The organism is Prosthecochloris marina, from assembly GCF_003182595.1.
In the GTDB taxonomy this organism is placed as follows: Bacteria; Bacteroidota; Chlorobiia; order Chlorobiales; family Chlorobiaceae; genus Prosthecochloris; species Prosthecochloris marina.
In genome coordinates this window covers 287,577-344,697 of sequence record NZ_PDNZ01000003.1, presented here as the reverse complement: position 1 = coordinate 344,697, position 57,121 = coordinate 287,577, and the positions used below count along the sequence as shown (strand labels likewise).

Genomic DNA, 57,121 nt, shown 5'->3' with positions numbered 1-57,121 from the left:
TGGCTGAAATCGCCATGTTCCAGGAGGTTTTTAAGGTTCACTTTTATGACATCACCTTTCATGTTCTGCTGTCTGATGATGAAGACTTTTTCGGTATTGGCATGATTGCTGATTCCACCGGCAAGCATGATCGCCTTGAAAACATTCATGGTACGTTTGAGCTGAATGGCTCCAGGGGTAATGACTTCACCCATGACATAAACCAGCTCGTCTTCGGCTTCCGGAATGAAGATGATGTCGTTGTTTTTTATGCGGGCATTCAGGGCCATATTGCCGTTCTGGAGAAGTTCCTGAAGGTCTATCCAGATAACCGTGTCTTTTCCCCTGATGATGGCGCATTTCGTCAGAAAGGTCTCCTTGCCGTGGTAAGGCAGGCCGCCGGCAAGTGCGAGCGCCTCGAGAAGTGTTCCCCTGCCAGGGAAATTCACGACGCCCGGTTTAGAGACCCGACCCAGTACAAATGCCTTGTTGTTCTTGTGCTTCTCCACTCTGAGCGTCACTTCCGGTCTTGTGTAGAGGTTTTCGAGCTTTGACGTGATTATCTGTTTTATTTCCTGTGGCGTACGGTTGAGAACGTTGATACTGCCGATTCTCGGAACAGCTATGAGCCCGTCGGGTGAGACGACGATATTTTTCTGGGACAAGTCGGGCCTTTTCCACACCTGTATGTTGATTTGATCGCCCGGGCCGAGACGGTACTGGAATTTTTTTTCAGGAGAGAGTTGAGCTATTTTTTCAGCGGATGCGAATTCCTGTGTTTTTTTTGGTAGTTCTACATTGAAATCCGATTCAGGGGGAGGAACGAGCGCTGTTTCTTCGGGTGAAATGGTCGTACAGGATATCAGAAAGAAAAACAGAAGTGCCAGTAAGGTGCCGGAACCATGCATATCGCTATGGTTTCGAGCCATGGCCGCATCTGGAATTCTTTTCCTGAAAGCGCTATGATGTAAAGTTTTGTTCTGCAGCATGCTTTTGCAATGAACATGTTTTCAGGCCCTTTGAACAGCTCCTCTTTCAGCGTGTGCTTTGTGCCCTGATTGCTGGGCTGGTAAAAATGTTCGACGGGATTAGGGCGATCAATCGAGGTGCCTTACAGATGTACCTCAAGAACTGTGCCTAATGTTTTTTTTGCCTAAGTGTTTGAAAAGTAACAGGATATAGGCTTCCTTTGTGAAATGCGCGCTGTCATTTAGCGAGAAATGATTTTTTGTTCTCTCATGTTGAGAGAGGTTTCGAAAGGGTTTGTTTTTTTGCAATGACTTTTGCCGGAATGCCAACCGCTATCGAATTGTCAGGGATTGATGAGATAACGACGGCGTTGGCCCCGATATCGACATTGTTGCCGATCGTGATGTTGCCGAGCAGTTTTGCGCCAGCTCCGATATTGACATTGTTTCCTATCTGCGGAGCGGCTTTTTCTTCGATATTTTTGAGACCGACGGTCACACCGTTTCGGACGATGCAATTGTCTCCGAAACGGGCATATCCGCTGATAATGATGTCGCCGAAATGGTCTATACGAAAATTCTTGCCTACCGGAACTTCACAGGGAAGCTCTATGCCGGTAAGGATCTGCACAATTTTGTAGAGCAGTTTGTAAAAAAAGGAAAACGGCATTCGGATGAACCTGTTTGAGATGGAGTAGCGCCATTGGCCGAAACGGTAGACAATCATGACCCAGAAGCCTTGACTGCCCCATTTTCCCTCGTAGGTTTTAAGGTCGGAACGTATGTTGCTGAAAAGAGCCATTTGCTTTTACCATGGTGTGGGTGGTGAGAGACGACCGAATCGGGTATCCTGAAGCGATCCGGTGATCTGGTGTATCACCGCCGCAGCCGCTGCCCGTTTCTTTTCAGCATTATCGCCAGGCAAGAGAAGATTTTTCGTGTAGCGGATAGCGTGCCAGAGCAGCTCGACGCCTGAGCTGGCCAGTACTGCACCGAGCCCCCGATTTTTTCTGTAATACAACCATTCGCTACGCATTCTGAACGTGAGAATCTGAGACGCTGCGGAATCAAATGTCATATCTTTTCTTGTCTTGCTGCTGGCTCCCCCGATGTGGAGGACTTCGGCGTCAGGAATAAAACAGACTTTCCAGCCTTCTTTTTTAGCTCTCAGGCAGAGGTCGGTTTCTTCGTAGTAGATATAAAAGCGCTCGTCGAATGCTCCGATTGCATCGAGCATGCTTTTACGTATGATCGTGAAGGTTCCTGGTACCCAGTCGACTTCGAGAGGCCGATCATGAGCGAAGCCTCCGAATTCATGCCGGTTGAAAAATGGTGATTTCGGGAACCGCGCGCTTAAACCCGAAAGCGTGAGGAATTTTGAGAGTGGTGAGGGGAATCGGCGTGCCGATGGTTCGAGGTTTCCTTCAGGGGAGATGATTTTACCCCCGCATATGCCGCATTGCGGCTTGCCGTCCATGAAGGCAATGGCGTTTTCAAGGGATGACGGGCCGATATACGCATCTGGGTTGAGGAGGATAATATAATTTCCCTGAGCGATATCGAATGCCTGGTTATTCGCGGCTGCAAATCCCAGGTTGCTCGAGTTTGCGATGAGAGAGACGTTTTTGAACCGTTCCCGGACCATGGCCGCTGAACCGTCATGGGAGTCGTTATCGACGACGATGACTTCCATGGCAATTCTTTTACTGTTTTTAAACAGGGCTTCAAGACACTCTGTCAGGATATCCCTTGTGTTGTAGCTGACAATGACGACTGTGACCATGAGTTCAGGGGGGATTAGAGTATTTCCGGTTGTTTTGACATCGTGATGGTATTGGTGTTGTTTTCCCGACGGCAGGAGACGGTATCCATGAGCGAACGTATAAGCAGCAGCCCGTAGCCGCCTTCAGGATAGTTTTCGATATCCGGAACAGGAGACTCGATGGTAAATGCGGGGTTGCTGTCGGTGACGGAGACGGTGAGCTGTTTTTCTTCGAACCGAAAGGAGATCGTGACCGGCTGCGGGTGTGACGAAGGCAAAGCGTAACGGGCGGCATTGGTAAACGCCTCGCTGACCGACAGTTCGAATGCGTGCCGGAAATCATCGGTTCCTTTGGAGACCTTCATGGACGAGAGAAACAGTTCCGCTGTTTTCGAGGCTGTGAGTGAGGCAAGTCGGGTGAAGCGGATGCTTCCCGGCAGACTGAGGGTTATGGTACTGTCGTTCATTGACTTGCTGTTTTCGTTCTGCAGTGCTCAGCAGCCGACCGGGCATCGTCGTATACGTCGAAAAGCTGGTAAGCGTGGGTTATTTCAAAAACTTTCCGGACGTTATCGTTCATGCTGGTCAGTACCATGTCTGCTTTTTTTTCCCTTTTTTTCCGGGCAATTCCTACCAATGCCCCAAGGCCGCTGCTGTCGAGAAAATCAACATGAGAAAGATCGAGTACAACGGTCACCGAGTTTTCCGATAACGCCTTGTTCTCGTTCAGCAGTGAGACTGTCGATGCATCGAGTGTTCCTTCCGGCGCAACGATAGTGATGTTGTTGAGCTTTGTTTCTTTGATAATCATGCTGTCGTGTTGTCATGGAATCTGTTAATGAGGGATTTCATTGTCAATCCTATATCCTGTAAAGGGTTGCTGTGTATTGCGTAGAAACGCTCCACAATTGCGGCATCGTTTCCACTGATCGGCCAGTTTTCCGCTTCGGCGTAACTGAACACTGCAGGCCGGTAACCGGGGGTGACGGCAGGGCCGGAAGAGCCGGAAGAGTTTTTCTCCTCTACCGCCATCGGAGCGTTGCCGATAAGAGAGAGTCTTCCGCTGATCACCCTGAAAAGCGTTGAGAATCGGTCGAGAGATAGGGCAAAGGCAAGGGCACTGAGCGGGCCACTTCGTTCGATGCTGACGTTTGGCAGGGAGACGGTGGCCTTGCAGGTATGGTCGTAGCAGGTTTTTCTGCTGCTTCTCCATTTGCCTTGTATGGCGAGTATCGGCGTGATCAGGATGAATGGGACAAACAGCAGAAGAATCAGTACGATTGCAGTAAGATCATGTACGATGGTTCTGAAAAAGTTGCCGATACCACGTGCCGTGTCTTTTATGCCTGTCAGTAAATGTGGGTCTTCCATTGCTATCGATACAGCTCCTGGCGGAGAGATCAGGGTGTTGCGGATGGCTATTTTGTGTTCAACATCGAGTTCCTCGCCAATGTAGGTGTTGTCGAGAACGATGCTTTCCGTTGCCCTGCTTTTTCTGTCTATAATGACATTGCTGCCGATGACGGTGCCCGGGCCGATGACCGATCCTGCAAGTATCTGAACATTGTTGCCTATACTGACGGGTTTGATGATTTCCGCGCTTTTGCTGATCGTGACGTTTCTGCCGATATAACTGTCAGTTTCACTTCCATAACCCGGAAGAACATAATGGGATGATTCATGCCGGAGAATATGCATGGAAAGGTCATAGTAGCTTTCAACGGAGTCGATAGGATTGAGTGATACCGGGGCTTCATCGTTGTTTGCCGTGTTTGATTCGGAAACCGTGATGAGGCGCATACTGCCGGCTGCACAAGAGACAACGGTTCCGTCCGGCATAGCGTTGAAAAGAGCGCTATAGTCGTTCTTCTTGTCGTAACCGATGAACACGAAGCCGTCAATGACCATGATCCTCGAGTCGTTACAGAATCTCCGGTTCTTTTCAAAGATAGTCTGAAGGTCATCCGACTCTTTTATATGTGCGTAACTCATCTGAACTCCCCAACGACTGCCGTTTTCGCAGTATTGCTCGACTTCCTGCAGTGACCCGTCGCTCAGCAAGCGTATATCGCGACTGCCCGCGAGGACTGCAAAATCTATGAGAAATTCGACGAAGGGTTTATTGCAGATCGGCAGAAGCAGGGGCTTACGCCACTGCAGTGTGCTTGTGACCCATGCGTAGCTGTTTTCCCTGATAGTGAGCAACGTTTTCATAGGTTGTTTTTTTATTGCTGGTTTCCAGCGCTGAAAGAGTCGATCGCCTCATGGCTGTCGGCATAGATGGAAAAAAGCTGCTTTGCTTTCGTCAGTTCGAAAACCATCGATACTCTGGGGTCAAGGCATGCAAGCCTGAGATCTCCGTTTTTTTCGAGAGCTTTGCGCAGGCATCCGACAATGGCACCGAGTCCGCTGCTGTCGATGAAGCTGAGTGCGGAGCAGTCAAAAACAAAGTGATTGGTTTGTTGGAGCCATTTAGGAAATTTTTGCAGCAGGGAGCCGCTGTTCGTTGCATCGAGGCGTCCCTCTATCCGGGCGACACCTATGGTTTTGCCAGTTGATGTATCAAGATGCAGGCTCATTGAGAAGTCTCCGTTAGTATGCCCCTTTTCCGATAATGACGGCAGGGATGGTTTTTAAAAGAAGGATGAGATCATTGCCGATACCGGCACTCTGGATATACTGCAAATCAAGCCTTACCTGATCGGTAAAAGGAATGTCGCTTCTGCCACTGACCTGCCACAAGCAGGTTATGCCGGGGATGATATGCAGGCGCTTGCGCTGTTCAAGAGTATATTCAGCAACTTCGTTAGGCAGCGGTGGACGGGGACCTACCAGGCTCATATCTCCTTTGAGAACATTGACTAATTGGGGGAGTTCATCGATACTCAGCTTCCGGATGATTCTGCCTGTTCTGGTGATTCTGGGATCCTTTTTCATTTTGAAAATCACTCCGGCAGTAGACTCATTTTGTTTCGATAAACTTTCTTTGATCGCATCGGCATTGACCACCATTGAACGGAACTTGTAGAACCTGAAGTGTTTTCCGTTTTGTCCGACACGCGTTTGCACATAGAATATCGGACCGGGATTTTCGATCCAGATGGTCAGAGCTGTCAGGAGGAGCAGTGGAAACAGCAGAATGAGAGCAGTTATGGAAACCACAAGATCCAGTCCTCTTTTCAACAGATAGGAAAGCCTGATCGTGAATTCCCAGGCGGCGACTTTCAGCGTCCTTTTGTATTTCAGGCCGGGGTTGAGTGTTCCACTGATTTTCTGGATCAGTTCCTTGCGTACCGTAGGGTCGAGTTCCATTGCTTTCAGGGATTCATGCTTCTGGTAAAGAGTTTCCATTTCATGACGCGGTAGAGAAAAACAGGATTGCCGATGATGTATCTACGCCACATTCTGCCGGGTTCCTGCATGATTCGGTATACCCATTCCAAACCTATTTCACGCATCCACTCGGGTGCGCGGTTGATGTTGCCGGAGTAAAAGTCGAACAAACCGCCCACTCCAATAAGGATTTCCGGTTTGAGATGGCCGCGGTACCGAGCTATCCATTTTTCCTGCCGCGGTGCTCCGAAGGCCACCAGCAATATCGATGCTCCCGAATTGTTTATTGTTTCGATGATTGTATCGCTCTGTGTATCGTGGTCGAAGTATCCATTCGCTGTGCCGGCGATAGTGACATCGAATGCTTCTTTGATTTTTTCGGCTGCCGTCTTGGCTACTCCTGGTTTGCTGCCGAGCAGGAACAGCGATTTTTCATCTTCTGAAGCCATTGTACAGAGATAGGGGAGCATGTCTGTTCCATTGATGTTTTCCCTTAAAGGTGTCTGCAGGAGTTTTCCGGCGATACTGAGACCTATGCCGTCCGGGAAGATGTAGTCTCCTTTTTGAAGAGTCGAAAAATAGTCGGGATCGTCAACCATTTTGTTCAAGCAATCGGGATTGACGAAGAAAATGCTGCATTGTTTTTTCTGTTCGAGGTGTTTTCTCATGATCGAGACAGCCTCTTCCATCGTGATATTGTCGATGTCGAGTCCAAGCAGATGAAATACAGGTGAAGGTGCACGGTTTTGTTCTTGATAAAGCAGTGCGGGAAACGCGCGCAGAAAGAGTAAAAGATCATAAAACGGACGTTTCCTGAAGATATATTCCCACTCTATCGCCGCCTTTCCTTCATGTGCGATCTTGGTTGATCTGCGGATATCCCAGAGAGAGACGATGCCGGGTTTGATCATTTTGATATATGCGTCTTCAGCGTTTCCCGGGCCATCCTTTTCTTCTCTGATTGCCGTACCGACAAGTGCGAGGCGTCCTGTAAACAGTTCCAGAAAAAGGGGAAACCCTGAAAAGATGGTTGCTGTCGTATTGAAGCGTTGAATTGTTATGGGCTTGGCAGCTACACCGAAAACTTTGTGCCTGGAAAAGACAGGGGTGCCGGTAAAGAGCTTTCGTACAGCAAGCACGATAAGCATGGGCAAAAAAAGCAGGAAAGTGACAACAAGACCAACAGAGATTTCAATGAGCCGTACCACTGCTTCTGCCACCATTGCGCTCAACCCGAAAACGGTTCGCTTGAGTCGGCTTCTCAGCGTGGAAAAACGTCCCGATAAACGTTTTTCGAGAGACATGGCTGAATCTTTTCTCTGATCCATCGGTTTCTGGTTTCGGTCTGTCTGGGTTTGAGTGATGATCCTTTCTGCATATGCAAAAAAGCTTCTGTAGCTTCCGAGAAATATGAGGCCTGCTGAGCGGAGGTTTTTTTCCTTTTCGTGATCGATGTCGGCCGACAGGCAGATCATGTTTTGCGGGGCGAGTTTCCGCCTGACGCGGTGAAGCAGTCCTGCACTGAGTTTTACCGGAAAACTGTCGGTCATGATGGCAAGCCCGATGGCGTGCCGTTCAGGTGCCAGCTGCTCGAGCTCGTATTCGGTTTCGGTAAGGGTCACCTTGTTGTATCGGCTTTCGAGCAGCTGAAAGAGATCGGCGACCTTCTCTTTTTTTCCGAATATGACTGCCTTTGCTGTCCTTTCGGTTTTTGGTGGCTTTGTCCCGGGACATTCTGTTTTGGGTTCCATTCCGGCCAGATTGAGCATGGGGATGTTTCCTGGAGTTACTTTTGCAAGAAAGGGGCCAAAAGTGTCCGACGGTTTGAAAGCCCTGTCAATTCTATGTCGATGAATTTCCCGCTCTCGGGTTGTATCGGAATTTTTCTGTCAGGATGCGAGAATGTTTCGGGATTGTCTCTCAGGAAGAGAGGGTGGATCAGATGCTGTAAAGCTTTATGCGACGATAAAGGGTTGCCTCGCTGATGCCGAGAAGCCTCGCTGCAGCCCGTCTGTTGCCGGTCGTTTGATCGAGCGCTTTGCAAATTGCCTCTTTCTCGTGAAAAGCCATACTGGATGGCGGTATGATGGGGTGCTGCCGGTCACAGGTGTTTTCGGGCAAGCTGATCGAGAGGTCCTCCAGTGCGATGGAGTTTTCCGAAGAAAGTGCTACGGCATTTCTGATGACGTTTTCGAGTTCCCTGACATTGCCCGGCCATTCATAACGGCACAGGGCTGAAAGTGCTCTGCTGGAGATGGTTTTTTCCGGGTATCCTTCGCTGGCCATTTTTTTAAGAAAATGTCCGCAGAGTAAAGGAATGTCGGAGAGTCTTTCCCTCAGGGGAGGAGCGTAGATGGTAACGGTATTGAGGCGGTAGTAGAGGTCTTGACGGAACGTACCTTTGGTGACGGCTTCTGCAAGGTTTCGGTTTGTCGCGGCTATGATTCTGATGTCTACGGGATAAATCTTCGATGAGCCGACAGGTTTAACGGTTTTTTCCTGCAGGGTACGAAGCAGTTTTGTCTGCAGGGCAAGGGGGAGCTCCCCTATTTCGTCAAGAAAGAGCGTTCCGCCATCCGATGATCGGATGAGACCCAGGGTATTGCGGTCCGCACCGGTAAACGAACCTTTTGTATGTCCGAATAGCTCACTTTCTATAACGCTTTCGTTTATTGCCGCACATTCAACCGGCATGAACACCCTCTTTTTTCTATTGCTGTGATCGTGGATTGAGCGGGCGATTATCTCTTTGCCTGTCCCGGTTTCTCCCTGCAGGAGAATTGTGGAGGTTGTCGGTGCGATTTTACTGATGATGCCTTTGATTTTTTCTATCTCGGGACTGTTGCCGGCCAGATAGTTGCTGGTAAACTGTTCCGATGGTTGGCTTGTTTCCTGTAATGTTGCATGAGGCGAGGGTGTTCCGCTAAGAAGCATTTTCCGATAATTCGAAGGTAGGTCCAAGAGGGTAAGCAGGGTTTTGGCAAGCTCATCGCTGTTGGCAAAAAGCATGATTTTTATCGAAGGTCTGTGCTTAAGTATCCTTTCGGCAACAGGGCTGAAGCTGGTTGTTCCTTCGTTTTGGATCGCAAGAACAAGGTCCGGTTTTTCGGTCGTTACAAGCTTTTCTGCATCAGATGGACTTTCGGCAAAAAAAACGTTCAGGTCGTCTGCGTCGAAGTCCGGTCTTCGATGGTTTTTGTGCACAGCACGGTCGATGATTACAATTGTTGCAGTCATAGTTCACCTTTTTTTCATGGTGTTCTTGGGGGCTTTTGTCATTCGGGGCTGCTTACGTTTTTTTCTTCCGTGTATCTCCAATCCGGATGACAATACAGGTGACATCGTCGTCAAACTTGTCATTACCGGAAAAAGCCGCTATAGCTTCGTGAATCTTTTCTATCAGTTTTTTCGGTGAAAGAAGGCTGTGGCTTTCGATCAGGGCAGCAAGCCTTTCCGTTCCGAACAGGATATCACTGCCGGGAGAACGGCTTTCGGTAATGCCATCTGAATACAGTACAAGCAGGTCGTTTTCTTCAACCGGAAAGGATACCGTTTCGTAGTGCTGCTTTTCAATCATTCCTATCGGCAGGTTCGTTCCCTTGAGCAGAGTACAGGTCCCGGTTTTCGAGTGAAAATGAATTGTCGGGGTGTGGCCGCAGTCGATTATCGAAAACTCTTTGTTTGCGAGATCGAGCCGCAGAAAAAGCAATGTGGTGTACGTGCCGAGTTCGATCAGTTCATGGATGCACTGAGCGTGTACGGTGGTCAGGGTAGCTTCTATATCGGGCAACTGTCCGCCACGGGACTTAGCCTGTGCGAGGGATTTCAGGAAAAGGTTTTTTACTCCCGCACCAACAAGGGCGGACTGTATACCGTGCCCCATCACATCGCCGATGAGAATATCGACATGTTGTTTGTCATAAATCACAAAGTCGGTGAAGTCACCGTCAAGGTGGCCCGATGAGAGCATCAACCGACTGACCATTGCTCCCTCGATAGTTACGGGTGCAGGGTTTTGCAAGAGCTTTTTTTCGATCTGTGATTCGAGCGCTTTCTGCAACGTGTCGTATCGTTGTCGGCTGTGTTCGGCCTCGATCCGCGCGGATATGTCACGGGCGATAATAACCGTATGCGGCAGGGTGTCGATATGGACGCATCCTTTTGATATTTCAAGAGGTAGGGTTGAGCCGTTTTTTCGCTTTCCTTCCACCTGCTGTATTACGTTTTGACTGCAGATATTTCCGTTTTCGGGAGGAACGGTACAGAATTGTTCCAGGTTGATGTCCAGGCTTTCAGGACTCGTGATGAGATCCAGAAAGTGCTGTTTCCTGTACTCGTCGCGTTTGAAGCCGAACATGATTTCGGCTGCACTGTTACGATAGATGATTTTTTGTTCCTTGTCGAGCATGAAGACAGCATCGTGCGCAGCATCGTTCATCGAGCGATACTGCTGTTCGCTTCTCTGCAGTTCTGTTGTCACCGTTTGCAAAGCTTCGTTTGCATCGGCCAGCTCCTGATTTTTTACCGATAGTTCATGAAACAACTCTTCCCGCTCTTCTTTCATGAGATAATAGTCGACCGCATCGTTCAGTATCACTTTAAACGAGACAGGGTCGACCGGTTTTGGAATAAACCGGAAAACTTCACCGCTGTTTATGGATTCTATGATCTGATCGATGTCCTGTGATCCACTGAGAATGATCCTGATGGTGTCGGGATAATGTTTTTTAATGGTTTTGACCAGTTCCAGGCCATTCATTCCAGGCATACGCAGATCGGTGACGACAACATCCACAGATTCCTTGGTCATGAGTTCAAGGGCATTTTCACCGCTATCGGCGAAATGTTTATTGAACGCTTCACGTCTGAGAAAACGCTTTATTGAGCTGAGAATGTCCGATTCGTCGTCAACGAAAAGAATCGTGATGTCACTTCGTTGTTTCATACACTTCTGGTTCGGTTTGAGGCTCGAGAGGGAGTGCTATTGTAAAAACAGTGCCTCCTTGAGGCGGGCAGTTGACGGTGAGCTGCCCGTTGTGTTTATGGACGATGATATCATATGAAATGCTCAGTCCAAGTCCGGTTCCCGAGCCTGGTTCTTTTGTTGTAAAAAAAGGTTCGAATATCCGGTGTTGTATTTCTTCCGGTATCCCGGGACCGTCATCTTTGATATGACAATACACATTCTCTTTGTCGTGTCCGGTTTCGATGGTGATGGTCCCTTTTTCCTCTTGTTTCAGGGAGGCGATAGCGTGTGCACTGTTGACGATGAGATTCAGAAATACCTGGTTCAGCTGTTCGGGATTACAGAGGACCTGGGGGATTTTGCCGAGCAGCGTTTCAACATTCGCATGGTAACGGTATTCATTACGTGCGATGACGAGTGTATCCCTTATACCTTTGTTGAGGTCGAACAGAACTCTTTCATCGATATCGTGCCGGAAGGAAAAGTTTCTCATGCTCTCGATAATTGTTCCGATGCGTTCGAAACCCCGCTCCGATTCAGCAAAAATCTCGGGAAGTTCGTCGATGAGCGCATCGATGTCAAGCTCCTTTTCGATTGTGTCGATTTTTGCAAAGGAGTCCGGGGACAGTTTGCCGGCTTTGGCCTGACGGCTTACTGTGCGGTATTCTTCAAGAATGCTTTGCAAATCGCCGAGATCTTCTTTCAATGTTGCGAGATTAAGCCTTACAAAGTTGACAGGATTGTTGATTTCATGCGCAAGGCCGGCTGCCAGTTGACCTATCGAGGCGAGTTTTTCCTGGAGAATCATTTGTTGATGCGTGATTTCAAGCTCCCTTGTTCTTTCCTGTACGCGTTCTTCGAGGGTTTGATTCAACTCCCGCAGTTTTTCTTCGGCTTCTTTTCTTTTTGATATGTCGAGTATGATTCCCCGGATACCGAGAGTTTTTCCTGCGCGGGTCACTGGAGCGGTATACACGAGAGCCGGGAAGGTCGTACCGTCTTTTTTATGTCCTTGGTATTCGTTGTTCTCGAAAGGTTTGCCGTCGAGAAGCAGTCTTATGTTGTTTCCTGCCTTTTCTCTTTCTTCGGGAATAAATAGTTCGGTGCTGTGAATGCCTTTGACGAGGTCATCTTCACTGTAGCCGAACAGATCGAGCCCACGGTTGTTGCTGTAGGTGATGATCCCTTTGCTGTCTGTTTCAAAGATCGGTTGTGGGAGCAGGTCTGCGAGTTCCTGGAACCGGCGTTCGCTTTCGGCCAGGGCTTGCTGTTCCTTTTTGCGTTCGGTGATATCCTGTTTTATACTGATAAAGTACGTGATTCCCTGTGTCGGATCGGTAATCGGGCTGACGATACAGTGTTCGGTGTAGAATGCTCCGTTTTTTTTTCTGTTGATGAATTCGCCCTGCCATATTTTCCCTGAAGAGATTTGCTGCCAGAACCGTCGGTAATACTCTTCGGATTGCTTTCCGGACTTCAGGATACTGATGCTTTGTTCTTTTGCTTCCTGCTCGGAGTAGCCTGTGATGGCGGTGAACCCGGGATTGGTATATTTTATAATTCCTTTTTCATCAGTGATGACGACGCCAAGGGGGAGCTGCATCATTGCTGTTGAAAAAAGATCGAGATTGTGCCGGAGTTCCGATTCGTAAAGAGCGTTTTTGGCTGTGATCGCAACCCGATCGGCTCCAAACGGTTTGAGAAGATATTCATATGCTCCCATTTTAAGGCAGCGTAAAGCCTGCTCGATATCGTCAGACCCTGAAATCATGACGACCGGCAACTCGAGATGATGCTCGTGGATGTAGGAGAGTATCTCCATGCCGTTTTTTCCAGGCATATTGATGTCAAGAAACAGGAGGTCGATCCGTGAGCGGTTCAGTATTTCCTGGCAGCTGTTGCCGTTCGATGCCGTAAGGGTTGTATAGCCCAGTTTCTGGAGCGTGTGCGTCAACATCTTGCGCATGACAGCACTGTCATCGGCTATGAGCACTGTTTTCGCTTTTTTTTGTGCAGGAAAAGCGGTTCTACCCGCCTCGGGGGTATTCATGACAATGTTGCCTGTAGGGGGTGTCATGAGATTAGGGGTCAGGTGGTCTTGCTTACCGGTACGTTACATTCTGGTACTGCTTTTAGGTTGCTCAGTTACTGCGATTCTCATGTCTTGGTTACTTCGGTTAATCGAAAAAAAAGTCAAGCTGCCCATCCAGTGCGGTTGCTGTCAATGGGTTATGGAAACGACTTTTTACTTCTTTAAGACTTCGGCTAAGATAATAATATAGTAATTATTTCTGTTCCTGGTACTGTATACCGGATATGACAAGGAAGTACCGGACTATCCACTGATTTTTGAGCGGGTTGAGGGTTTGTCGGTAACTGAAGGGTATTTTTCAAGCAAAAATGTTAAAATGGTATATTTCGCTCAAGGTAAGGCAAGTTCCTCAACTCTCTATCATATTCTCATGAAAAACATTAGAGTGTTAAGTTCCTTGGTGGTTTCGGTTTTCCTGTTGGTGCTGATCACGGCCTGTGATTCCGGTACTAATCCTCTGATTCCGGAGGAAAATGGCCAAACGTTCATCGGCCAATTACCCCATGCGGCAAAATCGAAAATACTATGGTTCTGCGATTATGAGGATGGGACATTTGTAAAATGGGAGGATCAGGGGACAGGTACGTATTATGCGGGAGGAGGGATTTTTATTACGGATGAACAGAATACAGACTATGGCATAGTATCCAACTATACGTATTCAGGTAACAATGCAAGCTTCGCTTCAATTGATAATGCAATACAGCCCGGAAACAGCAAGGCGGTAAGATTTATGCGCTGGACGGACAAGGCCTGGAACGAGAACGGTGATTATTTTCCTGATGAAGCATATTATAGTGTGTTTATGAGGTTTCCTGAAGAGTATGACCCGACTAAGGATTCAGGCAATGATCCTAATAATGATGGTGGATGGTGGAATGTGTTCCAGTTCAAATCTGACAACAATGACGGAAGCCAACCGGTTGTGCTTCTGGATATATATAACGATGGTTCGGGCATGTTTTTCGGACTAATCGTAAAGGATTACCAGAATGATAATAGCAGTAATCACACTCAGGAATATAGCGTGCAAGCTAATCCTTTACTCATTGAGCCGAATAAATGGATACATGTGGAAGCATATTACAAGAAATCCAAAGATTACTCCGGTAGAGTGATTGTCTGGCAGAACGGAGTGAAAATATTTGAAAAAGAAAATATCAGAACTGTTTTGCCTCCCGGGGAAACCGCGGTATGGGGCATCGGAAATTATACTGATTACATTGGCAGTGGTACTGAAGCTGGAAAAGCGATAATCTATTTTGATGATGCGATTGTGTCTGAGGTTAGAGTCAGCCAATACCTTGATTAGACACAGGAGTGTGATTTATGCTTTTTCGCTCTGCCGGGTTTGTTATGGCATATTCTCTCTTACTTCTTACTGTCAGGAGATGCGGCTTAAAGGTCTGCCCGGGTTGCCGGGATTACAATAAGATTAATCAAAGAAATGGGATAAGATATTGGCTATTCCAACATCGCGAACAAAAACACCAGCAGAAATAAGTATTGACAGAGAAAAGTGTACAGGGTGTGGGCTCTGTGTATCTGTTTGCAAGGATTTTAGCATTGCAATAAAAGAGGGAAAGGTCGAGGTACATGATCATCCGCTGTTCGGGTGTATAGGCTGCGGGCACTGTATGGCAATATGCCCGTCAGGTGCAATTGATGTATCGGGTCGCACATTTTCATCTCACGATCTGTTTGAGCTTCCCGATCGGAAAGATGCCGCGACCTACGAACAGCTGCACATTCTTTTTCAGAGGAGAAGAAGCGTAAGGGAGTTCAGGGAAGCACCTGTTGACGGTGATTTGATAAAAAAGATTCTGGATACGGCAAGGACTGCTCCTATGGGGTTACCGCCTTCCGACGTGAATGTTCTTGTCCTGAACTCCAGAGAAAAAGTGAGATCGTTCGCAGAAGATTTTTGTTGTTATCTGGAAAGCATGAAGTGGATTGTGTCCGGATGGTTTTTATTGTTGATGCGTCCTTTCTGGAGCAAAGAAAGTCATGAGATGTTCAAAAATTTTGTAAGACCATTGCTCCATGCCTACACGGAAAACATGCAAAAAGGGGTCAATCTTGTAAGTTATGACGCTCCCTTGGCGATGTATTTTTACGGGTCACCATACGCAGATCCTGCCGATCCTATTATTGCGGCTACGTATGCCATGGCTGCTGCCGAGGCACTTGGATTGAGTACCTGTATGATCGGCGGAATACATCCTTTCATTCAAAATGGAAGAAAAGCAAAGGCGTTCAGGGAGAAACAGGGAATAAGATCTGCAAGCAGGGAGGGCTTGTTTGTGCTGTTCGGGTATCCAAAAGTGAACTATACCAAGGGAATACAGAGAACGTTTGCATCAACAGAAGAGAAACAGTAGCAAGCAACGCTGTACCCTGTCATGAATCCAAATTCATGTGCCCACCACTATCACTCGGCAGGCGACAGGTTCAGCCGTCCGACAGCCTCCGTGACGTCTTCCGGCCATATAAAGATCCGGTTGTAAGGCTTTACCTTGAAATATGATTGAGGATAATAAATTTCGCGTGTGGTCATATCCATGCAGAACCTGCTGATCCACGAGTATTTTTCCCTGTTGGACAGCCTTTTGCCCTGGACTATTTTCCTGGTCACTTCATAGAGTTTGACGCACATCCGGAACTCGTACCCCGTCAGGGTAAGAGGGTCGGCCCATGCCCCTTTTTTTTGTTTTACAGCCTCTTTGCCGGTTTCCTGCAACAGCACCAGGTCGAAATGCTTCGGCAGGCTCGGGTAGATTGGTAATGTCGCGGCCCAGCCTTCGCTTACCATCAGCAGGTTGAAGGTCGCACGATCCTTCGCCGACATGCCGGCGCGCTCTTCTGCATTGTAACTCGGGGCCAGATAAACGAGCAACCTGCCGTATTGATCGAAAGGTTCGTCGGCCGCACGGAGGTAGACACTGCGTTTCCGACTACTGTCGGGTTTGCTCAGCTTTTCCTCGATCAGGCTGCGGAAAACTTCAGTTGCTTTTTTTCCCTGTTGTTCCTGGAGGGTGCCAGCCTTTCCCGTGGATAGTTTAGAGTGCAGTAAGGTGGAGAGATCCTCGTTGATCGGCGCGAGGCCCTGTTTCATCCATTCCGCTAACTGAGCCAGATTCTCGTCCTGATTCGAGGGCTTTGCTCTGCCGGGGTAATGTACTTCAGGGGTGTCGATGCTCAACATGCGAATTGACATCGAGACATACGGTGTATCGCCGTCAGTCGCTCTCAGGTACTGTTTTTTACCGAGAGAGTCCAGCTCGAAACCTTTGGGGTCCCAGAATATTCCAACCTTTTGCATGCTCACTCTCCCTACTGTTTTGTACACTGGTTAATGAAGCACACTTCACTCGATTATCTTTAAAATACCGAATACTTCACTATTGTCAATGATTTTGCGAGTAAGCGAAAGATGGGGACTCTGTCAAAGAGTCGATGTTATGGTTTCTGTTTACCGAACCATCATCCGGCATGACAGGTTGTAAATCCATCCGGTTATGGTAACCGGAACTATAAGAGACATGGCGGCAAGCTGTGTTGAGCTGCTCAATCCATGTAACATGATATAGTTTTTTTTCTTTCTCCAAGTCATCCATCGTGCAGCTGCAAGATATTGTTCCATGGGGACGCTCCTTTGAGGAGTACCGTGATATGTTCCTCCTAACGGATGCCGATCTTCAAAAGGCAGTTCTCGGATGCGGCGACGGTCCTGCAGCATTCAACGCCCAATTGACAAAAGTCGGCGGAAACGTCATCTCGGCCGATCCCGTATACCGGTTCAGCACCCAAGAGATCCGTTCACGTGTGAGAGGCGTCTGTCCAGAAATCGTTCGTGAGGTTTCAAAAAATTTCGATGATTACATCTGGGAGTCGATACACGACATCGACCATCTCGTTCAAGTGCGCATGGAGGCGATGGCACGGTTTTTCGATGACTACGAAAAAGGAAAACAAGCAGGTCGCTATATAAACGCTTCATTACCCGAACTTCCTTTCGGAGACAACGCCTTCGATATCGCTTTATGCTCTCATTACCTTTTTCTTTACAGTGACCATGTCAGTCTTGAACAGCACATTCTCTCGATGAAGGAGCTTTGCCGCGTCGCTCATGAGGTTCGGGTTTACCCCCTGGTAACCCTCGACGGTTCCCGGTCACAATACGTTAGCCCTATCATAGAGTCACTCGTCGCTGATGGAGTCGACGTTTCGTTTCAGAAGGTGAGATATCGATTTCAGAAAGGGGCTGATGAGATGCTTGTGGTGAAATAGCGGCATGCTGATTTTCGATGGATGAGGATTTTTTACCGGGCAGTATCTCTGTCTCCAGGAATTATGTGCGGTCTGCGGTGTTTTCTGTATATTGTACACGAGAGTAGTGTACACAACGTACGCTAAACGCTATGATGTACTGTTATGTTGAAGAATATCACCTTGAGCGCGGATGAGGAGCTGATAAGGAAAGCAAGGGAAAAGGCGCTGCGTGAACATACAACACTGAACGCTTCATTCAGGCGATGGCTCGAGAGTTATGTAAGTGCCGAAGCAAGGGCGCGGGATTTCGATGATCTGATGCGTTCCATGAGTTATGTTCGGCCTGGAAAGAAGTTCGCGAGGGAGGAGATGAATGAACGGTAACTATTTTCTCGATACCAACATCCTGGTTTATTCGTTTGACTCAACTTTTCCGGCCAAACAGGCGGAAGCTCTACGTTTGATCAAAAATGCCTTGCATGGCGGAAAAGGAGTGATCAGCTCTCAGGTTGTCCAGGAATTCATCAATGTCGCTACAAAAAAATTCGATGTTCCGTTTTCCCTGCAGGATTGCAGAAAATATCTCGATACGGTTCTTGCAGGGCTATGCAGGGTTTTTAGCAGCCTCGACCTTTACAAACAGGCGCTTGATATTATGGAGCGTTGGGGTTATAGCCACTATGACTCGCTGATCATCGCAGCTGCATTACAAGCCGATTGCGAAGTGCTTTACTCGGAAGAGCTGCACCACCATCAGAAAATTCAAGGGCTTACCATTATCGATCCTTTTCGAAAATAAGGGACGCTCGTAACTACTACAACGTATTTGCGCAAAAGACAATTGAAGATAACAGTACGCTGAGGATGATATGCCTATCGCGATCACAGGCATCTATTCACTTGTCAAAGAGACGAGTTCACGAACGGTGCTTCATATCTCCTCTCAACGTATCGATCAGAAGCAGTGGCAATGAAAAAAAGGAGCGGTTTTGCAGACCAGAGCATAGGCAAGACATACCGTCGTCTCCGATATATGGCGGGAGCGGCTCTCATCGGGATGCCTTTGCTTACGGCATTTTCCGGATTTGCTTTAGACTGCGACCTCGAGCCTTCTCTCAGTGATTACTATTTTACCGTCAAAGACGGTGGCGTGCCCCGGACGCTTTTCCTGATTTTTCTCGCCTTTCTTGGCGGGGTGCTTTACTCGTACCGCGGCCTGGACGAGAGGGACAACTTTATTCATAACGCTGCCGGTATTTTCGCCTTTGGTGTTGCGCTGTTTCCTATGCAGTGCATACTTTCCGAACATCCAGACTGCGTTCCCGGACTTCTCCCGGTCCTGCATCTCCCGTCAGCAGGCCTTCTCTACCTTTCTGCAGTGGCTTCCGTGATTTACAGCGGCGGGCCGAAGCTCAAGGACGCTTTGAGCCGCCTCTCCGAACCGGAAACATGGTTCAAAAGATTATGGAAAGTTAAGGCTCTTTCATTGACTTTGATGACTATCGGTATCATCACCTTTCTGTTTCACAATCAACTCAAAGCATATTTTCCTGAAATCAGTTGGGTATTCTGGATCGAGTACCTCGGGTTTGCCGGTTTTGGAATCTATTGGGTTCGTCTGATGTGGCTCATCAACGATGCCAACAGCGAAGGCCGTCAAACGTTTCCCCCTCGTTCAGAGGAAGCAGAGGAAAAAACATTCGGTGCCCCAGCCGTTCCGTTGGAGGCTGCTGAAAAAGCACAGGAAGCCGAGTCGTGGAGTGATATACCGTAGGGGTTTCCTGGGATTGAATTATACACCCGATGTCTCGTATATCTTCTCAGTGGATCATTCAGGGCTGAACTTTTTGATATTCTGAATTCGAGCGTCAGCTATGAGATGTGAGAATAAATGTTCGGCAATAAGGGATGTTCATGGCTACTACAACGTATTTGCACAGAAGGCAATTGAAGATAACAGTAAGCTGAGGATGATATGCTTGTCGATCACAAGCATCTATTCATTTGTCAAAGATACGGGTTCAGGAGAGGCGTTACATGCTTATGATGGAACTGAGGTTTTGTTTGTTGAAAGATGCCGGTGAGGCATGGCTTACATTTGAGTGTTGAGTATAAATGCGGTATCTTTCAGAAGGTCCTGTGAAAAATCTATGCTTTTGTTGGGACTTATAGGTGCCAAATCATAAGGGGCACCAATGAATCGGCAACCAACAATCGAGAAAAACCATGGATGAAGCAATAGTACAAGAAAAGCCAACCACCGAGGGTACCGCAAAAATCGTCTACATACTCTATCTTGTAGGGCTCGTATTTGGTGTTACAGCGATAATCGGTGTTGTCATGGCGTATATCAATAAAGACGATGCTCCGGACTGGTTGAAAAGTCACTACGAATTCCAGATCAGAACGTTCTGGATAGGACTTCTTTACTTGTTCATAGGGATAATACTCTCTTTTGTTGTTATCGGAATACTGGTACTTATTTTCTGGGTGGTCTGGTTAATTATTCGCTGCGTTAATGGCATAAAGTTTCTCGACCAAAAAGAAGCGCCTCCAAACCCGACGGGATGGATGTTCTAAAAGCAACCACGTCGTTCTGCTTTTTCGATCGTCCTTCATTTTACCGGTTCAGCGTGTATATCCCCTCAGTACACGTTCCTCACAAACAACTCCGGATCGACGCTGGTGCCATAGAGGTAGGGGCCGTTGAGAATTGAACAAACAGTGTATGTACTGCGTATCTTTTGAAAGATATTGATGATTTCTGTTACATTGATTATTAGAATTGGGAAACAAAGAGTTTGAATATGATATCAGTTAAAGACTTTAAACCTGATTATATAACTGATGCCAAAGGTCAAAAGCGAGCAGTGATTTTACCTCTTAAAGAATATGAAGAGCTGCTTGAAGACTTGAGTGACCTTGCTATGGTCGCGGAGAGGCGTGATGAGCCTGTGATTGCTCATAAAAAAGTTATGGAAGAGCTAAAACGCGATGGGTGTCTACCAGATTGAGTGGAAGTCGTCGGCATTGAAAGAGTTAAAACGGATCGATAAAGCAGTAGTTCCTCGAATTGTCGATACCGTTCAGTCGTTAGCATCCAACCCTCGCCCTTCGGGAGTACGTAAAATTAAAGGGGCAAGCCGGTTATTCCGGGTGCGAGTTGCCAATTACAGGATAGTCTACGAGGTGGTAGACGAGAAGTTGCTTATACACATTGTCCGGGTTCGTCATCGAAAAGATGTCTATTTAGACAAGTGATACTATGGCTTCTACTGTCATTGAAATTCTGCAAACATAAAAAGCCATTGAGTCGCTCTGGTTACCCCGCCTAATATTCACTTTCCACAAACAACTCCGGATCGACGCTGGTGCCGTAGAGGTAGGTACCCCAGTGAAGGTGGGGGCCGGTGGAGATACCGGTGCTGCCGACGGTGCCTATGGTTTCGCCTTTGTTCACAACATCTCCTTCCTTGACGCTGATCGAATGCAGATGCAGGTAGATCGACGTCAGGCCCTGGCCGTGGTCGATGATGACGGTGTTTCCGTGTACATGGAAGCGGTTTGACTCATAGCCGGTGAGCATGACTTTTCCCGGCGCAGGACTTTTCACCGGTGTGCCTCGGGGAACGGCGATATCGATGCCTTTATGGTAGCTCGATACAGGTGCGCCATTGTAGGAGCGTTTCACGCCGAAAGGGCTTGATTTTCTGCCGTTGCAGGGATAACTGAAGCGTTCCGACCAGAGCTTTTCGCTGCTCAGTGTTCGGAGCCCCTGTTTCACCTGCTCTTTTTCCTCCTTGGTCGCTTTCAGGCTGTTGGTTTTTCTGTCGAGCCATATTTTCTGAACCAGCCGGTTGTTTGATACAACCGTGACGGGAATTTTTTCTTTCCAGTCATCGGCCTTTGCAAGTATGGCGTAGCTGCCGGGTTTCGACAGGTTCTCGACCGGTACGAGTGCCCGGTAACTGCCGTCTTTCTGCCGGAACATGGTAAAATGTTCACCATTGAACCAGAGGTCTGGAATGAAACGGGTTCCCGATACCGTTGCGGTAAAAAATTCACCCTGTTTTTTGGAGATGGTATCCAGGGTGAGGCTTGGTTTTGTATCGGCGACGGCTTCTGACAATACGCCTGTTAAAAGACAGAAAAGCAGGATTGAAAAGCGTTTCAGCATCTTTTTCATGGATGGTCAGTCTATCTTCAGCGTATGCAGTTTGTCGAGGTTCTGGTCGTATACCGTCATCGATGCGTTATCGAGCTCTATCATTCCGCAGGAATAGTGGGGAGGTTCTTTGCGTTTGAGGAAAGGCGCCATGGTCATGAAGTGAATGCCGTAACGCTTGAGATATGCACTGCGGTGCAGGTGACCGGTGAAACAGGCGATGATGTTGTCGTAGCGGCGCAGTACATCCGTTACTTCGTCGTGGTTCCACAAGAGGCCGTGCGGTTCGTCGGAGGTTTCTTTGAGTAAGGGGAAATGGCAGAAAAGGATAACCTGTTCTCTCGATTCACGTGTTTCGTCAAGCTGTCGTTCGAGCCAATGAATCTGTTCTTCTCCGACTGCTCCGCAGTAGAGATTTGCCCAGGGATCATGGTTCAGGAGATTTTTTCTGGCTTTATCGGAAGTGGTTTCAGGCTTGGATTCCGGGTTGATATCCATACCGTGCAGTACGATAAAGCGTATGCCGTTTATGCTGAAGGTGTAGTACGGTGCATCGAGGCCGGTTTCTTCGAGGTAGCGGTCCAACGGGGCGCCGAGGCAGTGGTTGCCGGCAACATGGTACAATGGTCCGGGGTATTCGCGGAGAACAGCGGTTGCACCCACGAGGTTTTCCACTGCTTCAGGGCCTTTGCCGTCAATCAGGTCGCCGAGTTGTACGACAAACGCTACCCGATTTTTCCGCCAGAAATCAAAGCAAGTGTGCAGGTCGTTTTTTTCCTTGAGGCGGTCACCATTTCCATAATGAATGTCGGTGATGACGCCGAACTTGAGGGAGCTTTCTGCCATTGTTTTTCGGTGATTCAAGAGATGCCATGGCACCCCAATGTATTGTTATGAGCGGTTCGAGTGCACGGTGAACGGAGCGCATCTATCCGCTCAACGGCGCAATTGAAGCACGCAATGAATATATTGGGGTGCCCATCAGTTGGTGAATTCCGACAAATACTTCTCCATAAAATCGTCTATATCGCCGTCAAGGACGGTTTCTATATCGTGTCGCTCATGGTTCGTTCTGTGGTCCTTGATTCTGCGGTCGTCCATGACGTAGCTGCGGATCTGGCTGCCCCACTCGATTTTCTTTTTCTTGCCTTCAACTTCCTGCTTGCGTGCTTCTTCTTCCTCACGCTGTTTCTGATAGAGCTGAGCGCGCAGCATTTTCATTGCACGTTCCCGGTTCTGAAACTGTGAACGTTCCTGCTGGCAGGATACAACGATACCGGAAGGCATATGCTTGATACGTACAGCGGTTTCAACCTTGTTGACATTCTGCCCGCCTTTGCCACCACTTCGAAAGGTGGATAGTTCCAGATCTTCCTTGCGGATGTCGATTTCGGCATCCGGCGGGGCCTCCGGATAGGTGAAAACACTGGCGAACGAGGTGTGGCGGCGGGCGTTCGAGTCGAATGGCGATACTCTCACCAGACGATGCACGCCGTTCTCGGCTTTCAGATACCCGTAGGCGTATGGGCCCAGTATCTCGAGCGTGGCGGTTTTGATGCCCGCACCTTCCCCTTCCTGATAGTCATCCGTGTATACCTTGAACCCTTTTCGTTCCGCCCATCGCATGTACATCCGGTAGAGCATTTCTGCCCAGTCCTGGGCTTCGGTGCCGCCAGCGCCTGCATGTATGGTAATCAGGGCGTTTCCGGGGTCATCCTTGCCGGAGAGCATGTTTCTGAACTCGATAGCCGTGATTTCCTGCTCGATGGCACTGATACGGGGATCTATCTCTTCGGCAAGAGATTCTTCACCCAGTTCTTCGGCAATCTCCAGCTCTTCTTTGAGCTCGGTGCTTTCCTTTTCAAGTTTTTGGAACCCTTCGGTCCAGATCTTGTGTTCACTGATCTCCGCAAGAATCTTCTGGGCCTCCTGCTGGTTGTCCCAGAAATTTTCTTCTGCGGTGATCTGTTCGAGTTCACCTATCTTTTTCAGTCGTTCATCGACGTCAAAGATACCCCCGTAACTGTTCTATGCGATGATGTATTTCGTGCAGTCGTTCTTTTTCCGGTTCAAACATGTTGTTTCTCCTGTTATATAAGTGCCGCTGTCAGTATTATTACGTGCCCTGCCAAGGCTCACTAACCATGAATAAAAGCGCTCTTGTGCTCTTTTTGCCAATTTAGTTATCGATCTATTACGGGCTTTTGCAAAGAGCAGAGAGTGGACTATACGTATAGTAGTTCGATTGACAGGTTTATATCCTGTTCTTTCAATCCTAAAAAATCATTTTTTTCACATAATGCAAACGCAACTTTTCCCTATTTTGCATCAGTTTACAACAGATATACCCATTTTCCAATGAGTCATACCTTTTATCAGCGCAAACCTTCAGTCAGCAACCGAAAATTCGATGGCAGAAGACGTGTCGTTATCGAAAGAATTTCACCTGAAATAGACGATGGGCGTTATCCCGCTAAAAGAGTTGCAGGGGAAACGGTCATAGTGGGAGCGGATATTTTTTCCGATGGAGCCGATATCGTTCGTGCGGATCTTTGCTATCGGGCAAAATCCTCGAAAGCGTGGAAGCGTGTTCCCATGAAGCCCGTTGTCAACGACCGGTGGGAGGGGACCTTTGCTGTGGGAGATCCCGGTATATGGGAGTTTACCATAGAAGCATGGGTTGACCATTTCCAGACATGGCGAAGGGGGTTGATCAAGAAGATCGAGGCAGGTCAGGATGTTGCCCTCGAACTGCAAATGGGGGCGGCGATGATCGATGATACGGCTGGCCGTGCACCGAAAAAAGATGCTGTACGATTGGTGGAGCTGGCTTCTGTCGTTACAACAGCCGAGAGAAAGATTGCGGAGTCGGCAGCACAATGCGACGAGCTTCATAATCTGATGCAGCGATACCCTGACAAAGCGTTTGCCGCGCAGTACGGTCGCATCCTTGAAATAAAGGTCGATCAGAAAAAAGCGGGATTCAGTTCCTGGTATGAACTTTTTCCTCGTTCCTGGGCAGAGGAGCCTGGCAAACACGGCTCTTTCAAGGAATGTCTGCGCATGTTGCCGCTTATTTCCAGGATGGGATTCGACGTTGTGTATCTTCCCCCCATCCACCCGATCGGTTCGACGAAGCGGAAAGGAAAAAACAATGCCCTGGTTGCCCAGCCGGATGATCCCGGCAGTTGCTGGGCGATAGGAAGTAGTGATGGCGGGCATAAGGCCGTTCACCCGGAACTTGGAACCCTGAAGGATTTCGAGGCATTTGTCCGTGAGGCTGACGACCATGGCATTGCAATTGCAATGGACATTGCTTTCCAGTGTTCTCCTGATCATCCGTATGTGAAACAGCATCCTCAATGGTTTAAATGGCGCCCTGACGGGACGGTACAGTTCGCGGAAAATCCACCAAAGAAATACGAAGATATCCTGCCGATTGATTTTGAAACGGAAGACTGGGAGAACTTGTGGATCGAGCTCAAAAGTGTGATGCTGTTCTGGATAGAAAAAGGGGTCAGGATATTCAGGGTGGACAATCCGCATACCAAGGCGTTTTTGTTCTGGGACTGGGCCATCAGCGAGATACAGAAAGAGTACCCCGATACGGTTTTTCTGGCCGAAGCATTCACTCGTCCGAAAGTTATGGCAAGGCTCGCCAAAGGTGGGTTCAGCCAGTCGTATACCTATTTTACGTGGAGAAATACCAAGAAAGATCTTCAGGAATACCTCGCGGAACTGACGACCACCGAGGTTAAAGAGTACATGAGGCCGAATTTCTGGCCTAATACCCCGGACATTCTGCATGAGGAGCTGCAGGCTGGGCATCGTTCCACATTCATTACCCGGATGGTGCTTGCGGCAACGTTGTCTTCGAACTATGGAATGTATGGCCCTGCATATGAACTCTGTGAGCATGTTCCCGTCAGAAAAGGCAAAGAGGAATACCTTGATTCGGAAAAGTACGAGATCAAGCGGTGGGATATGGATAGGCCGGGCAATATCCGCGCCGAGATCACGGCGGTGAACCGTATACGAAAAGATAACCCTGCTCTTCAGCAAACCAACGACATCGAATTTGTAAGAGTTGATGCCGGAGAAGGATTTGAGCACGACATGCTTATGGCGTATCTGAAACGTTCGCCGGACGGGGGGAACATCATTCTGACGGTCGTCAACCTCGATCCGCAAAATACCCATACCGGTTGGCTGCGGTTTCCGCTTGAACGATTCGAATTGCCGCATACTCATCGTTTCAGGGTTGAGGATCTTTTGAGCGGACGTACGTATGAATGGGACAGCGAGTGGAACTATGTCGAGCTGAACCCCGAACAGGTGCCGGTACATATCTTCAAGGTCCATCTGTATCTGTAAACAGTTACAAATGTTTTATTAACCAGGAACCCTGAAATCAAAAACAGCGGTTTCAAAACTATCTTTCCAATTATCATTGCCAAACTTTATGCCGCGAGCTTCTGACGCATATCAACCTGAACCACTCTGGTACAAGGACGCCATTATTTACGAGGCGCACGTTAAAACTTTTCATGACAGCAACAATGACGGTATCGGCGATTTCGAAGGATTACGCCAGAAGCTGCCTTATCTGGAAAGCCTTGGTATTACCGCGATCTGGCTACTGCCGTTTTACCCGTCACCGTTGAAGGATGACGGCTATGATATCGCCGATTACATGGAGGTCAATCCTGATTACGGCACCTTAGAGGATTTCAGGATGTTTCTCGATGAAGCCCATGAACGGGGCTTGAAGGTCATTACCGAGCTGGTCATCAACCATACGTCAGATCAGCACGTATGGTTCCAACGCTCCCGCAAAGCCAAGCCTGGAACGGCGGAAAGGGATTTCTACGTGTGGAGCAAAGACCCCGGAAAATATGCTGATGCGCGAATCATTTTTCAGGATTTCGAGGCTTCGAACTGGAGTTACGACAATGTTGCCGAAGAGTATTACTGGCACCGTTTCTACCACCATCAACCCGATTTGAATTTTGAGAATCCCGCTGTTGAAAAAGCAATCTACAAAGTGCTTGATTTCTGGCTGGAGATGGGGGTTGACGGACTGCGTCTCGATGCGGTACCATATCTCTATGAGGAAGAGGGGACCAACTGCGAGAATCTGCCCCGAACCCATGAATTTCTAAAAAGGCTTCGCAAGCATGTCGACCGGAAGTTCCCGAATCGCATGTTGCTCGCCGAGGCGAATCAGTGGCCGGAAGACGCGGCGGAATATTTCGGAGAAGGTGACGAGTGCCACATGAACTTTCATTTTCCTCTTATGCCGAGGATGTTCATGGCGCTTGAAATGGAAGACCGGTTTCCTATTATCGATATCCTCGAACAGACCCCGGAAATACCTGAAAGCTGTCAGTGGGCATCTTTTCTGCGCAATCATGATGAACTGACCCTCGAAATGGTTACCGATGAAGAGCGTGACTATATGCGCCGCGTTTATGCAAACGATCCGAGGGCGAGAATCAATCTCGGGATAAGGCGTCGTCTTGCCCCGCTTATGTCGAGCAACCGCGGCAAGGTAGAGCTTATGAACATCATGCTGCTCTCGCTTCCAGGTACACCGGTGTTGTATTACGGCGATGAGATCGGTATGGGTGACAACTACTATCTTGGTGATCGTGACGGTGTGAGGACTCCCATGCAATGGAACAGTGACCGAAATGCCGGTTTTTCGAGAGCCAATCCCCAGCAGCTGCAGCTTCCGGTGATCATCGATCCGGAATACCATTACGAAGCGGTCAACGTCGAAGTCCAGGAAGGCAACATCAACTCTCTCTTGTGGTGGATGAGGCATATGCTCGTTATAGCGCGCCGTTACAAAGCATTCAGTCGAGGAGATGTGCAGTTCATCCATGCTGAAAATCCTCAGACACTGATATTTACCAGGACCTATGAGGATGAGACCATGCTTTGCATCATCAACCTTTCCAAGAGCCCTCAGGCGGTGAATATCGATCTTTCGGAATACGAGGGATTCGTACCCGAAGAGGTGTTCAGCCTCAGTTATTTTCCCCGTATCAGATCGACACCATACACCATTACGCTCGGGCCTTACGGGTATTTCTGGTTCAGGCTTGTTGAAAGCCATGAGGAGATCGAGGATCGCCCCTATCTCGAACACACCTTTGCGAAGGTGTCTCACTGGAAGGACCTTTTTCGGGGGAAATATCTCGAACGTATCGAGACCAGGATTCTGCCGAAGTATATCCGAAACTGCCGTTGGTTCGGAGGGAAGGCACGCAAAATAGTCAGGGTTGCAATAAACGAGAACATCGAGGTCAGGGGGCATGAAAATATACGTTACCTGATTGTCGAAGTTCGCTACCCAAGCGGTCCGAACGAGCTCTATCAACTTCCTGTATCCTACGTTCCTGCTGAACAGATAGATCAGGAAGATGAAAACTTCTCGAAGCGGGTCATCGTCAAAGTCAAGGTCGGTGAGCAGGAGGGATATCTGTGTGATGCTGCCTGGCAGGGGGATTTTCATAAGGTGTTGCTGGACATGATTGTCGGGCAGTCCGACCTCAAAGGCTGCGCCGGAAAAATAACCTCGTTGCGGGGAGCGAAACTCGACGGTTTTCTTGCCGGTACAGCGGTAGACGAGATCGACTCCACATTGTTCGGTGCCGAACAGAGCAATACGTCCATCATGTACGATGACTCACTCTGTTTGAAACTCTACAGGAAGATCTCTTCAGGTGTTTCGCCCGAAGTTGAAATTTGCCGTGTACTGACCGAAAATACAACGTTCGATAGTGTGCCGTTGTACCTCGGTGCGCTCAATTACACTAAAAACAGAAGGGAGCAGTGCTCTCTGGCTGTTTTACAGAATTTTGTGCCCAATCAGGGAGACGCCTGGAAAGTCACTCTGAACTTCGTGCACCGCTACTATGGAGATGTGCTGGCAAAACAGCACCTTATCGAAACAGTACCGGAACTCCCGGTTTCCGGAGGGGATAAAGTGCCGATGCCTGCGATCATGCATGAGCTTATCGGTGAGGTGTATCTTGAAATGGTCAAGAAGCTTGCTGAAAGAACGGCAGGTATGCATAAAGCTCTTGCTTCGAAAAGGCTTGGAGATGACTTCGCACCGGAACCATTTACAACGCTTTATCAACGTTCCATTTACCAGTCGATGCGCGAGCAGGTGAAAAGGGGGATGGTGATGCTGAAACAGCAAAAGAGAAAAATCGCCGTCGAGCATCAGGCCCTCGCTGAAGAGATACTCGAGAGCGAACAGGCTATCCTGCAGCAGCTTTCACATATCAAGCAGGGGAAAATAGAGGGTGGGAAGATCAGAATTCACGGTGACTACCACCTGGGTCAGGTGCTGTTTACCGGTAAGGATTTCATTATCATCGATTTCGAAGGAGAGCCCGCGAGGTCGCTGAGTGAACGGCGCCTCAAGCGCTCGGTTTTCAGAGATCTTGCCGGAATGATCCGCTCGTTCCATTACGCTGCCTTCAGCGTGCTGATTAACGACAAGTCGATCAGGCCGGAAGATGTCGAGTATCTCGAGCAATGGGCTGAACTATGGAGCTTCTATGTGGGGGAACATTTCTATGAGATGTATGCACAGCAGATCAAAGGCAAGGGTTTGATTCCGAAAAATCAGCAACAGCAGTCCATGCTGCTTCGTGCGTACCTTATGGACAAAGCTATTTACGAGTTGAACTATGAGCTGAACAACCGTCCTGAGTGGGTTGGTATAGCGCTCAAGGGATTGCACAGACTGCTGGAGTCATGATATGCCAATACAGTTAATTCCGGGATCTGATGACGTTGATGAGCCCGGCCTTGTCGGGACCGAAATCTTCATGAGGCGGTCTCATTAGTCCAGTAATAAGTCTTTCTGTAGTCATCCTCGGGCTTGACCCGGGGATCCGTCTTCCAATGAAAGTCAGTATGGATGCCGCATCGAGTGCGGCATGACTCTCTGCCTGAAACATATGCATGGTGCCGATTGTCGTGGAGCTGTCCTTTGGAAAGTGCCTCGTGCTCCGATTTGTCGGGGGCTCTGACCGCTCGTTACCATGTATTGACATAACCGTTGATTTGACGGGGCGGCGTGAGTGGTGAATAGAATAGATTCCATTAAAGGGCTATGGATACATTTGCTGAAAGCGCGGAAAAGATTTTCGATAAGCTGCAAGTAACGCCTGATGGATTGACGTCGGAAGAAGCCGCCCGAAGGTTGAAGCGATATGGAGAGAACCGGCTCAGAGAAGAAGAAAAGATCTCTGTTTGGGCGATTTTCCTCCAGCAGTTTCAAAGTGTTCTTGTCTGGCTGCTGATTTTTGCAATTCTTGTTTCCCTTTTACTCGGTGACGTTCTCGAAAGCGTGGTCATCGGGTTTATTCTGGTCGCCAACAGCGCCATCGGTTTTTTACAGGAGTTCCGGGCGGAAAAAGCTCTTGAAGCTCTTAAAAGAATTTCGGGTTTGAAGGCCAAGGTAATGCGTGACGGACATGTCGTCAAGCTCGAAACACGCCTGCTGGTTCCCGGAGATATTATTCTGCTTGAAACAGGTGACCGTATTCCAGCAGACGCCCGCCTGCTGGAGCTTATGAATCTGGAGTCCCAGGAGTCGATGCTTACCGGCGAGTCCACGCCGGTATCGAAAACAACCGAAGCGGTTCCGCCTGAAGCTCCGCTTGCGGAGCGTTTCAACATGGTTTATTCGGGGACGATGGTCGCAAAAGGACGTGCCACGGCGCTTGTTACCGGAACCGGAATGGAAACTGAACTTGGCAGGATTGCCGAGCTTCTTTCCGAGGAAAAGGATGGTCGCGGCAGCCCGCTGCAGAGAAAAATCAACCGCTTTTCCCGCCGCCTTGCTCTTATCGTCATCGTTGCCGCGGTGCTGATGTTTCTGCTCACCTGGATGTCGGGCGAGGATTTACTTGAAACATTCAAAACCGCGCTCAGCCTCGCTGTTGCCGCGATTCCCGAAGGTCTTCCTGCCGTAGTGGCACTTACGCTTGCCAAGGGAGTGCAACGCATGGTGAAAAAGAATGCGATTGTACGTCACCTTCCGGCGATTGAAACGCTGGGTTCTTCGTCGGTTATCTGCTCGGATAAAACAGGGACCATGACGGTCAACCGCATGAGCGTCAGGAAAATCTATACCGATGGGTCTGAAATCGAAGTGGGGGAGAAGAAATCGACGGAAACATCCGGCAGGAAAGACCTGGAACTGCTTTTCAGGATAGGTGCTCTCTGTAACGATGCCCGGCCTGATCCTGACGGCGGAATTTTCGGTGATCCGACGGAAGCGGCTCTCTTGCTTTCGGCAAAACAGCACGGTCTGGATTCTCTTGAACTCCAGGGGAGATATCCTCGCGTTGACGAGATAGGTTTCGACTCGGAGCGCAAGATGATGTCCACCCTGCATGATGTTTCAGGCGCAGGGATGGTGATGTATACGAAGGGTGCTCCGGATGTGCTGTTAAAGCAGTGTACGCATGTGATGATGAACAATGTGGAAGTGCCTCTCGATGATGCGCTTTACCGGGATATTCTGCAGAAAAACGAAGCTTTTGCGCAAAACGCCTTGCGAGTGCTTGGTTTCGCATGGAAAGAAGTGCGCAGTGGCGATGATTTTACCGAAGATAATCTGGTGTTTGCCGGGCTCCAGGCGATGAACGATCCTCCGAGACCGGAGGTGATCGATGCGGTTGCTCGATGCCGCAGTGCGGGAATCAAGGTTGTGATGATTACCGGAGACCAGAAGCTGACGGCAGAGGCTATAGGCCAGGAACTGGGCATAACCGGGCAGGCAATGACAGGTGCGGATCTCGAGGAAATTGGCGATATCGGTGAGGTTGTCGAGGAGGTGTCGATTTTTGCACGGGTAAGCCCGGAACAGAAAATCAATATCGTCGAGGCATTGCAGAAAAAAGACCATGTTGTCGCCATGACCGGTGACGGTGTCAATGATGCCCCTGCCCTCAAGCAGGCCGATATAGGGGTTGCGATGGGGCGGGGCGGGACAGATGTTGCGCGAGAAGCATCGACAATGGTGCTGACCGACGATAATTTTGCATCGATTGTCAAAGCCGTCGAGGAGGGGCGGGCGGTTTTTGATAATCTCAGAAAGTTCGTCTTCTCTCTTCTTGCAGGCAACATAAGCGAGGTGATGATCATAATTCTTGCTGTTCTTGTGGGGCTCAAGCTTCCCCTCGTGGCAATCCAGATACTCTGGATCAACCTCGTAACCGATGGATTACCTGCGCTTGCTCTCGGATTTGAGCCGAAAGCCCCGAATATTATGAAGCGCCCTCCTGTTGCCAGATTTTCATTTATTGTCGACAGGCTGATGATCGTCCGGCTTGTGGTGGTGTGTTTTGTCATTACGGCCGGTTGTCTGGGGCTGTACATCAATGCGCTCTATTCTTCGGGCTGGAGCTGGGGTGACGCTCTCGATAGCGCCAGCCCGGACTATCTCTATGCCTCGACCATGGCGTTTACTTCGCTGGTCATCCTTGAAATGGTCAACGCTTTTCATGCCAAATCCGAAACAGAAAACATTTTCACCCTCAAGGCTTTTTCCAATCCCTGGCTGACAGGAGCGGTTGCTTTTTCCTTAGTTCTGCATCTCGTGGTTCTTTATTCGCCCCTGAATCACGTTTTTCACTCGGTACCGCTGGGAATTGCTGACTGGGGGATAATTCTGGGGGCGAGCGCAGTGCTGATTCTTGCCGATATTGTCTTCAAATCAGTAGTCAAACAACGCAACGCTACCCTATGAAGGGTAAGGCCTCCCTTTTGAGATCGTTTCAGCTGTGAAGACAACGAAGCATAAAAGTGCCGAACACGAATCAAAGGTCTAAACGATTCTCGAGGAAATCCTCCGATGCAGCGGCGCTGATATCCTTACGCCCCAACTCGTAATCATCGGTTTTCTTGCGCAGAATGATGGTTCCCTGGTTATCGACGGCATAATAATAGACGGTTTCATCGTCTATCTGAAGCTCCTTTCTTATTTCCGAGAATTTTGCTGATCGCATTGGTGTGCTCCTTGGTGCATGGTTTTGCTTGTATCCGGGCTCGGTAATGGACAGTGTCTTCCTGTAAATGTAGGGAGTATTTGCTGGAATAAGAAAGCTGTCTCGCGTATTATTGTTTAACGAGAATCTGCTCATTCCTGCCGGGATATACCTGCAGCAGTACGCCTTTCTTCATCATCGCATTCCATTGGGGCATCAGCATGCCTTTGCCGTTGTTGCACTGCACGTTGTTCGGCTTGAGCAGTACCGGAATACGGATGGTCTGTCCCGGTTTGATGGGTGGAATGTTGATGTAATAGTCCTTTGGCTGGAAAGGAAAGTAAAAGGCCTCTTTTTGCTGATGGATCAGGCAACTGATCGCATCGGTAGCTTGTGCTGTCGGGTTGGAAACCTCCAGGAGCAGCATTGCGTCGTGATACTGGTATTTCGGGTTCAGCCTGAGCCATTGGCTGCCATCAGTGCCTGTATCTGCGGTTTTTCTGACTTCCGATTCCAGATAGTCGATCGCTTTCGAGACGTCGTCCTCTGATAAATAAGGTGAGACCTCTGCAGCGACCTGGGCGATCAGGTACTCTTTGCCGAGGCTCATCATGGCATCGAAGTTGGGGAGCGTTGGCGGCATACCCATGACCGTCATGCCGTAATTCAAACCGAGGCTGAAAGCATCCTGGCAGGTTTGGCCGCACCCGACTGTATTCTTGGCCAGTGAAATCGCGAGGTCCAGAGCTTTTTGTTTCAAGCCGTTATATGCGTCGGCAACCCGGTTGATGCAGTCCTGAACAAAACCGGCAAGATTGCCTATAGCGCCGGTTATCGCTTCCCAGCCGCTTTTTGAGCCGTCATCACGCGGGATAAAGATTTCATCGTCTTTGCTGTAGCCCAACATCGGCATGTCTCTGGTGACGATAAACTGACGGTCCCAGTCGGACTGGTTGGGTTGAAAGTGATCGTAGCTGACGATGCGAATATCGGGAGCATGAGCTGCAGGCTGTTCCAGATTGGGGTTAGGGTCGCCATACCATATGAATTGCGAGGTTCCCCGAGTCGAGAGGTGCATAACTGCAGCCTGGGAAGGGGTGGCTGTCAGGTTGTTGTTGCTGTCGAGTGTGATGATACGGACGTAGAGTGAATATGCGCGCGGTATGTCTCCTGAACGTTTGGGCCGAGGCTGGTCGGTTGATTGCTGTAGCGTCAAAGGCTGCTTTTGGGTAAGCCCAGGCTTTTGCTGAACCGGAGAGAGTTTTTCTGTCGCTGGCGTTCCTCCACCGGACAAGGACGATGAAAGGTCGATCGTGAAAAAAGGCTGTTGTCCTTTGCCGGACCACTGTTCCACAGTGCCGGTTTTCAAGAGCCCTGGAGGCGACTGCCAGTTGCTGTTTCCAGAAGGAAAGGGAAACATCGAAACCTGGTAAATGGCCTTGGCAAACCCGGTCTGTTCGGTCGACCACGATACCCACCATTTTTCAAGCAGCGCTTCTGCCGAAGCATTTCCTATGTGAACACTGGCTTCCTGCAGGCACTGAAAGTGCTCCTTGCCGAATTCACCCCTTCCATCCCACAGGCAAACCGTGGTTGAGGATTTCGGGAGCAGACTGCCGGAAGGTCTCGATCGTTCAGCCTCTTGTAAAACAGTGTTTTTTTTGAGCTTGAGCTTCGACTGAAATGAGCCTGTCTGTGCAAGGGCGTTCTGCTGCAGAGTGAAAAGCAACAGCAAAACTGTGAACAACAGGGTGAGAGAGGGGAACGCCGTGTTTTGTAAGACCGGATGTTTCATACGAAAACGGGTTGGTCGAGTTATCGGTCTCGAAGGTATCGAACCTTCCTGTTCCAATTCATTGTAAGTACAATAATATAAATCATTTCTCCCGTTTCCGGCAGCTATAGCGTTCCTGTTTCACTGTCAATTCTGTTCGACGGCTGCCTTCGGGAAACAGGGATTATCTGGACAAGAGAAGTTCTCGGCATAAAGGCTTGGGATCATATCGAAATGATGAATCTTTTTTACTGCTCTCTTTTCACCTTCTCCCACAATGTATCCAACTCTTCCGAGGTGTGCTCCTGCCAGCTTCTTCCCGATTGGTTGACCAGTTCTTCGATGGCCATGAAGCGTTTCATGAACTTGTTTGTCGATTTGCGCAGCGAGTCTTCGGGATTAACTCCGATAAAGCGGCTGTAGTTGACGATGGTGAAGAGAATATCTCCGAACTCCTCCTCTTTTTCTTCTTTGCTTCGGGCATTTCTCAATTCTTCGATCTCTTCGAGGAGTTTGTCGAGCACGTTTTCGTCGCTGCTCCAGTCGAAGCCGACACCGGCTACTTTTTTCTGCACCCGGTAAGCCCGGAGCAGTTCGGACATTGCCTTTGGAACACCGTCGAGAAGGCTTCTGCGCCCTTTTTCTTTCAGTTTGAGAGATTCCCAGTTTTTCAGTACCTCCTGCTCATTGTCGGCGACGGTCTCTCCGAAAACATGGGGATGGCGGTTGATGAGCTTGTCGCAAAGAGCGTCGAACACTTCGGAAAAGGTGAACTTGCCGGATTCTTCCGCCATCAGTACCTGAAAGGTGACGTGGAGGAACAGGTCCCCAAGTTCTTTCTGCAGTTCCCGGTCGTCGTTTTCATCGATGGCATGGATCAGTTCGTAGCTTTCTTCAAGCAGAAGATGTGACAAAGATTCCGGGGTTTGTTTGCGGTCCCATGGGCATTCGGAACGGAGCACTTTTACCAGATTGATGACCCGATCGAACTTTTCCTGCAGGGTACTGCCTTTTTCATTGAGGACCTCGTTTCTGAGATGTGTTATATCCCGCTCTTGAGATGGTTCCATGGTGATGATCCAAAAGTGTTATTCGTATGCTCGAGGAGGCTCGGTGTCGTGGCAAAGTTACCATTTTATCGATGATTTTCAGTACTTTTGAGCAGGCGGTTTCTATCAATTTACTCCGTTCCCCGGTTACAGTTCGCTCTGTGAATGAATGGTAGAGCTGCTCATTACAAATCATAGGTGTTTTGTAAAAAAGCATTTCTCTGAAAAACAATGATGTCATGGATCTGAAAGGTAAGGTTGCAGTGGTGACGGGTTCGAGTTCGGGAATCGGTTTCGATCTTTGCGGGCTGCTCACTCAAAAGGGTTGTGTTGTGTACGGTTTCAGCCGCCGCAGGACAATAGTGGATAATAAAGATTTTACCTGGCTGCGGACCGATGTGACACGACAGGAGGATATCGATCGTTCATTCGACACCATCTTCAGCCGCCATGATCGGGTTGATCTGCTGGTGAACAATGCGGGTTTCGGGGTGTTCGGGGATGTTGAAACCATCTTGCCGGAAACGTGGGTTAGACTCATTGCAACCAATCTTACGGCAACCTTTCTCTGTACGCGAAGGGTGGTGCCGGGTATGAAAGCTGTTCAGGGTGGCACGATCGTAAACGTTTCGTCTATTGCCGGGAAAAAAGGGTTCAGGGGTGGCTCTGCATATTGTGCATCGAAATTCGGCATCAACGGTTTTTCACAAGCAGTGATGGAGGAACTGCGCGACTACGGCATCCGGGTCTGCTCGGTGAATCCGGGTTTGACCGACACGGAGTTTTACAGGGGTGACGGGGTCGATCCGGAACAGCTGATGAAATCTCAGGAACTTGCCGCGCTCATTGTTTCCCTGATCGAGCTTCCCGATGCGATGCTGCCGGATGAAATACAGGTAAGGCCGATTAAACTGGATTGATATAATTATCGTTATGAGTGAACCATTGTCTCTCGTCGTTCAGAGTGAGCCGATTGCCGCCATAGCAACACCGGTGGGGGTTGGTGCGCTTGCTGTGGTGAGAATGAGCGGTGAGGGAGTTTTTTCTATTGCCGACAAGGTTTTTTCCAAAGTCCGTTCGCCCGAAACGTCACTGGCCGACTCACCAGGGTATACCGCTCACTTCGGAAAGTTGCATGACGGGGATCGGATGATCGATGAAGTTATCGTACTGGTGTTCCGGTCACCCGATTCGTTCACGGTCGAGGATATGGTTGAAATCACCTGTCATGGCGGGCCGGTGGTGACACAGCAGGTATTGAAGCTTCTGCTCGATAGCGGCTGCAGGCTTGCAGAGCCGGGCGAATTTACCCGCCGTGCGTTTCTGAACGGAAGGATCGATCTTCTGCAGGCCGAAGCGATCGGAGAAATGATCCACGCCCGTTCGGAGTCAGCCTATCGAACCGCGGTCAACCAGATGAAGGGAGGGCTTTCCGGGAAACTCGGTGCCTTGCGGGAACAACTGCTGCAATCCTGTGCTTTGCTGGAACTCGAGCTCGATTTCAGTGAAGAGGACGTTGAATTCCAGAGCCGCGAGGAGCTGTCAGGACAGATCGAGATGCTACAGCGTGAAGTCGAGCAACTCGTTGACTCCTATCAGCATGGCAGATTGCTGAGCGAAGGTGTGGCAACCGCCATCATCGGCAAACCCAACGCCGGCAAATCGACGTTGCTTAACGTCTTGCTTGGTGAAGAACGGGCGATCGTCAGCCATATGCCGGGTACCACAAGGGACTATATCGAAGAGTTTTTCATTTACGATAAAACCATGTTCCGGCTTACCGATACGGCAGGGCTTCGCGATGCAGAAGAGGAAATCGAGCATGAAGGTATCCGGCGCAGTTACGAAAAAATCGCCGAGGCCGACCTGATCCTCTACCTGATGGATATCGGTTCTTCAGATTATGAGCAGGAGGTACCGGCTATTGCCGAGCTTCGGGAGAAGCACCCTGACGGAAAGCTCCTGATCATAGCGAACAAGACGGACACCACTGAAGACAGCATGAAGCGGATGGAAATTGTTTCGGAAAAGACAGGATGCAAGGTGCTTGGTATTTCTGCTCTGAAACAGGACGGCCTCGATGTTCTGAAAGCCGAGATGAACATGATGGTCGAAGGTTTGGACAAGCTGCACGACGCGAGCGTGCTCGTCACCAGCATGCGTCACTACGAAGCCCTGCGCAATGCTGCCGATGCCCTGCAAAACGCTCATGAACTGATCGAAGCACGATCGGAAACCGAGCTCATAGCTTTCGAACTCCGCTCAGCCCTCGATTACGTCGGCGAGATCACCGGGAAAGTGGTCAACGAGGAAGTCCTCAATGTCATCTTCGGCCAATTCTGTATCGGGAAATAGATGTTTTACAAATGGTAGTTTCAGTGTTTCCCTTCTGGCGGTTACATGATATTGTGTTAACGGAAGAACGTCCCTCTTTACTCTTTGCCTCTTTACTCTTTACCTTTACCAGGTTGCGGTTTTCAAGAAAAATCATGGTGATTAGTTGAGGCGATTCCGTTTGGAGGTTGAAAAAGAATTTACCCACTTAGCTGACTTCGAAGACGATTAGCTTCGCGGCGAGGCATCAAAGAACCTTTCCGATCGCATTGAGGAAGACGCCAGTGAGATAGAGTCCAAGCTTCAGGAGGCAGGTTTTGGTGAAGTCTCAAGAATCAATTGGCTTGCTGTGCTAGGCAATATTCCTGTTTTCAGCATAGTTCCTAACATCTTGCCGTTAGTGAGTAACTTGTTTATTAAACACAAAATAGCCGATGTCGGACCTTTTGCTTACGCGGGGTACGCGAAGACCCGGCTATTGAAACGCTAGTACAGGCTAAAAAGGCATGCGCCCGACGGGGCTCCGTGTCGCAGCTGATGCGTAAAGTTGGCCGAGAAAGGCTTGGGAATATTGCCAAGGAATAATGACCTGAGTCCGAAAAACTAAACCACTTGGTTGTAGAAAAAATGGTTAAAGTCAGAGTGGTGTTCTTGATGCATTTTGCTACTAATTTGAATTTAATAGCTCTTGGTAAAGATTCTAAGTGTTTATATAAAAAGGGGATATATGATTATTGCTATATTCTGCATTGTGTGACGTTTTGACAGTATTTTTTTATGATAAAAAGCAATAATAAAGTATCTTTTCATGAGGGAATTATGTTAAAGCGTAGGCTATAGCGCATTTTTTTTGTGCTATTAAGCCTAAACCGTCGTTTTTTTTGACTTAGCCCCGAGCCATCAAACCTTTTTGTCCTCAACTAATAAGAGCTAAGGATGAGTGATAAAGCTCAATCTGCATCACATGACGTAATAAAAATATCAAGAGTAAATGATATTTGGAGGATCTTTAGCGCCATAGCGACTCCTTTGTTGATTTTTTATTCTCTGAGTCGAGTTTTCAATTTTTCAGATGATCTTTTCGAATCACTTTTAACTTTTACAGTTTGTTTTAGTTTTGTTCTTCTTTTAGTTTTTATCATTGTGCGAGAGGTAATCTTCGCAAGAAAGGAAAAATATGCGAACATTACTGGAAAATTACACTTTTGCTTTCATCTTATAAGAGACATTGAATCATTTCTTAATGAGCTAGACCCAAGTGCTTTAAGCGAGAAAGACGGAGAGCGTGTCTTTACTGGAGCGACTAATGGGCTCATTACTGTCCTTGATTGCGTAGCAACAATTTTCTCTATGCTAACAGGGACTCGATGTAGGGCGACCATAAAAGCGATATATGAGAAAGATAAAAAGCTTTATGTGCGCACTCTTGCTAGGGATACGGATTCATACGAGCACAATTCAGAAAAGGATAAAGAGCGCTCAGATAAGAACCAGGATGCTATTGAAGAGAATGAGGATTTTGAATTGCTTTATAGTGAAAAGCAACCGGGTCAAAATTATTTTTTTTGTAATGACTTGATGCAACGTAGGAATTATAAGACAAGTAGCTTTAAGGTTTATGGAGAGCCTAAAGAGGAAATGGGTTTTTATGAGCGTATTACCGGTAAGGGCTGGACTTTGCCATACAGGAGTGCTATAGTATGGCCGATACAACAAAGAAAAAATAGGCATTTTGATTTTGATGAGGTTGGTTGTATTGGTTTTTTAGCAGTCGATAGTGAATCTAGAGGAGTGTTTAAGAAAAGCTGGGATACATGGCTTGGGGCTGGAGTAGCTGATGCGCTTTTTCATCCTCTAAATACAATGTTCAAAGTTGTCGAAAACAAAAACGAGGAGAATGCGAATGAAACAGCTGAATAAAACTATTAATCCGGAAGAGCGGTCTGCTGGATATTCATATGAATTTTCAGTTGTTCCGGGAGGTAGTAGTAGAACTATAAAGGTCGTTGTGACGGAAGGTGAATTAAAAGGTAAGTCAGCACTAGTAATAAAAATGCCGGATAAATTTTCAGGTTTTTTTCCTAAAATCGATAGATCATTTTTTTCGAAAGAATAAACGTCAAAACACGAAATTTCTGTAGTCTTAAAATATTTTCTTCCAATAGCTTTGAAAAAGCATGTTCTAGATAACCTGATAGATCTCTGTTGCGGAGTTTCTTGACTTATCGCTATTGCTTTTATAAAAGGCCTTTTCTGTTCCCCTAAGCTCCCGGCATCTTTGCATTCATTTTTACTCGATACTTGAGTGGTCGTCAAATCTTAGGCACAACGTGTAGGATTCTTTGGCGTAGATTTCCCTAATTGGACGTGCCCCCGGTCACTAGACCACTTCCTTTTGGCAAAATTCTGTTTGCTGAACCAGAAATTCTTCCGGTGTCAGCGTTCCCAATGAACTGTGCGGACGGATAGAATTGTAATCCTCCTGCCACTCTCCGATAACCTTTCGAGCATGTTCCAAGCTCATAAACCAGTTCACATTCAGGCATTCATCTCGTAGCCTGCCGTTGAAACTTTCGATGTAGCGATTGTCAATCGGTTTACCCGGACGATTGAATACCAGTTTCACTCCATGACGATGAGCCCATGCATCAAACGCTTTACCGATAAATTCAGGGCCATTGTCAACCGTGATCATTTCTGGCATGCCCCTTTGAGCCAGGCAATCCTTTCCAGTACGCTACATACTCGTTGACCGTTGATTGATGTATCGTACTTCATAACCGAGATAATCTCTCTGCTGTAGCTATCCAGCACGTTGAGTTAAGATAGGGGATGTTGTTTATTCGGTTTAAAGGTATGGATTGTAATGCATGATTAACGTTTGATAATAGAAATAGTTACAAGCACTTCTCTCCTCCGGGATAACCGCGATCTTGGACGGAAATCAGCATTTTTCCATTAGGATTTATTTTGTCTTCTTGTCTATACTGATCAATGGTAAAATCGGTAAAGCTCGGATTCTTTTTTCCAATTCCACAACATGGACTCGATTACACAAGCGGCTCGATTGGGTATTCTGCTTTGCATATATGCACATGTTTTGCTTACTTCATCGAAAGTGCATCGTCGATAGAAGTCGAGATTATGCAGTCGCTCGCGATTGTGTCGATAAGAGAGCCTCAATCGAAAATAAGGCGTTTTCGAGCTGTAGCGAAATTCTGTGGCTGGCATATGCATTGATCGACTCGGAATGATTTTTGGATTCAAGAACGGTCTGCTATCTTCAGTGACAAAGACAGATGAGATTATAATGGTAATGTTGGATAGTAACCCTCCCAGTCAATCAGGCGGTATTCGGGATCTCGGCTTAGACGAGTTATCGCCGGCCCCGATAGAGTCGGCGGCAGCGTTTTCTTTAGCGCGCGTCGTCGCGGTTCATAAAGACCGTTTCGTCATTTCAAATGGGCGTATAGACGTGTTTGCCGAGTTGACGGGCAGGTTTCATTATGGAGCGGAATCCGCAGTAGACCTGCCGACGGTAGGGGATTGGGTTCGTGCAGACTTCTTCGATGATGACACCCACGCTGTTATTCATGAACTCATCCCACGGAAAAGTCTCTTGAGACGTAAAAGTGCCGGCAAGAACACCGATTATCAGTTGATCGGTGCAAACATCGATGTGGCCTTTGTCCTTCAGTCTCTCGACGACAACTTTAATCCGCGGCGCCTCGAGCGATATCTGGTGATGATTCACGAGAGCGGGATCGTACCCGTTGTGCTGTTCAGCAAATCTGATCTTTTTTCTCCCGAAGAAGTGGAACAGAAGCTGGCAAGTATCAGCGATTTGGTAGTAGGTCTCGATGTGATTGCGTTCAGCAGCGAAAACGGCGCACATGTAGAACAAATCGAGACATTGATGAAGCCTCGCAAGACCTATTGTCTGGTGGGTTCCTCAGGAGTTGGCAAATCGACCTTGCTCAATCGGCTTTTAGGGCGTAATGAGGCCGCGACGCAGCCTGTTCGGGAAAAAGACAGTAGAGGCAGACACACAACCACGCATCGCGAGTTGATGCGGTTACCCTCAGGCGCTCTTGTTATCGATACTCCCGGTATGCGCGAATTAGGCAATCTCTTTATCGATACTGGAATCGGTGAGACGTTCTCCGAAATTGCGGAACTCGAGCGTCAATGCAAGTTCAACGACTGCTCTCATACCAACGAAAAAGGCTGTGCAATCCGGGCGGCGATTGAACGTGGAGAACTTTCCGAGCAGCGCTACGAAAACTACGTTGCCATGCAGCGCGAAGCAGCCTATAACGAGATGTCATACTACGAGAAACGCCAGAAAGACCGTGCGTTCGGAAAAATGGTCAAGTCGGTGAAAAAACAGAAAAAGGGGAGTAAAGGTCATTATTAGAATAAAATAGGGGGTGTTGTTTATTAGGTTTAAAGGTATGGATTATAATACATGATTAACGTTCTATAATAGAAATAGTTACAAGCACTTCTCTCCTCCGGGGTAACCGCGATCTTAGACGGATATCAACATTTTTCCATTAGGATTTATTTTGTCTTCTTGTCTATACTGATCAATGGTAAAATCGGTAAAGCTCGGATTCTTTTTTCCAATTCCACAACATGGATTCAATTACGCAAGCGGCTCTTGGTGCAGCGGTTGCTCATGCCGCGTGGCATAAGCCGTTAGGTCGAAAAGCTTTTCTTTGGGGGGCTTTTTTCGGTACGCTGCCTGATCTGGATGTTGTTTTCTTTCCCCTCCTCGACGATGTTCAGCAGCTTTACTGGCACCGGGGCGAGTCCCATTCGATCTTTTTTGTTCTGATTGGCGGCGCATTGCTCGGCGCACTGTTGTGGAGTGCCAGATGGAAAACAAAGATCTCTCCTCAACGGGCCATGGCGGGAATGGTACTGATACTGGCAACCCATGTGCTGATAGACTATTTCAATATTTACGGCACCCAGTTCCTTGCGCCGTTTTCACGATTTGGTTTCAGCCTCGGCAACTTATTTATCATTGATCCGCTTTACACCGGACCACTGTTGCTGGGTATTATAGCGGCAGCATTTTCCAGATCCGGGCATAGATACAGATTCACATGGGCGGGACTGGCAGTAAGCTCTGCATACGTTCTCTTTTCGCTTGTCTCCCATGCATACGCGGATTCGGTGTTCAGCCGTCAGCTGGAGGCAAAACAGATCGGGGTGAAAGCTTCTTACACAGGCGCCACTCCGATGAACACGCTCTTATGGCGGCATGTAGCGCTCACCGATTCCGGGATTCTGATAGGTTACTTCTCTGTTGTCGCAGATTCTGGGGAGGAAGAGATCGAGTTTGTGACCGTGCAGAGGAATGAAGCACTTGTTGCCCCTTATCGGGGTCAACGCAATGTTGAAGCGGTGGATTGGTTTTCAAATGGTTTTTGGGTGGCCGAAGAGATTGATGGTGTTATAACTATGGCCGATCTCAGGTTCGGGGAACTGAGAACCGATCCAAACGACCCTCCTGAAAAGTGGCAGTACATTTTTGCCTGGGAGATATCGGATGATCCCGATTCATTGCTGCAGCGATCAGTCAGCCTTAAAGAAAGCCGTAAGGCGATTGATACGTTATGGGCCAGGTTGACCGGGGATACTCGCGAGAGGAGTCAGTTTTAAAAGGATGCTATCAAAGCGAAAGAAAGGAAAAGAATCGTGGCCAGGAGGATGGTCAGGTCGCTGATTTTTCGCATGAACGCTTCCTGTCTCTCCTTATACATGCTCGCGATAACGATTACTGCTGCATTGTTTGCCAGCAAAAAATAGGTGACGTTCGGAAGAATGTTGGTGAAAGTGAAATAAAAAATGAGCGTTCCTGAGATCAGGCTGGCGATGATGAGGAGCTGTTTCGTTTGCGGAAAAGATAAGGTGTTTGCGATTGTTTTGATGCCGCTGAGCAGGTCGCCCCGGTGGTCGCGCATGTCCCACATTACCTCGATAAAGAAAGCGCACACAAACACATAGCCCCAGCATATCCACGCCATAAGTGAAAGTGGCCGACCTTCGAAAAGCAAGGGGAGAAAGACAAGGGCGGTTGCCCAATCGAGCGGAGGGGTGAGGTTTTTTACGATATAGATGTCTTTCAGCCGACGGGCACCGTTCAAATGCTTGGAAAGAAAGGGTGGAAAACACTTGTGGTTGTAGAGATACCCGATGAAGATAACGAGCGCCGTTGCCCAGAAGGCCGGCTGTCCGAATTGAAACGCTATAACAAGGCAAATGACGGAGAGTGGGTAGAAGGTCATATACGTGATGAGCTTCCGGTTTTCGAGGGCGTTCTTCAGCCCTTCAGGATCGTTCGCTGCATCTTCGGCTTCATCGGTGAGCCGGTTGTCCTGGTATATTGAAAAGGTCAGGAGGAAGACGCATAAAAGGGTCCATACGTTAACCTGGATGTCGAAATAAATCGACCAGCTCGCGGCACCCAGTGCAGAAAGTAGCGAGAGGTGAAGTTTATTTCTGAAAAAGTAGTGGGACACGATGCGCTGTTGCTTTCCGGATTACAGGTGGCATTCCGCATATCATTGATTCTATGGCAAAATAAGAACTTATTTGCAGAAGTTTCTTTTTCTTTCCCGACCAACAATCAAAGCGTTGGTCCTGCTTACTTTTGCTGTCTTTTAACTGCACAGAGTAAAAGTCAATTTTTGCTCTGGTAAATGTTTTTTGTTGGTTTTTTTGTGTTACGCGAAAAATAAACGTAAATATTGGTAGCCTGCTTTATTTCATTGTTTTGTTAACCACAAGGATAAATTCTTTAGTATGAATAGGCCTGTGGGATTTTCGGTATTGCTGTTTCTTGCAGTTTTTTTACTGGTAGTATCTTCTGTCAAACCTGCGTTCTCTTCTGACAGTTCAACGGTTCCGAACGGTTATCTCAATGCCGTATATGAAGAATGGGAGATTTCGGATGATGAGACTATGGGGGTTGTCGGGCTGGGCGTACACCATAATTTCAGTGACTGTTTTTCTTTAGGCGTGGGGTCATGGATGGCCGTCAAAGGGGAGCGCGGCGGATTTATTACTCTCGGTGTCGACGGTAACCTTTGCTTGCCCATTACTGAAAGAATTGCTTTTGAGTCAGGCGTGTTTATCGGAGCAGGTGGGGGACGAGGCGGCTATACTCTGAGTGGTGGCGGTCTCATGTTGCGTCCTCATGCCCAGTTGACCTATGACACCGGTTCGTTCGGCAAGTTATCGGCCGGAGTAAGTTATGTCAGGTTTCCCAATGGTGGATCTATTGAATCGACCCAGCCGTATATCAGCTTTTCCTTGCCGTTTTATGCCTACATGGAAAACGGATGGACGGATGGCCATTCGGAATCGACGGCGCAGAAAAGGGAACGTGGTTCAAGGTCGAACTCTCTTGCTGCTGTTGTCAGGGATTTGCATGCAGCATCGGGTGCAGAAACGGTGAATGGTGCAGCTCAGAGAGATTTTACCTTGCTCGGAATCGAGTGGCGATCGTATTTTAATGATAGCTGGTATGCTAAACTGGAAACCGAGGGTGCCGCAGGGGGAAACAGCAGGGGGTATATGCAAATTCTTGTCGGAGGCGGTGCGCAGGTACCTGTTGCCGGTAATCTCTTTGTTAACGCCGATGCCTCCGTAGGAGGTGGCGGTGGCGGGAATGTCGATACCGGCGGAGGCCTTCTGCTCGATGCTTCTGCGGGCATCGGGTACTATCTGGCATCTGGTCTTTTTGCCGGTCTTTCCGGGGCATATATCACCGCTCCTGACGGGACATTCGAGGCGACCAGCCTTGCCCTGAAGCTTGGGTATCGATCCGGTGGTTCCCCAGCGAACAATGACAATGGTATCAGTAGGTTTTCTGAAAAGCCTTCGAATATGAGGCTTCGCCTTGTCCATCAAATATATTACAAGGCATCGGATCTCTGGCGAACGCATCAGGCTGATATGAATGTCGAAAATATCGGGATTCAGATCGATGGTTTTCTCGACCGGAACTGGTATTTGACCGGTCAGGGGCTTGCCGCTTATGGCGGTGATGCCGGAGCATATATGACCGGGCTGCTTGGTTTAGGGGTGAGGAAAAACATTGTCGGCAAGGCATTTGTCAATGCGGAGGGGCTTGTTGGTGCTGCCGGTGGTGGCGGGCTTGCAACCGGAGGTGGGCTGGTCTGGCAGGGTAATGTCGGACTTGGCTACGATCTGCACCCCTCGTTATCTGCTCTGGCAACAGTGGGACGGATCGATGCTTTCGACGGAGATTTCAAGGCCGATGTTTTTGGGCTTTCACTTGCATATAACTTCAACAGCTTTTTATTGCATTAGAGGGAAATAGGTTCGGAGGGTTGTATTTTTCTTTATAAATCCTGATTTATTCAATAAAGGAGCAATGGGAGTGCATCGAGAGGTTGGGGTTGATATTGTCGATATCAGGCGGATCAGGCTGTCGTATGAGCGTTACGGTGACAAGTTTCTTCAAAGAGTACTGACGGAAAGCGAGATCGACTACTGCAGGAAAAAGAAAGATATGATGTCGAGTGTTGCGGCGCGATTTGCAGCGAAGGAGGCTGTGTCGAAAGCGATCGGGAGCGGTATGTCGAGAGGGTTTTCATGGAAAAGCGTTGAGGTTGTCAACGATAAGCATGGTAAACCGTCGTTCAGGGTGCTCGATAAAACGCTTGGTATCGCAGGTGAAAAAATCAGACTATCACTGTCACACAACGGTGATTATGCTGTTGCATTTGTTTTACTCGATCTATGATATACATACCCTGTTTGAGAAAGGGCTTTTGACGCTTTTACGGTAAACAGTGAAGGAGATCGTTATGGAATGTATGAAGACCGTGACTATCCAGTGTCCTTATTGCGGTGCCTTGAACGATGAACTTATCGACTGTTCGATCGAACCCCCTGAAGAATTTGTCGAAGATTGCGAAGTGTGCTGCAGTCCTATGCTTATCAGGGTCTTGTTGGTAGACGGTGCAGCTCCTGTTGTTGAGGTTCATCGCGAGAATGAATAAAGCGAATGACAGAAATAAAAAAACTCCCGTGGCAGCACGGGAGTGAACAACGTATTGCTGTTTTGCAATGGTTTATGAGGTTTTCGAATTGCCTTCATAAACTTCGATGCGTACATTCGTCACACCTTTTTGCAGCAAGTCGATCTCCTTTGCGGCCTCGAGTGAGAGGTCAATGATTCTTCCTTTGATGTACGGCCCACGGTCATTGATCCTTACCAGAACTTTTTTGCCGTTGGAAAGATTGGTGACGCGTACCATTGAGCCGAATGGCAGCGATTTGTGGGCTGCGGTCAATTCATGCATGTTAAAGCGCTCGCCATTGGCTGTAAGGCGCCCATGGAACCTATCGGCATAATATGATGCTTTGCCTTCTGTGACCATGAACAGTTTGCCGAGTTCTTTTGCTGCATCAGGTGCGGCAAGCGAATCATGCTTTAGCTGCAGCGGATTGTCAAGGTCGCTTGGGGCCGAAACAGCAGAAATGCCGGTTTGTATGGAGGTATAATTTGCACTTGTCTGGCAGCCGGTTAGCTGAATAAGAAGAAAAAAAGCTATAAACGTATGAAAGGCGAATGTAATTCGTCTGCTATCAACCATATTGTTTCTGTTTGGTTAGGTCTGTTCCTGCTATGTTTTGTTTCATTTATCGGGAACAGAAGGCATTTTTTGCGAAAAAACACCTGAAAATCGATGCTGGGCATTTTACAAGGTAAAGAAAAAAAAGTAAAAACAAAACCTTTGAAGATGTTTCTGTCTGTATTATTGTTGAGGATTACGGGTTTAGAGGTTGCGTTGTAAACTATTGTCGTAAGAATATGGTTATTAGATGTGCGATGTATCTGTCACGTATTCATGCACTTAATAAGAGAGAATAGTATGCGTTTGATTCTGATGACCGGAAAAGGCGGGGTCGGTAAGACCTCTATGGCTGCTGCTACTGGGCTTCGCTGTGCAGAGTTGGGTTATAGAACCTTGGTGTTGAGTACGGATCCAGCTCATTCCCTTGCAGACAGTTTTGATATCGAACTGGGGCACAAGCCTAAAGAGGTGTGTCAAAACCTCTGGGGTGCGGAGCTCGATGTTCTCGAGGAGCTTGAAAAGAACTGGGGATCGGTGAAACGGTATATAACCGAAGTATTACAGGCGCGTGGACTTGAAGGTGTTCAGGCCGAAGAGTTGGCGATTCTTCCGGGATCTGATGAAATTTTCGGGCTTGTCAGAGTATTTCGTCATCATAAGGAAGGGAACTACGATGTGCTGATTATCGATTCGGCGCCTACTGGTACAGCTTTGCGGCTCCTGAGTATTCCCGAAGTAACCGGATGGTATATGCGCCGGTTTTACAAGCCCCTGGAGAAGGTTGCGGTAACGCTTCGGCCTATCGTTGAACCGATATTCAGGCCTATTGCGGGTTTTTCATTGCCTGACAAGCAGATGATGGATGTTCCCTATGAATTTCATCAGAAGATCGAGCGGCTGGGCGAGATTCTGACCGATAACACGATTACAACGGTCAGGCTTGTTACCAATCCCGAGCGGATGGTGCTCAATGAATCGTTGAGGGCGCACGCCTATCTCAGCTTGTACGATATTTCAACCGACTTGATTATTGCCAATAGAATTATTCCGGATGAAGTGACCGATCCTTATTTCCAGTACTGGAAAGAGAACCAGAAAACCTACCGTGAAGATATTTATGAGAATTTCAATCCTCTTCCGGTAAAAGAGGTGCCGTTGTACTCACGTGAAATATGCGGTCTTGAAACCCTTGAGAAGCTCAAGGAGCTGCTCTATGGTGACGAGGATCCATCTCAGGTTTACTATAAGGAAAACCCGATGCGGGTCGAACAGGTTAAAAACGGGTATACCCTTGAAGTTTCCTTGCCTGGAATAGAAAAGGATCAAATACAAATCAGCAAGAAGGGCGATGAATTGAACATTCGGATTGGCAACCATCGCAGAAATCTTGTGTTGCCTCAGGCGCTCGCTACATTGAGGACTGTCGGTGCAGAAATGGAAAGTGAGTTGCTGAGGATTACCTTCGAGGGTGAAAACGGTAGCAGCTCCGGTAAAAAGAAATAAAAAAACTGACAAAACAGAGTCTCTTTTTGCCGGGGGTTGATTTTAATTGTAGTTCTTGTTAAAATTAAGTATATGTAGTATACCTTTACCCCCAGCTTAATTTTACCGTTTCATACGGTGAGGAGGAAAAGAGCATAATGTCTTTTCAGATAGGCGATCCGGTTATATACAGGAAACCCAAAAGTTCCACGTGTCCAGGACCTCGGGCAAGACAGGTATATCCGCTTGAGCATGGAGAGACCTATCATTATGTGGTTGACAAGTTTTGGAAAGTTATCGGGGTCAATGATGATAACACGGTCGATGTCGTTACCCGGACAGGAAAAACGCATCGACTGGAGCAAGGTGATCCAAATCTTCACAAGGCACGTTTTCTCACGTACCTTGTGTTCAGAAAAAGATTTCCGGACCTCGAGGTGTTATAAAAGACTCTTTTGCCTGTATTCCGCTTAATCTTCACCTTCACCTACAGGTTCTGAGCCTGTTTTCAGGTGGTGCACCTCTGTGTCGAACCACAATGGTTTTTCGTTTCGGAGCATGCTGACGACAACCTGAAACTCGGATGCATCCTTGAAAACCCTGTTTTCAATGAGCTGATTGCTGGAATCGTAAAGAGCGATTCTTCCTTTATGCTCGTTCATATCCCATCTGCTGTAGTAACTTGCAACAAGTATATTTGCCATAGTTATTCAGATTATGATGTTATTGCTTCAATAATTTCTCTTACTCTTTGCGAACAAACCTTGCTCCCTTTCGTGATGCCCAGCCAGGGGTTGCTTTTTCTCCTGTAGGAGTTATTGTTGCTGCTGAAATCAGCGCCTTATCGAAAATGGTATAGATGAGTTTAGCTCCGGTTAGGTTTGCCCCTCTAAGATCGGCATTGGTAAAGTCTACGTCGTAGAGATTCGTGTTTGAAAGATTGGCATTGTTCAGCTGTGCGCCATAAAGTCTGGCACCGTAGAGTTCCGCACCACTGAGGTTTGCCTGGCTCAGATCGGTATTTTTCATAAAAGCTCGTTCGAAATTCGATCCTTGCAGGTTTGCATTCCGGAATACCGCTTCTTGCAGACTTGCTCTTTTCCATGAAGTGTTGACAAGATCCGATCCTGAAAAGTCTGCATGATCAAGTTTAGCGCCATTCATGGTTGAGCTCGTCATCGTCACTTCTTTCAAGTCCGCACCTTCCAGGCCGGCATCGTCGAGATTTTCCTCTTGCAGGTCCGGTTTAATCTCGGGATTCTTTTTTCGCAGGGTGTTCCAGGCTGTTACATCCTGTAGCTGGAGTGCTTCAGCTGGTTTTGCAATGTTTTCGGATTCGAATTCGTGGATTGTCGTCGAACTGGCGGGTGTTGTATCGGCCCGAAGCGGTTCGGATTGCATGACAACAGGTTCTTTCTCGGCTTCCTCGACGTATTTCGCTCCATTTAAGGAGGCCCAAAGAGAGGTTGCTCGCTTACCTGACGGAAGGATCGTATTGTTTGAAATCATGGCTCCATTCAGTTGAGCCTGTCTGAATAGCTTAGAGCCTGTCAGGTTTGCTCCTCTGAGGTCGGCGCGGCTCAGGTTGGCGTCGAAAAATTGGCTGTTTTCAAGATCTGTTCCTGTCAGGTTTACCCCCTCGAGGTTTGCAAAACGGAAATCTGTTCCTGTCAGGTTCGCGCCGTTAAAGTCAGCTCCTATAGCATACGAGTTTTTGAAATCTGCTCCTGAAAGGTTCGCACCATCGAAGTTGGCATCCTTGAGGTTTGCCCGTTTAAATTTGGCGAGCATCAGGTTGGTATTGCTGAAATTTGCACCATTGATATTTGCTCCGTTAAGCTGTGCTCTTGCCATGCTCGCATTGCTGAGATCGGCGTTATTGAGAACGGCATCATCCAGGTTGGCTTTGTCGAGGCTTATTACTTTTGACGGGTTTGCGGCGCGCATGGAGTTCCATGCATCGATATCTGAAAAAAGCTCTTTAAGCAGTGAGGAATCATATCCGAAGGCTGACGTGCAGGCCAGACTGCCCTGTAATATGAGAAGCAAAGCCGAAAAAATCAGGGTTTTTTTCATGAGAACATCGTTAAAACATTTTTGAACAAAAGGTACTGTTTATAATATAGGTAACCGCGGGGTCTGATTGGAACAATCAGATCCTTGACCGCAACAAAATAAACGAGCCTGCAAGAATGAGGAAACCTCCGGCCCACGCAGATACAGGTGGGACTTCGTTCCAGAAAAAGTAGCCGTAAAGAACGGAGAAAACAATTGATGCATAACTTGCTGCCGCGACGACCGGAGCGTAATCCATTCTGTAGGCAAGCGTCATCAAATACTGACCGATTGTCGAAAAAAGCGCGACACCTCCCAGGAGCAGCCATTGAGCACGATCGGGCATGATGAATGATGGTCCCATCCATAAGGAGCTAAGAAGTGCGGTAACGATAAAGAAGTTTGTGACGATCGTTACCGGATCATCTGTACGATTCAGCTTGCGGACCAGCAGGTGGGCTATTGCTGACGCCGTTGCAGCTCCTATACTGGCCCAGGCTGCAGCGGTCCACCCCAAAGAAGGGTCCAGAATAAGCACAATACCGGCAAGGCCTGTTCCTATCGCGAACCAGACGGAACGGCTTGTTTTTTCTCCAACAACCCAGGGAGCAAGAACGGCAAGAATAAGCGGCTGAGTTTTTCCGAGGAAAACACTTATGGCAAGAGGTATGTGCGCCAGCGTATAATAAAAGCCGGTGATCGCAAGGAAGCCGAAGATAGCCCGTAAAAGAAGAGTTTTCCATGCGGTTACGACCAGTTTTTTTTTCTGCAGCCACAGTGCGCCCAGAAAAAAAGGGAGAGGCAAAATGCTCCTGAAAAAAATGATTTCCGGGATCGGCAGCGAGAATCCGATTCCTTTGATCATTGCCGCCATTGTGGCGAAGCAGGCTGAGGCTATGAGCATCAGGATAACGCTCATGGAAGATCAAAATTCAAACGTTAAAAAAGCATTGATGCTTGTTCATCTGGTGGCTTTATAGGTAAACGTACAAATAGCATGTGATGAAAAAGCTGATGACTTCTATAGGTTCGGAGGCTCTCTCAAAAGGACAGCTCCCGCGTATGTTAAGCAGGCGAATAGCTCAGCTATTCCTCGTTGTTGTCATTTCAGAAGACAGCATGACTCTTCCATGACGACTGTGTTGGTTGCAATCATTGTCGATTATCGTTTAAGACAGCCTCCATTTTTGCTCAATAGCAGATTTTTCTCTGCGTACCTTTCTTCTCCGTGCCAACGCTTGCATGACGGGAAAAAAAGCAAAATTTGAAGAGGAATCATAATTGACGGAAAAAAATATCAAGGAAAACACCTATCGAAACGAAATGCGTTATGGGTATGTTACAACTATATAGTTTAACGGTTAAAAGGTAACGCCCATATTGGGAGGTAATCATGACAGATACTGCGAAATACAAGGGAAAAGTTCTGGTGGCAGGTGCCACTGGCAAAACCGGACGGTGGGTTGTGTCCCGTCTGCAGCATTACGGCATACCGGTAAGAGTTCTTGCTCGTTCTCTTGAGAAGGCAAAAGCGCTTGGTGACGTTGACGTTGTCGAAGGCAAGATCCAAAATGATGACGATGTTGCCAAAGCTGTTGAGGGGTGCACAGGTGTTATTTCGGCTCTTGGATCGAGCGAGGTTTTTGGAGAGGCATCCCCGGGAGAAGTTGACAGGGATGGTGTCATAAGACTGGTTGACAAGGCTGCACTGGCTGGTGTAAAGCATTTCGGGCTTGTCAGTTCAATGGCGGTAACGCGGTGGTATCATCCTCTCAATCTTTTTGCGGGAGTTCTCAGCAAGAAATTTCAGGCTGAAGAGCATCTGAGAGATGTTTTCGGTAAGGAAGGCCGTTCCTATACGGTTGTTCGTCCCGGAGGGTTGAGAGATGGCGAACCCCTGATGCATGACCTGCATGTCGAGCAGGGGGATAAGTTGTGGAGTGGCTGGATGAACCGTTCCGACGTAGCAGAAATGCTGGTTGTCTCCTTATGGACCGAAAAAGCAAGGAACAAGACTTTCGAGGTTATCATGGAGGGAGAGGACGAGCACCGTCAGGACAGCCTCGAGAAGTATTATGACAGGTTGGCAAGTTAGCATCGTGAATGCAGACAGCAGAAAAATATGCGCAGGTTCAGCTGAAAAGATTGATAGAAGCTGTCTGCATTCTTTTCTTAAGGTAAGCGGTTATGCACACGTGAGGTGAAATCGGACATTTCATCAGCAAGGCCGTGTTGATGCAGGAAAGATGCAGTTTGTCGGAGACTCGAAAGTGTCGTTGAGTCAGCAACAAGTTCATACCGGTGCAGGGCTGTTCTGCTGAAACCCACAAGCCAGCGCTGGCGGGCTGGCGGCAGTGTGACCCGATAACTGCCCCCCTGAAAGAAGCTCTGCCTGTCTGTAGAATGTGTCGATAGGCCCAGGGAAATCTACATCACCAATCAAGCCTGCCGTCTGAAACCTGCCGGATGCAGGATATGATCAGCAAGGCGACAGAAGCCGCAAGAGGTGTGTGCGGTTTCAGGCGAAAGTTTGTTGTTGAGAAATGATCGGGCATGCTTTTCCGAAACATTCATTGTTGAGATGCTGCTGGTTACAGGGTATCGTATAGGATGCCATCAGCGGTATATCCAGCAGGTGCACAGAAAGTTCTGCCGCTTTTTTGATCGCAATCCAACAGTCCCGCTGACAACAGCGTGCAGCTTCAAGCCGTGCGATTTCTTCAAGCACGGCAGCAGTTACCTGTTGGACGGTTTTTCTCTGTTCCGGTTTTACGGGATTGGCTTGTAACATGATGCTGAATGCGATTCCGATTCCTGTAGCGGCGCCGCATATGCCCATAAAACCGCATGATCCGCCTGCTATGGTTTTACCCCGGCTGATACCGCTCGAGATATTCATATCGAGAATATTTCCCCCGAGATTACGATATGTCGAAAGTATGATGCCCGGCACCATTGCATGGTGCTCTGGACCGTGAACCGGAATGGCTGGGTGGCATCTTATCTGTTCGAAAAGGCGGAGCATATCGGTTTCCTTCGAGGTGAGACAGAGGTGAGTGATGACGTCAAGCGCATCTTCTGCATGGCAGGCATCACAGACATAATGTCCTTCGGTGCAGCTGACTGCAGACTGGAACAGCTGCCCGCAGTATGTGCATACCTGTTGTTCTTCCTTATCGGCGTACTGGAGAGAAGAGCCGCAAACCATACAGTCGGCGGAATGTTTGATTGCTGCTGTGCTGTTCGATGATGCAGCTGTACCGTTACCGCTGTGCTCTTCGGGTGCTGTATAGCATGAACAGCAGTTTTCCGCCTCTATATTGGTGACGTACCCGTTATTGTCGAATACGAATACGGTTTCCCCAAGCGCTTCTGCCTGATGCCGATCGATAGTTACTTTTTTGCCTCTCGGCATGAGGGTGTTGTTTTCAGTACGGATTTCAGGAAGCGGCCCCCGGTACATGGCTTGAACGGTTTCCGGGGCAGGTGGTTTACACGCGCTGTAGGTCAGTGAAAAAAAAGAATGTTTCCGAACGACCCGGTAAGGGAAGCGTTTTATGAGGTGTATCTGTTCAAAACCGGTTTCCTCGAGAAGTCCCATCAGATGTGATTCCGTCAGTGCTCCGGCGATACACTCCCCCCGCAGGGTTTCGTCGTTGCGTATTGAGGCATCGGGCTCCGTTTCACAGACAACATCCGAAATAACCAGCCTGCCTCCGGGACGGAGTATCCGGAAGATCTCCGAGTAGGAACGACGTTTGTTCACCGAAAGGTTCATGACGCAATTGGAAAGAACGACATCGGCAGAAGCCGTTTCCATCGGAAGGTCTTCGAGGTAGCCTTTGCGGAATCCGAGGGTGTTGTAACCGAGGTTGGCGCTGACTTGTTTTTGCGCTTTTTTTGCCAAATCAAGCATGGGGTCCAGCATGTCGATACCTGTTACCGACCCCTTTTTTCCAGCCAATCGTGCAGCGATAAAGCATTCAACACCGCTCCCGCACCCGAGGTCTACAACGGTTTCTCCTTCTGAAATTCCTGCATCGATGACCGGACTGCCGCAACCGTAGCCGCGGAAGCGGTACTCCGGTGGGATATGGCTGACAAGCCCGGTATCATAACCGACAGGGTTGAGTATATCCGGATTTGCGTCACCTACGGCATCCTTGTAGAATTCCTGAATCGAAGTGAGACTGTTTTCCGATGCCGCGGCAAGCAAGCAGTTCGAGTGAACCAGCGCTATATTTCCATGAGCGCCGCAACTTTCAAGGATTTCTCCCATCTGGAGCCGGATGGATGGTTTTTTTTGCCGGGTATTTCCTGCAGGAACCATTCGGGTGATAAGCCAGAGAGCGGTTTTTTCATGGAGTGGAAGATAAGGGTCGTTGCCCGAAAAGGTTCTACCATGGATATAGCTGTGATCAATATCTCCTCCCCCAAGGATGTAGCGCATCGGGGAAAGCTTGTCGACGATCGATGCATGGCGGACTTTTTCAAGGATCTGGCTTTTTTGCCAGGCATCGGACAGGCCTTTGTCAAGTGGTGTTGCAAGTTCAGGAACACCTATAAGCGCAGCTGAAGGGTACAGTTTGTTGTCCGGGCCTACAGCCATTGATTCCCAGCCGGCTGTACTGCCGTCGTGAATGGTGCCGGGAGGAGCGAAAATGCGGGTTTTGAGTGATTCGATGTTGTCTATTCGTAGATCGAGTGATTCCGCCTTTTGCACGGCTTTTTTCAGGTTATCAAAAATAGTGTCAGGGTCGATGAAGCCTTCTCCTTTTCCTCTGCCACGGACGAAATACCACATGAAATGGATATTTCCAGCACCGGCTTCTGCTGCATATTCGACAAAATCGGTCATATCCATAATATTCTGCCTGGTGACGCACATGGAAAGCGTGTACGGCACGGATCGCTCTTTAAGCCAGTCGAGAGTTTCACCAAGTCGTGCAAAGGCTCCTCTACCGCGAAGGCGGTCATGGTTTGTCTCCATTCCATCGAGACTGATTTGAAGATGCAGACGTTCAAGCAGGGAAGATGGTATGCGTTCAATATGACGGCGGATCGAAACCCCATTGGTGAGTACTACAACATGAGCATTTTCATGAGAAAGCAGGTTTATAATGATGCTGTCGATGTCGGGATGAACAAACGGTTCCCCGCCAGTCAGCGCGAAAAGTCTGCAGCCAAGCCTGTACGCTGCTTCGGCATGGGTAGCGATGTCTTCTGGCGACAATTCTCCCTTATCGCCAGGTGAAGATGAAAACAGGCAGTGTGTGCATGCCATGTTGCAGCGATTGGTGACATGAAACCACAGTTCCCTTATGCTCGAGAGATTCAGCATGCCAGCACGGCCCCGGTAGGTCTGCGTTCTGCTTTCAGGGAGCCGTGATAGAAAATACCGTTGCTCTGCCGTGGGAAGCACGCCTTTTTCTTTCTGCATGTCTTGCAGAGTCATGTCACCTTCTTTGTCGGGGACAAACCAGTTTGACGTGGTGGTGCTGACGTAGATGGGGGTTCCATCGAGGCAGTGCCGTTCCCATGATGACATGATGTCTTGCATGCGTGAAAAAGGTTGGTTGGCGGGACTCTCTTCGCGGATAAAACTCCTCCGAATAAAACTCCTCTCTTTTCCAAAAGGTTTCTAACAGGTTGAAAAGATGTTGTGGGTATGTGTCTATCCTTTCAGGATGGAAACAGGAATGTCAGCGTCGTGCCCGCAGGTGATGTAGCTCCTGCTTCTAACGTTATCATGGAGTGAGTGGTACTCGAAATGCTCATGAAAAGCAAGGGGCTGGAAGAATGAAAAAACAGCAACAAAAATAAGCCACCTGTGACGGTGGCTTATTGCGTTGTTGTATTCAGCTAAATTTCTATTAGGATGTTTGCAAAAACAGGAAAACTGCTTTGTTCGCCCATTGGGCAGCCTTTAATCCCTTTATGACATCCTGCAGAATCTAATCTTTGAAGCGTTTATCGATGAATTTTTCAGGCTTTGCGTAGCCAGAAACTTCAGGGGACGATCCTCTGAGTCCTGATGAACCGGCATTGCCATAGAGGTAAGGATATGCATTCGCGCCCAGTCTCTTCGTGGTTTTACCGATATTTTCCAACGCATCCCCTACAACCCACCAGTGACCATCGATGAAAACTTCAAGGAATCTTCCATATGCTTCCGCCCCGTTGACAAAAGCTCCTGAATTCTTGTTCATACTTGTTTCCAGTTAAAAATTGGATGCTCTATTAATA

General features: G+C 48.3%; 52 protein-coding genes and 1 pseudogene (1 of these 53 running past the window's edge). 25 read left to right on the top strand and 28 right to left on the bottom strand.

The window, feature by feature from the left end:
• The 12 genes from CR164_RS05900 to CR164_RS05845 form a co-directional block, all read right to left on the bottom strand.
• Positions 1-968, bottom strand: the 5' portion of a protein-coding gene (locus tag CR164_RS05900) for a polysaccharide biosynthesis/export family protein (protein WP_239994472.1). Its footprint begins 202 nt before the window's first position; only the first 968 of its 1,170 coding nucleotides appear in the window; it begins with the start codon at positions 966-968; its stop codon lies beyond the left edge, outside the window.
• Positions 969-1,215: 247 nt separating this feature from the next.
• Positions 1,216-1,749, bottom strand: coding sequence for a serine O-acetyltransferase (locus CR164_RS05895; protein WP_110022993.1), 534 nt, complete (start codon positions 1,747-1,749; stop codon positions 1,216-1,218).
• A gap of 6 nt (positions 1,750-1,755) precedes the next feature.
• Complete coding sequence (locus tag CR164_RS05890) at positions 1,756-2,730, bottom strand: glycosyltransferase family 2 protein (RefSeq protein WP_110022992.1); 975 nt, start codon at positions 2,728-2,730, stop codon at positions 1,756-1,758.
• 14 nt (positions 2,731-2,744) lie between these two features.
• Entirely contained in the window at positions 2,745-3,176 is a 432-nt protein-coding gene (locus tag CR164_RS05885) for an ATP-binding protein (protein ID WP_110022991.1), read from the bottom strand.
• Positions 3,173-3,520: an STAS domain-containing protein gene (locus CR164_RS05880; RefSeq protein ID WP_110022990.1), complete on the bottom strand. Its 348-nt coding sequence runs from the start codon at positions 3,518-3,520 to the stop codon at positions 3,173-3,175. The genes CR164_RS05885 and CR164_RS05880 overlap by 4 nt, the downstream gene beginning before the upstream one ends.
• Positions 3,517-4,923, bottom strand: a complete 1,407-nt coding sequence (locus tag CR164_RS05875) for an LbetaH domain-containing protein (protein WP_110022989.1) — start codon at positions 4,921-4,923, stop codon at positions 3,517-3,519. The genes CR164_RS05880 and CR164_RS05875 overlap by 4 nt, the downstream gene beginning before the upstream one ends.
• Before the next feature lie 11 nt (positions 4,924-4,934).
• The gene (locus tag CR164_RS05870) at positions 4,935-5,288 is read right to left on the bottom strand and encodes an STAS domain-containing protein (protein ID WP_110022988.1); all 354 of its coding nucleotides are present in this window, start codon (positions 5,286-5,288) and stop codon (positions 4,935-4,937) included.
• Positions 5,289-5,301: 13 nt separating this feature from the next.
• Positions 5,302-6,021: a sugar transferase gene (locus tag CR164_RS05865; RefSeq protein ID WP_110023063.1), complete on the bottom strand. Its 720-nt coding sequence runs from the start codon at positions 6,019-6,021 to the stop codon at positions 5,302-5,304.
• A gap of 5 nt (positions 6,022-6,026) precedes the next feature.
• On the bottom strand, positions 6,027-7,793 hold the full coding sequence (locus CR164_RS05860; RefSeq protein WP_110023062.1) for a WecB/TagA/CpsF family glycosyltransferase: 1,767 nt from the start codon (positions 7,791-7,793) through the stop codon (positions 6,027-6,029).
• Between the two features lie 187 nt (positions 7,794-7,980).
• On the bottom strand, positions 7,981-9,279 hold the full coding sequence (locus CR164_RS05855; RefSeq protein ID WP_110022987.1) for a sigma-54 interaction domain-containing protein: 1,299 nt from the start codon (positions 9,277-9,279) through the stop codon (positions 7,981-7,983).
• A gap of 52 nt (positions 9,280-9,331) precedes the next feature.
• The gene (locus CR164_RS05850) at positions 9,332-10,987 is read right to left on the bottom strand and encodes a SpoIIE family protein phosphatase (RefSeq protein ID WP_110022986.1); all 1,656 of its coding nucleotides are present in this window, start codon (positions 10,985-10,987) and stop codon (positions 9,332-9,334) included.
• On the bottom strand, positions 10,971-13,085 hold the full coding sequence (locus tag CR164_RS05845; protein ID WP_239994470.1) for a PAS domain S-box protein: 2,115 nt from the start codon (positions 13,083-13,085) through the stop codon (positions 10,971-10,973). Before CR164_RS05845 ends, CR164_RS05850 begins: the two co-directional genes overlap by 17 nt.
• Before the next feature lie 385 nt (positions 13,086-13,470).
• Here CR164_RS05845 and CR164_RS05840 point away from each other — a divergent pair, with 385 nt between their 5' ends.
• Positions 13,471-14,412, top strand: coding sequence for a heparin lyase I family protein (locus CR164_RS05840; protein ID WP_161953487.1), 942 nt, complete (start codon positions 13,471-13,473; stop codon positions 14,410-14,412).
• 148 nt (positions 14,413-14,560) lie between these two features.
• Positions 14,561-15,481, top strand: a complete 921-nt coding sequence (locus CR164_RS05835; RefSeq protein ID WP_110022984.1) for a nitroreductase family protein — start codon at positions 14,561-14,563, stop codon at positions 15,479-15,481.
• A 50-nt stretch (positions 15,482-15,531) separates the two neighbouring features.
• Here the strand turns inward: CR164_RS05835 and CR164_RS05830 are convergent, their stop codons facing one another.
• Both CR164_RS05830 and CR164_RS12995 read right to left on the bottom strand, forming a co-directional pair.
• Positions 15,532-16,422, bottom strand: coding sequence for a thermonuclease family protein (locus CR164_RS05830; RefSeq protein ID WP_110022983.1), 891 nt, complete (start codon positions 16,420-16,422; stop codon positions 15,532-15,534).
• Positions 16,423-16,572: 150 nt separating this feature from the next.
• A complete protein-coding gene (locus CR164_RS12995) occupies positions 16,573-16,743 on the bottom strand; it encodes a hypothetical protein (protein WP_153303686.1) in 171 nt (56 codons plus the stop codon).
• Positions 16,744-16,772: 29 nt separating this feature from the next.
• Here CR164_RS12995 and CR164_RS05820 point away from each other — a divergent pair, with 29 nt between their 5' ends.
• From CR164_RS05820 to CR164_RS05785, 7 genes are all read left to right on the top strand, one after another.
• Positions 16,773-17,390, top strand: a complete 618-nt coding sequence (locus CR164_RS05820) for a class I SAM-dependent methyltransferase (protein WP_239994469.1) — start codon at positions 16,773-16,775, stop codon at positions 17,388-17,390.
• A gap of 144 nt (positions 17,391-17,534) precedes the next feature.
• Positions 17,535-17,756 carry a hypothetical protein gene (locus tag CR164_RS05815; protein WP_204901792.1) on the top strand — a complete coding sequence of 74 codons (222 nt, stop codon included), beginning with the start codon at positions 17,535-17,537 and terminating at the stop codon, positions 17,754-17,756.
• A complete protein-coding gene (locus tag CR164_RS05810) occupies positions 17,746-18,171 on the top strand; it encodes a PIN domain-containing protein (protein WP_110022980.1) in 426 nt (141 codons plus the stop codon). The genes CR164_RS05815 and CR164_RS05810 overlap by 11 nt, the downstream gene beginning before the upstream one ends.
• Positions 18,172-18,342: 171 nt before the next feature.
• Positions 18,343-19,146, top strand: a complete 804-nt coding sequence (locus CR164_RS05805) for a hypothetical protein (protein ID WP_110022979.1) — start codon at positions 18,343-18,345, stop codon at positions 19,144-19,146.
• A gap of 452 nt (positions 19,147-19,598) precedes the next feature.
• Positions 19,599-19,952, top strand: a complete 354-nt coding sequence (locus tag CR164_RS05795; protein ID WP_110022977.1) for a DUF4870 family protein — start codon at positions 19,599-19,601, stop codon at positions 19,950-19,952.
• A 227-nt stretch (positions 19,953-20,179) separates the two neighbouring features.
• Positions 20,180-20,386 (top strand): hypothetical protein, encoded by a 207-nt coding sequence (locus tag CR164_RS05790; protein ID WP_110022976.1) that lies wholly within the window; start codon positions 20,180-20,182, stop codon positions 20,384-20,386.
• Positions 20,367-20,633 carry a type II toxin-antitoxin system RelE family toxin gene (locus CR164_RS05785; protein ID WP_110022975.1) on the top strand — a complete coding sequence of 89 codons (267 nt, stop codon included), beginning with the start codon at positions 20,367-20,369 and terminating at the stop codon, positions 20,631-20,633. Before CR164_RS05790 ends, CR164_RS05785 begins: the two co-directional genes overlap by 20 nt.
• 70 nt (positions 20,634-20,703) lie before the next feature.
• Here CR164_RS05785 and CR164_RS05780 read toward each other — a convergent pair whose 3' ends face one another.
• The 3 genes from CR164_RS05780 to prfB all read right to left on the bottom strand — a co-directional run bounded on the left by CR164_RS05780 (position 20,704) and on the right by prfB (position 23,614).
• Positions 20,704-21,558 carry a M23 family metallopeptidase gene (locus CR164_RS05780; protein ID WP_110022974.1) on the bottom strand — a complete coding sequence of 285 codons (855 nt, stop codon included), beginning with the start codon at positions 21,556-21,558 and terminating at the stop codon, positions 20,704-20,706.
• Positions 21,559-21,564: 6 nt separating this feature from the next.
• On the bottom strand, positions 21,565-22,383 hold the full coding sequence (locus CR164_RS05775; protein ID WP_110022973.1) for a metallophosphoesterase: 819 nt from the start codon (positions 22,381-22,383) through the stop codon (positions 21,565-21,567).
• Positions 22,384-22,518: 135 nt separating this feature from the next.
• Positions 22,519-23,614, bottom strand: a protein-coding gene (prfB, locus tag CR164_RS05770; protein ID WP_110022972.1) for a peptide chain release factor 2 whose coding sequence is annotated in 2 segments (ribosomal slippage) — positions 22,519-23,544 and positions 23,546-23,614 — 1,095 coding nt in all. Because the reading frame shifts where the segments join, the coding sequence is not laid out codon by codon here.
• Between the two features lie 281 nt (positions 23,615-23,895).
• Here prfB and CR164_RS05765 point away from each other — a divergent pair.
• From CR164_RS05765 to CR164_RS05755, 3 genes are all read left to right on the top strand, one after another.
• On the top strand, positions 23,896-25,911 hold the full coding sequence (locus CR164_RS05765) for an alpha-1,4-glucan--maltose-1-phosphate maltosyltransferase (protein ID WP_110022971.1): 2,016 nt from the start codon (positions 23,896-23,898) through the stop codon (positions 25,909-25,911).
• A gap of 88 nt (positions 25,912-25,999) precedes the next feature.
• The gene (gene treS / locus CR164_RS05760) at positions 26,000-29,317 is read left to right on the top strand and encodes a maltose alpha-D-glucosyltransferase (protein ID WP_110022970.1); all 3,318 of its coding nucleotides are present in this window, start codon (positions 26,000-26,002) and stop codon (positions 29,315-29,317) included.
• A 357-nt stretch (positions 29,318-29,674) separates the two neighbouring features.
• Positions 29,675-32,320 (top strand): calcium-translocating P-type ATPase, SERCA-type, encoded by a 2,646-nt coding sequence (locus CR164_RS05755; RefSeq protein ID WP_110022969.1) that lies wholly within the window; start codon positions 29,675-29,677, stop codon positions 32,318-32,320.
• Positions 32,321-32,390: 70 nt separating this feature from the next.
• On the opposite strand, the gene CR164_RS05750 is transcribed toward CR164_RS05755, so the two are convergent.
• The 3 genes from CR164_RS05750 to mazG all read right to left on the bottom strand — a co-directional run bounded on the left by CR164_RS05750 (position 32,391) and on the right by mazG (position 35,402).
• A complete protein-coding gene (locus CR164_RS05750; protein WP_110022968.1) occupies positions 32,391-32,579 on the bottom strand; it encodes a hypothetical protein in 189 nt (62 codons plus the stop codon).
• 109 nt (positions 32,580-32,688) lie between these two features.
• Positions 32,689-34,353: a hypothetical protein gene (locus CR164_RS05745; protein ID WP_110022967.1), complete on the bottom strand. Its 1,665-nt coding sequence runs from the start codon at positions 34,351-34,353 to the stop codon at positions 32,689-32,691.
• A gap of 227 nt (positions 34,354-34,580) precedes the next feature.
• Positions 34,581-35,402: a nucleoside triphosphate pyrophosphohydrolase gene (gene mazG / locus CR164_RS05740; RefSeq protein ID WP_110022966.1), complete on the bottom strand. Its 822-nt coding sequence runs from the start codon at positions 35,400-35,402 to the stop codon at positions 34,581-34,583.
• A gap of 218 nt (positions 35,403-35,620) precedes the next feature.
• Between mazG and CR164_RS05735 the strand changes: the two genes are divergently transcribed.
• The 4 genes from CR164_RS05735 to CR164_RS05720 all read left to right on the top strand — a co-directional run bounded on the left by CR164_RS05735 (position 35,621) and on the right by CR164_RS05720 (position 39,831).
• Positions 35,621-36,301, top strand: a complete 681-nt coding sequence (locus CR164_RS05735) for an SDR family oxidoreductase (protein WP_110022965.1) — start codon at positions 35,621-35,623, stop codon at positions 36,299-36,301.
• Positions 36,302-36,314: 13 nt separating this feature from the next.
• Entirely contained in the window at positions 36,315-37,736 is a 1,422-nt protein-coding gene (mnmE, locus tag CR164_RS05730) for a tRNA uridine-5-carboxymethylaminomethyl(34) synthesis GTPase MnmE (protein ID WP_110022964.1), read from the top strand.
• 915 nt (positions 37,737-38,651) lie between these two features.
• Positions 38,652-39,635 (top strand): hypothetical protein, encoded by a 984-nt coding sequence (locus tag CR164_RS05725; protein WP_110022963.1) that lies wholly within the window; start codon positions 38,652-38,654, stop codon positions 39,633-39,635.
• Entirely contained in the window at positions 39,619-39,831 is a 213-nt protein-coding gene (locus CR164_RS05720; protein WP_110022962.1) for a hypothetical protein, read from the top strand. The genes CR164_RS05725 and CR164_RS05720 overlap by 17 nt, the downstream gene beginning before the upstream one ends.
• Positions 39,832-40,095: 264 nt before the next feature.
• Here the strand turns inward: CR164_RS05720 and CR164_RS05715 are convergent.
• Positions 40,096-40,535, bottom strand: a pseudogene (locus CR164_RS05715) (integrase core domain-containing protein); the annotation flags it as partial.
• A gap of 496 nt (positions 40,536-41,031) precedes the next feature.
• On the opposite strand from CR164_RS05715, the gene rsgA reads away from it, so the two are divergent.
• Positions 41,032-42,132 (top strand): ribosome small subunit-dependent GTPase A, encoded by a 1,101-nt coding sequence (gene rsgA / locus CR164_RS05710; protein WP_110022961.1) that lies wholly within the window; start codon positions 41,032-41,034, stop codon positions 42,130-42,132.
• A gap of 221 nt (positions 42,133-42,353) precedes the next feature.
• Positions 42,354-43,388 (top strand): metal-dependent hydrolase, encoded by a 1,035-nt coding sequence (locus CR164_RS05705; RefSeq protein ID WP_110022960.1) that lies wholly within the window; start codon positions 42,354-42,356, stop codon positions 43,386-43,388.
• Here CR164_RS05705 and CR164_RS05700 read toward each other — a convergent pair.
• A complete protein-coding gene (locus tag CR164_RS05700; RefSeq protein ID WP_110022959.1) occupies positions 43,385-44,248 on the bottom strand; it encodes a UbiA family prenyltransferase in 864 nt (287 codons plus the stop codon). The genes CR164_RS05705 and CR164_RS05700 overlap by 4 nt on opposite strands.
• 283 nt (positions 44,249-44,531) lie before the next feature.
• Between CR164_RS05700 and CR164_RS05695 the strand changes: the two genes are divergently transcribed.
• The 3 genes from CR164_RS05695 (at position 44,532) to CR164_RS05685 (ending at position 46,759) form a co-directional block, all read left to right on the top strand.
• Positions 44,532-46,064 carry a hypothetical protein gene (locus CR164_RS05695; RefSeq protein ID WP_110022958.1) on the top strand — a complete coding sequence of 511 codons (1,533 nt, stop codon included), beginning with the start codon at positions 44,532-44,534 and terminating at the stop codon, positions 46,062-46,064.
• Positions 46,065-46,128: 64 nt separating this feature from the next.
• Complete coding sequence (acpS, locus tag CR164_RS05690) at positions 46,129-46,500, top strand: holo-ACP synthase (protein ID WP_110022957.1); 372 nt, start codon at positions 46,129-46,131, stop codon at positions 46,498-46,500.
• Positions 46,501-46,564: 64 nt separating this feature from the next.
• Positions 46,565-46,759, top strand: a complete 195-nt coding sequence (locus CR164_RS05685) for a zinc ribbon domain-containing protein (protein ID WP_110022956.1) — start codon at positions 46,565-46,567, stop codon at positions 46,757-46,759.
• Between the two features lie 72 nt (positions 46,760-46,831).
• Here CR164_RS05685 and CR164_RS05680 read toward each other — a convergent pair whose 3' ends face one another.
• Entirely contained in the window at positions 46,832-47,356 is a 525-nt protein-coding gene (locus tag CR164_RS05680) for a septal ring lytic transglycosylase RlpA family protein (protein ID WP_110022955.1), read from the bottom strand.
• Between the two features lie 279 nt (positions 47,357-47,635).
• Here CR164_RS05680 and CR164_RS05675 point away from each other — a divergent pair, with 279 nt between their 5' ends.
• Both CR164_RS05675 and CR164_RS05670 read left to right on the top strand, forming a co-directional pair.
• Entirely contained in the window at positions 47,636-48,841 is a 1,206-nt protein-coding gene (locus CR164_RS05675) for a TRC40/GET3/ArsA family transport-energizing ATPase (protein WP_110022954.1), read from the top strand.
• 137 nt (positions 48,842-48,978) lie between these two features.
• Complete coding sequence (locus CR164_RS05670) at positions 48,979-49,266, top strand: hypothetical protein (RefSeq protein ID WP_110022953.1); 288 nt, start codon at positions 48,979-48,981, stop codon at positions 49,264-49,266.
• 24 nt (positions 49,267-49,290) lie between these two features.
• Here CR164_RS05670 and CR164_RS05665 read toward each other — a convergent pair whose 3' ends face one another.
• The 3 genes from CR164_RS05665 to CR164_RS05655 form a co-directional block, all read right to left on the bottom strand.
• The gene (locus CR164_RS05665; protein WP_110022952.1) at positions 49,291-49,524 is read right to left on the bottom strand and encodes a hypothetical protein; all 234 of its coding nucleotides are present in this window, start codon (positions 49,522-49,524) and stop codon (positions 49,291-49,293) included.
• A 40-nt stretch (positions 49,525-49,564) separates the two neighbouring features.
• A complete protein-coding gene (locus tag CR164_RS05660) occupies positions 49,565-50,896 on the bottom strand; it encodes a pentapeptide repeat-containing protein (RefSeq protein WP_110022951.1) in 1,332 nt (443 codons plus the stop codon).
• Between the two features lie 76 nt (positions 50,897-50,972).
• Positions 50,973-51,740: a DMT family transporter gene (locus CR164_RS05655; RefSeq protein ID WP_239994482.1), complete on the bottom strand. Its 768-nt coding sequence runs from the start codon at positions 51,738-51,740 to the stop codon at positions 50,973-50,975.
• Between CR164_RS05655 and CR164_RS13185 the strand changes: the two genes are divergently transcribed.
• Positions 51,682-51,855, top strand: coding sequence for a hypothetical protein (locus tag CR164_RS13185; protein ID WP_239994483.1), 174 nt, complete (start codon positions 51,682-51,684; stop codon positions 51,853-51,855). The genes CR164_RS05655 and CR164_RS13185 overlap by 59 nt on opposite strands.
• A gap of 413 nt (positions 51,856-52,268) precedes the next feature.
• On the top strand, positions 52,269-52,970 hold the full coding sequence (locus tag CR164_RS05650) for an SDR family oxidoreductase (RefSeq protein WP_110022949.1): 702 nt from the start codon (positions 52,269-52,271) through the stop codon (positions 52,968-52,970).
• A 423-nt stretch (positions 52,971-53,393) separates the two neighbouring features.
• Here CR164_RS05650 and CR164_RS05645 read toward each other — a convergent pair whose 3' ends face one another.
• Positions 53,394-56,423 carry a DUF5714 domain-containing protein gene (locus CR164_RS05645; RefSeq protein WP_239994468.1) on the bottom strand — a complete coding sequence of 1,010 codons (3,030 nt, stop codon included), beginning with the start codon at positions 56,421-56,423 and terminating at the stop codon, positions 53,394-53,396.
• A 406-nt stretch (positions 56,424-56,829) separates the two neighbouring features.
• A complete protein-coding gene (locus CR164_RS05640; RefSeq protein WP_110022947.1) occupies positions 56,830-57,084 on the bottom strand; it encodes a bacteriochlorophyll c-binding family protein in 255 nt (84 codons plus the stop codon).
• Between the last annotated feature and the right edge of the window lie 37 nt (positions 57,085-57,121).

What these genes read in the sequence shown, in the direction of transcription:
- CR164_RS05895 (WP_110022993.1), bottom strand. Translation starts at nt 1,749, where the DNA reads ATGGCTCTTTTCAGCAACATACGTTCCGACCTTAAAACCTACGAGGGA.
- CR164_RS05890 (WP_110022992.1), bottom strand. Translation starts at nt 2,730, where the DNA reads ATGGTCACAGTCGTCATTGTCAGCTACAACACAAGGGATATCCTGACA.
- CR164_RS05885 (WP_110022991.1), bottom strand. Translation starts at nt 3,176, where the DNA reads ATGAACGACAGTACCATAACCCTCAGTCTGCCGGGAAGCATCCGCTTC.
- CR164_RS05880 (WP_110022990.1), bottom strand. Translation starts at nt 3,520, where the DNA reads ATGATTATCAAAGAAACAAAGCTCAACAACATCACTATCGTTGCGCCG.
- CR164_RS05875 (WP_110022989.1), bottom strand. Translation starts at nt 4,923, where the DNA reads ATGAAAACGTTGCTCACTATCAGGGAAAACAGCTACGCATGGGTCACA.
- CR164_RS05870 (WP_110022988.1), bottom strand. Translation starts at nt 5,288, where the DNA reads ATGAGCCTGCATCTTGATACATCAACTGGCAAAACCATAGGTGTCGCC.
- CR164_RS05865 (WP_110023063.1), bottom strand. Translation starts at nt 6,021, where the DNA reads ATGGAACTCGACCCTACGGTACGCAAGGAACTGATCCAGAAAATCAGT.
- CR164_RS05860 (WP_110023062.1), bottom strand. Translation starts at nt 7,793, where the DNA reads ATGGAACCCAAAACAGAATGTCCCGGGACAAAGCCACCAAAAACCGAA.
- CR164_RS05855 (WP_110022987.1), bottom strand. Translation starts at nt 9,279, where the DNA reads ATGACTGCAACAATTGTAATCATCGACCGTGCTGTGCACAAAAACCAT.
- CR164_RS05850 (WP_110022986.1), bottom strand. Translation starts at nt 10,987, where the DNA reads ATGAAACAACGAAGTGACATCACGATTCTTTTCGTTGACGACGAATCG.
- CR164_RS05845 (WP_239994470.1), bottom strand. Translation starts at nt 13,085, where the DNA reads ATGACACCCCCTACAGGCAACATTGTCATGAATACCCCCGAGGCGGGT.
- CR164_RS05840 (WP_161953487.1), top strand. Translation starts at nt 13,471, where the DNA reads ATGAAAAACATTAGAGTGTTAAGTTCCTTGGTGGTTTCGGTTTTCCTG.
- CR164_RS05830 (WP_110022983.1), bottom strand. Translation starts at nt 16,422, where the DNA reads ATGCAAAAGGTTGGAATATTCTGGGACCCCAAAGGTTTCGAGCTGGAC.
- CR164_RS12995 (WP_153303686.1), bottom strand. Translation starts at nt 16,743, where the DNA reads ATGGAACAATATCTTGCAGCTGCACGATGGATGACTTGGAGAAAGAAA.
- CR164_RS05820 (WP_239994469.1), top strand. Translation starts at nt 16,773, where the DNA reads ATGTTCCTCCTAACGGATGCCGATCTTCAAAAGGCAGTTCTCGGATGC.
- CR164_RS05815 (WP_204901792.1), top strand. Translation starts at nt 17,535, where the DNA reads ATGTTGAAGAATATCACCTTGAGCGCGGATGAGGAGCTGATAAGGAAA.
- CR164_RS05810 (WP_110022980.1), top strand. Translation starts at nt 17,746, where the DNA reads ATGAACGGTAACTATTTTCTCGATACCAACATCCTGGTTTATTCGTTT.
- CR164_RS05805 (WP_110022979.1), top strand. Translation starts at nt 18,343, where the DNA reads ATGAAAAAAAGGAGCGGTTTTGCAGACCAGAGCATAGGCAAGACATAC.
- CR164_RS05795 (WP_110022977.1), top strand. Translation starts at nt 19,599, where the DNA reads ATGGATGAAGCAATAGTACAAGAAAAGCCAACCACCGAGGGTACCGCA.
- CR164_RS05790 (WP_110022976.1), top strand. Translation starts at nt 20,180, where the DNA reads ATGATATCAGTTAAAGACTTTAAACCTGATTATATAACTGATGCCAAA.
- CR164_RS05785 (WP_110022975.1), top strand. Translation starts at nt 20,367, where the DNA reads ATGGGTGTCTACCAGATTGAGTGGAAGTCGTCGGCATTGAAAGAGTTA.
- CR164_RS05780 (WP_110022974.1), bottom strand. Translation starts at nt 21,558, where the DNA reads ATGAAAAAGATGCTGAAACGCTTTTCAATCCTGCTTTTCTGTCTTTTA.
- CR164_RS05775 (WP_110022973.1), bottom strand. Translation starts at nt 22,383, where the DNA reads ATGGCAGAAAGCTCCCTCAAGTTCGGCGTCATCACCGACATTCATTAT.
- CR164_RS05765 (WP_110022971.1), top strand. Translation starts at nt 23,896, where the DNA reads ATGAGTCATACCTTTTATCAGCGCAAACCTTCAGTCAGCAACCGAAAA.
- treS (WP_110022970.1), top strand. Translation starts at nt 26,000, where the DNA reads ATGCCGCGAGCTTCTGACGCATATCAACCTGAACCACTCTGGTACAAG.
- CR164_RS05755 (WP_110022969.1), top strand. Translation starts at nt 29,675, where the DNA reads ATGGATACATTTGCTGAAAGCGCGGAAAAGATTTTCGATAAGCTGCAA.
- CR164_RS05750 (WP_110022968.1), bottom strand. Translation starts at nt 32,579, where the DNA reads ATGCGATCAGCAAAATTCTCGGAAATAAGAAAGGAGCTTCAGATAGAC.
- CR164_RS05745 (WP_110022967.1), bottom strand. Translation starts at nt 34,353, where the DNA reads ATGAAACATCCGGTCTTACAAAACACGGCGTTCCCCTCTCTCACCCTG.
- mazG (WP_110022966.1), bottom strand. Translation starts at nt 35,402, where the DNA reads ATGGAACCATCTCAAGAGCGGGATATAACACATCTCAGAAACGAGGTC.
- CR164_RS05735 (WP_110022965.1), top strand. Translation starts at nt 35,621, where the DNA reads ATGGATCTGAAAGGTAAGGTTGCAGTGGTGACGGGTTCGAGTTCGGGA.
- mnmE (WP_110022964.1), top strand. Translation starts at nt 36,315, where the DNA reads ATGAGTGAACCATTGTCTCTCGTCGTTCAGAGTGAGCCGATTGCCGCC.
- CR164_RS05725 (WP_110022963.1), top strand. Translation starts at nt 38,652, where the DNA reads ATGAGTGATAAAGCTCAATCTGCATCACATGACGTAATAAAAATATCA.
- CR164_RS05720 (WP_110022962.1), top strand. Translation starts at nt 39,619, where the DNA reads ATGAAACAGCTGAATAAAACTATTAATCCGGAAGAGCGGTCTGCTGGA.
- rsgA (WP_110022961.1), top strand. Translation starts at nt 41,032, where the DNA reads ATGTTGGATAGTAACCCTCCCAGTCAATCAGGCGGTATTCGGGATCTC.
- CR164_RS05705 (WP_110022960.1), top strand. Translation starts at nt 42,354, where the DNA reads ATGGATTCAATTACGCAAGCGGCTCTTGGTGCAGCGGTTGCTCATGCC.
- CR164_RS05695 (WP_110022958.1), top strand. Translation starts at nt 44,532, where the DNA reads ATGAATAGGCCTGTGGGATTTTCGGTATTGCTGTTTCTTGCAGTTTTT.
- acpS (WP_110022957.1), top strand. Translation starts at nt 46,129, where the DNA reads ATGGGAGTGCATCGAGAGGTTGGGGTTGATATTGTCGATATCAGGCGG.
- CR164_RS05685 (WP_110022956.1), top strand. Translation starts at nt 46,565, where the DNA reads ATGGAATGTATGAAGACCGTGACTATCCAGTGTCCTTATTGCGGTGCC.
- CR164_RS05680 (WP_110022955.1), bottom strand. Translation starts at nt 47,356, where the DNA reads ATGGTTGATAGCAGACGAATTACATTCGCCTTTCATACGTTTATAGCT.
- CR164_RS05675 (WP_110022954.1), top strand. Translation starts at nt 47,636, where the DNA reads ATGCGTTTGATTCTGATGACCGGAAAAGGCGGGGTCGGTAAGACCTCT.
- CR164_RS05670 (WP_110022953.1), top strand. Translation starts at nt 48,979, where the DNA reads ATGTCTTTTCAGATAGGCGATCCGGTTATATACAGGAAACCCAAAAGT.
- CR164_RS05665 (WP_110022952.1), bottom strand. Translation starts at nt 49,524, where the DNA reads ATGGCAAATATACTTGTTGCAAGTTACTACAGCAGATGGGATATGAAC.
- CR164_RS05660 (WP_110022951.1), bottom strand. Translation starts at nt 50,896, where the DNA reads ATGAAAAAAACCCTGATTTTTTCGGCTTTGCTTCTCATATTACAGGGC.
- CR164_RS13185 (WP_239994483.1), top strand. Translation starts at nt 51,682, where the DNA reads ATGCTCCTGAAAAAAATGATTTCCGGGATCGGCAGCGAGAATCCGATT.
- CR164_RS05655 (WP_239994482.1), bottom strand. Translation starts at nt 51,740, where the DNA reads ATGATCAAAGGAATCGGATTCTCGCTGCCGATCCCGGAAATCATTTTT.
- CR164_RS05650 (WP_110022949.1), top strand. Translation starts at nt 52,269, where the DNA reads ATGACAGATACTGCGAAATACAAGGGAAAAGTTCTGGTGGCAGGTGCC.
- CR164_RS05645 (WP_239994468.1), bottom strand. Translation starts at nt 56,423, where the DNA reads ATGTCATCATGGGAACGGCACTGCCTCGATGGAACCCCCATCTACGTC.
- CR164_RS05640 (WP_110022947.1), bottom strand. Translation starts at nt 57,084, where the DNA reads ATGAACAAGAATTCAGGAGCTTTTGTCAACGGGGCGGAAGCATATGGA.